The 41,162-nt window shown below is 62.3% G+C and carries 39 protein-coding genes and 2 tRNA genes; 19 read left to right on the top strand and 22 right to left on the bottom strand.

From position 1 onward, the window contains the following. Positions 1 to 49: 49 nt before the first annotated feature. Both AB5Y81_RS20800 and AB5Y81_RS20795 read right to left on the bottom strand, forming a co-directional pair. Positions 50 to 126 (bottom strand) — tRNA-Met (locus AB5Y81_RS20800). 92 nt (positions 127 to 218) lie between these two features. After that, a tRNA-Met gene (locus tag AB5Y81_RS20795) sits at positions 219 to 295 on the bottom strand. Positions 296 to 491: 196 nt separating this feature from the next. Here AB5Y81_RS20795 and glgX point away from each other — a divergent pair. Beyond that, entirely contained in the window at positions 492 to 2,555 is a 2,064-nt protein-coding gene (gene glgX / locus AB5Y81_RS20790) for a glycogen debranching protein GlgX (RefSeq protein ID WP_368146808.1), read from the top strand. Between the two features lie 82 nt (positions 2,556 to 2,637). Here glgX and AB5Y81_RS20785 read toward each other — a convergent pair whose 3' ends face one another. From AB5Y81_RS20785 to AB5Y81_RS20770, 4 genes are all read right to left on the bottom strand, one after another. Next, positions 2,638 to 3,357 (bottom strand): hypothetical protein, encoded by a 720-nt coding sequence (locus AB5Y81_RS20785; protein WP_017780170.1) that lies wholly within the window; start codon positions 3,355 to 3,357, stop codon positions 2,638 to 2,640. A 117-nt stretch (positions 3,358 to 3,474) separates the two neighbouring features. Continuing rightward, positions 3,475 to 5,112, bottom strand: a complete 1,638-nt coding sequence (locus AB5Y81_RS20780; protein WP_025201768.1) for an ATP-dependent endonuclease — start codon at positions 5,110 to 5,112, stop codon at positions 3,475 to 3,477. 77 nt (positions 5,113 to 5,189) lie between these two features. Then, positions 5,190 to 5,312: a hypothetical protein gene (locus AB5Y81_RS20775; protein ID WP_257620924.1), complete on the bottom strand. Its 123-nt coding sequence runs from the start codon at positions 5,310 to 5,312 to the stop codon at positions 5,190 to 5,192. A gap of 61 nt (positions 5,313 to 5,373) precedes the next feature. Continuing rightward, on the bottom strand, positions 5,374 to 6,261 hold the full coding sequence (locus AB5Y81_RS20770; protein ID WP_279484398.1) for a helix-turn-helix domain-containing protein: 888 nt from the start codon (positions 6,259 to 6,261) through the stop codon (positions 5,374 to 5,376). A gap of 166 nt (positions 6,262 to 6,427) precedes the next feature. Here AB5Y81_RS20770 and AB5Y81_RS20765 point away from each other — a divergent pair, with 166 nt between their 5' ends. Together AB5Y81_RS20765 and AB5Y81_RS20760 are read left to right on the top strand one after the other, a co-directional pair. Continuing rightward, positions 6,428 to 7,345, top strand: a complete 918-nt coding sequence (locus tag AB5Y81_RS20765) for a DMT family transporter (protein WP_024943377.1) — start codon at positions 6,428 to 6,430, stop codon at positions 7,343 to 7,345. A gap of 52 nt (positions 7,346 to 7,397) precedes the next feature. Further along, positions 7,398 to 8,276 carry a LysR family transcriptional regulator gene (locus AB5Y81_RS20760; RefSeq protein WP_017780173.1) on the top strand — a complete coding sequence of 293 codons (879 nt, stop codon included), beginning with the start codon at positions 7,398 to 7,400 and terminating at the stop codon, positions 8,274 to 8,276. Positions 8,277 to 8,292: 16 nt separating this feature from the next. On the opposite strand, the gene AB5Y81_RS20755 is transcribed toward AB5Y81_RS20760, so the two are convergent. Both AB5Y81_RS20755 and AB5Y81_RS20750 read right to left on the bottom strand, forming a co-directional pair. Next, positions 8,293 to 9,072 carry a TSUP family transporter gene (locus AB5Y81_RS20755; RefSeq protein WP_010634092.1) on the bottom strand — a complete coding sequence of 260 codons (780 nt, stop codon included), beginning with the start codon at positions 9,070 to 9,072 and terminating at the stop codon, positions 8,293 to 8,295. Between the two features lie 207 nt (positions 9,073 to 9,279). Beyond that, complete coding sequence (locus AB5Y81_RS20750; RefSeq protein ID WP_065017686.1) at positions 9,280 to 10,041, bottom strand: tRNA-uridine aminocarboxypropyltransferase; 762 nt, start codon at positions 10,039 to 10,041, stop codon at positions 9,280 to 9,282. A 166-nt stretch (positions 10,042 to 10,207) separates the two neighbouring features. On the opposite strand from AB5Y81_RS20750, the gene AB5Y81_RS20745 reads away from it, so the two are divergent. Beyond that, on the top strand, positions 10,208 to 10,621 hold the full coding sequence (locus AB5Y81_RS20745) for a VOC family protein (RefSeq protein ID WP_054544977.1): 414 nt from the start codon (positions 10,208 to 10,210) through the stop codon (positions 10,619 to 10,621). Between the two features lie 62 nt (positions 10,622 to 10,683). Here the strand turns inward: AB5Y81_RS20745 and AB5Y81_RS20740 are convergent, their stop codons facing one another. Together AB5Y81_RS20740 and AB5Y81_RS20735 are read right to left on the bottom strand one after the other, a co-directional pair. Then, positions 10,684 to 11,673 carry a D-alanine--D-alanine ligase gene (locus AB5Y81_RS20740; RefSeq protein WP_279484400.1) on the bottom strand — a complete coding sequence of 330 codons (990 nt, stop codon included), beginning with the start codon at positions 11,671 to 11,673 and terminating at the stop codon, positions 10,684 to 10,686. A gap of 200 nt (positions 11,674 to 11,873) precedes the next feature. Next, positions 11,874 to 12,482 (bottom strand): 2OG-Fe(II) oxygenase, encoded by a 609-nt coding sequence (locus AB5Y81_RS20735; RefSeq protein WP_054544979.1) that lies wholly within the window; start codon positions 12,480 to 12,482, stop codon positions 11,874 to 11,876. Positions 12,483 to 12,746: 264 nt separating this feature from the next. Here AB5Y81_RS20735 and AB5Y81_RS20730 point away from each other — a divergent pair, with 264 nt between their 5' ends. Together AB5Y81_RS20730 and AB5Y81_RS20725 are read left to right on the top strand one after the other, a co-directional pair. Further along, positions 12,747 to 13,223: a glutathione peroxidase gene (locus tag AB5Y81_RS20730; protein WP_010634097.1), complete on the top strand. Its 477-nt coding sequence runs from the start codon at positions 12,747 to 12,749 to the stop codon at positions 13,221 to 13,223. A gap of 160 nt (positions 13,224 to 13,383) precedes the next feature. Continuing rightward, a complete protein-coding gene (locus AB5Y81_RS20725) occupies positions 13,384 to 14,763 on the top strand; it encodes a DEAD/DEAH box helicase (RefSeq protein ID WP_010634098.1) in 1,380 nt (459 codons plus the stop codon). Positions 14,764 to 14,815: 52 nt separating this feature from the next. Here AB5Y81_RS20725 and AB5Y81_RS20720 read toward each other — a convergent pair whose 3' ends face one another. The 3 genes from AB5Y81_RS20720 to AB5Y81_RS20710 form a co-directional block, all read right to left on the bottom strand. After that, positions 14,816 to 15,280: an acetyltransferase gene (locus AB5Y81_RS20720; protein WP_010634099.1), complete on the bottom strand. Its 465-nt coding sequence runs from the start codon at positions 15,278 to 15,280 to the stop codon at positions 14,816 to 14,818. A 7-nt stretch (positions 15,281 to 15,287) separates the two neighbouring features. Then, positions 15,288 to 15,779, bottom strand: a complete 492-nt coding sequence (locus AB5Y81_RS20715; protein WP_010634100.1) for a GNAT family N-acetyltransferase — start codon at positions 15,777 to 15,779, stop codon at positions 15,288 to 15,290. Between the two features lie 94 nt (positions 15,780 to 15,873). Next, entirely contained in the window at positions 15,874 to 16,719 is an 846-nt protein-coding gene (locus AB5Y81_RS20710) for a DUF5718 family protein (protein WP_042889058.1), read from the bottom strand. 357 nt (positions 16,720 to 17,076) lie between these two features. Between AB5Y81_RS20710 and AB5Y81_RS20705 the strand changes: the two genes are divergently transcribed. The 6 genes from AB5Y81_RS20705 to AB5Y81_RS20680 all read left to right on the top strand — a co-directional run bounded on the left by AB5Y81_RS20705 (position 17,077) and on the right by AB5Y81_RS20680 (position 21,107). After that, the gene (locus tag AB5Y81_RS20705; RefSeq protein WP_010634102.1) at positions 17,077 to 17,628 is read left to right on the top strand and encodes a class IV adenylate cyclase; all 552 of its coding nucleotides are present in this window, start codon (positions 17,077 to 17,079) and stop codon (positions 17,626 to 17,628) included. Between the two features lie 71 nt (positions 17,629 to 17,699). Further along, a complete protein-coding gene (locus AB5Y81_RS20700) occupies positions 17,700 to 18,212 on the top strand; it encodes a DUF4823 domain-containing protein (protein WP_081050876.1) in 513 nt (170 codons plus the stop codon). Positions 18,213 to 18,232: 20 nt separating this feature from the next. Further along, a complete protein-coding gene (locus AB5Y81_RS20695) occupies positions 18,233 to 18,625 on the top strand; it encodes an NUDIX domain-containing protein (protein WP_010634103.1) in 393 nt (130 codons plus the stop codon). 169 nt (positions 18,626 to 18,794) lie between these two features. Next, positions 18,795 to 19,301 (top strand): GNAT family N-acetyltransferase, encoded by a 507-nt coding sequence (locus tag AB5Y81_RS20690; RefSeq protein ID WP_139397554.1) that lies wholly within the window; start codon positions 18,795 to 18,797, stop codon positions 19,299 to 19,301. 238 nt (positions 19,302 to 19,539) lie between these two features. Beyond that, entirely contained in the window at positions 19,540 to 20,658 is a 1,119-nt protein-coding gene (locus AB5Y81_RS20685; protein WP_368146806.1) for a glycerol dehydrogenase, read from the top strand. A 116-nt stretch (positions 20,659 to 20,774) separates the two neighbouring features. After that, positions 20,775 to 21,107, top strand: a complete 333-nt coding sequence (locus AB5Y81_RS20680; RefSeq protein ID WP_139397550.1) for an antibiotic biosynthesis monooxygenase — start codon at positions 20,775 to 20,777, stop codon at positions 21,105 to 21,107. A gap of 173 nt (positions 21,108 to 21,280) precedes the next feature. Here AB5Y81_RS20680 and pdxY read toward each other — a convergent pair whose 3' ends face one another. The 3 genes from pdxY to AB5Y81_RS20665 all read right to left on the bottom strand — a co-directional run bounded on the left by pdxY (position 21,281) and on the right by AB5Y81_RS20665 (position 24,016). Then, a complete protein-coding gene (pdxY, locus tag AB5Y81_RS20675) occupies positions 21,281 to 22,144 on the bottom strand; it encodes a pyridoxal kinase PdxY (protein ID WP_279484401.1) in 864 nt (287 codons plus the stop codon). Between the two features lie 474 nt (positions 22,145 to 22,618). Further along, positions 22,619 to 23,374 carry a DUF429 domain-containing protein gene (locus AB5Y81_RS20670; RefSeq protein WP_368146804.1) on the bottom strand — a complete coding sequence of 252 codons (756 nt, stop codon included), beginning with the start codon at positions 23,372 to 23,374 and terminating at the stop codon, positions 22,619 to 22,621. A gap of 78 nt (positions 23,375 to 23,452) precedes the next feature. After that, positions 23,453 to 24,016 carry a hypothetical protein gene (locus AB5Y81_RS20665; protein ID WP_017765419.1) on the bottom strand — a complete coding sequence of 188 codons (564 nt, stop codon included), beginning with the start codon at positions 24,014 to 24,016 and terminating at the stop codon, positions 23,453 to 23,455. Between the two features lie 315 nt (positions 24,017 to 24,331). Here AB5Y81_RS20665 and AB5Y81_RS20660 point away from each other — a divergent pair, with 315 nt between their 5' ends. From AB5Y81_RS20660 to ybcJ, 4 genes are all read left to right on the top strand, one after another. Further along, positions 24,332 to 24,682 carry a phasin family protein gene (locus AB5Y81_RS20660; RefSeq protein WP_005300428.1) on the top strand — a complete coding sequence of 117 codons (351 nt, stop codon included), beginning with the start codon at positions 24,332 to 24,334 and terminating at the stop codon, positions 24,680 to 24,682. A gap of 93 nt (positions 24,683 to 24,775) precedes the next feature. Beyond that, positions 24,776 to 26,560, top strand: coding sequence for a class I poly(R)-hydroxyalkanoic acid synthase (locus AB5Y81_RS20655; RefSeq protein ID WP_279484403.1), 1,785 nt, complete (start codon positions 24,776 to 24,778; stop codon positions 26,558 to 26,560). Continuing rightward, positions 26,557 to 26,961 (top strand): MaoC family dehydratase, encoded by a 405-nt coding sequence (locus tag AB5Y81_RS20650; protein WP_010634109.1) that lies wholly within the window; start codon positions 26,557 to 26,559, stop codon positions 26,959 to 26,961. Before AB5Y81_RS20655 ends, AB5Y81_RS20650 begins: the two co-directional genes overlap by 4 nt. 188 nt (positions 26,962 to 27,149) lie before the next feature. Further along, a complete protein-coding gene (gene ybcJ / locus AB5Y81_RS20645) occupies positions 27,150 to 27,383 on the top strand; it encodes a ribosome-associated protein YbcJ (RefSeq protein WP_005300419.1) in 234 nt (77 codons plus the stop codon). A gap of 45 nt (positions 27,384 to 27,428) precedes the next feature. On the opposite strand, the gene AB5Y81_RS20640 is transcribed toward ybcJ, so the two are convergent. From AB5Y81_RS20640 to AB5Y81_RS20625, 4 genes are all read right to left on the bottom strand, one after another. Continuing rightward, entirely contained in the window at positions 27,429 to 27,902 is a 474-nt protein-coding gene (locus AB5Y81_RS20640; RefSeq protein ID WP_005300417.1) for a DUF4442 domain-containing protein, read from the bottom strand. Between the two features lie 148 nt (positions 27,903 to 28,050). Further along, positions 28,051 to 29,802 (bottom strand): ABC transporter transmembrane domain-containing protein, encoded by a 1,752-nt coding sequence (locus AB5Y81_RS20635; RefSeq protein WP_279484404.1) that lies wholly within the window; start codon positions 29,800 to 29,802, stop codon positions 28,051 to 28,053. A gap of 109 nt (positions 29,803 to 29,911) precedes the next feature. After that, a complete protein-coding gene (locus tag AB5Y81_RS20630) occupies positions 29,912 to 31,648 on the bottom strand; it encodes an ABC transporter transmembrane domain-containing protein (protein WP_279484405.1) in 1,737 nt (578 codons plus the stop codon). 139 nt (positions 31,649 to 31,787) lie between these two features. Continuing rightward, complete coding sequence (locus AB5Y81_RS20625; protein WP_010634113.1) at positions 31,788 to 34,589, bottom strand: response regulator; 2,802 nt, start codon at positions 34,587 to 34,589, stop codon at positions 31,788 to 31,790. 155 nt (positions 34,590 to 34,744) lie between these two features. On the opposite strand from AB5Y81_RS20625, the gene trxC reads away from it, so the two are divergent. Both trxC and AB5Y81_RS20615 read left to right on the top strand, forming a co-directional pair. Next, complete coding sequence (gene trxC, locus AB5Y81_RS20620) at positions 34,745 to 35,185, top strand: thioredoxin TrxC (RefSeq protein ID WP_117405922.1); 441 nt, start codon at positions 34,745 to 34,747, stop codon at positions 35,183 to 35,185. A gap of 154 nt (positions 35,186 to 35,339) precedes the next feature. Beyond that, positions 35,340 to 36,728: a DASS family sodium-coupled anion symporter gene (locus AB5Y81_RS20615; protein WP_005300397.1), complete on the top strand. Its 1,389-nt coding sequence runs from the start codon at positions 35,340 to 35,342 to the stop codon at positions 36,726 to 36,728. 316 nt (positions 36,729 to 37,044) lie between these two features. Here AB5Y81_RS20615 and AB5Y81_RS20610 read toward each other — a convergent pair whose 3' ends face one another. Together AB5Y81_RS20610 and AB5Y81_RS20605 are read right to left on the bottom strand one after the other, a co-directional pair. Continuing rightward, positions 37,045 to 39,519, bottom strand: a complete 2,475-nt coding sequence (locus AB5Y81_RS20610) for a glycogen/starch/alpha-glucan phosphorylase (RefSeq protein ID WP_005300394.1) — start codon at positions 39,517 to 39,519, stop codon at positions 37,045 to 37,047. Between the two features lie 384 nt (positions 39,520 to 39,903). Then, on the bottom strand, positions 39,904 to 40,101 hold the full coding sequence (locus AB5Y81_RS20605; protein ID WP_005300391.1) for a DUF4250 domain-containing protein: 198 nt from the start codon (positions 40,099 to 40,101) through the stop codon (positions 39,904 to 39,906). A gap of 233 nt (positions 40,102 to 40,334) precedes the next feature. Between AB5Y81_RS20605 and AB5Y81_RS20600 the strand changes: the two genes are divergently transcribed. Continuing rightward, a complete protein-coding gene (locus tag AB5Y81_RS20600) occupies positions 40,335 to 40,820 on the top strand; it encodes a cell division inhibitor (RefSeq protein ID WP_017782657.1) in 486 nt (161 codons plus the stop codon). Positions 40,821 to 41,162 lie beyond the last annotated feature (342 nt).

Raw genomic sequence — 41,162 nt, 5'->3', positions numbered from 1 at the left:
TGTCTTCGTCTCCACCGCAGGGCGCTGCCTTGCCATGGACACAAATAGTTGGTTGCGGGGGCCGGATTTGAACCGACGACCTTCGGGTTATGAGCCCGACGAGCTACCGAGCTGCTCCACCCCGCGTCCGTATTTTTTCGTTCAGGCTGAGCAGTAACCTGTTCGAATTCTCTTGTTTATCAGCACATTGTGAAACAAGGCTGATGCAAGAACTCAGATGGTTGCGGGGGCCAGATTTGAACTGACGACCTTCGGGTTATGAGCCCGACGAGCTACCGGGCTGCTCCACCCCGCGTCTGAGGTCGCCAATAATAGGCGCCGGCGCTCAGATTGCAAGTAAATATCCTAAAAAAACTTCATTCGTAGATTAAACCGGCATAAATCGCAGGAATTTGCAACAGAGCGCGGTTTTTTCAGGCAAGCAGCTTGTGGGCCAAGCTGGCGCACTACACTCAGATGGTTTGTAACTCCTCGTTTTGGGTAGGTTTATCATGCGCATCTCCGCCGGTCATTGCCGTCAATTGGGGGCCACACCCGAGCACGACGGCGTCAACTTCGCCATCTGGGCCCGTCTTGCCAGTCGAGTCGAACTGCTGCTGTTTGCCAGCGCCAACGATGCCACGCCGGAAGTGATCCCCCTCTCTCCCCGCCTCAACCGCACCGCCTACTACTGGCACATCCATATAGAGGGGATCGGGCTGGGGCAGCGCTACGCCTATCGCATCCAGGGCCCCTGGCGCCCCTACTACGGCACCCGCTTCGATGCCGACAAGGTGCTGCTGGATCCTTATGGTCGCAGCATCGAGCTGGGCGCCAACTATGATCGCTGGGCGGCGGCCCGCCCCGGCAGCAACCTGGCCTGCTGCGCCAAGAACCGGGTAGTGGATACCCGAAACTACGACTGGGAGGGGGACAAGCTGCCTGCCCACTCCCTCTCCCGCTCAGTGATCTACGAGCTGCACCTGGGGGGCTTTACCAAGTCGCCGGACTCGGGGGTCGACCCCGCCCTGCGTGGCACCTACCTCGGCCTTATCGAGAAGATCCCCTACCTGCAATCCCTCGGCGTCACCGCAGTCGAGCTGCTGCCGGTGTTCCAGTTCGATCCCCAGGATGCCCCCAGAGGGCTCTCCAACTACTGGGGCTACAGCCCCATGTCGTTCTTCGCCCCCCACGCCCAGTACGCCAGCGGCGATGATCCCCTCACCGAGTTTCGCGACATGGTCAAGGCGCTGCACCGCGCCAACATCGAGGTGATCCTGGACGTGGTCTACAACCACACCGCCGAGGGGGGCGATGATGGCCCCACCTTCTCCTTTCGCGGCATCGACAACGAGGCCTACTACATCCTCGACGCCAATCAGAAGGACACCAACTACTCGGGCTGCGGCAACACCTTCAACGGCGCCCACCCAGTGGTGCTGCGCATGATCATGGACAGCCTCCACTTCTGGCGTCAGGAGATGCACGTGGACGGCTTTCGTTTCGACCTGGCGGCCATCCTGTCGCGGGACGAGTCGGGCCAGCCCCAGGCCAATGCACCGACCCTGCGCACCATCGATACCGATCCCCGCATCGCCGACATCAAGCTCATCGCCGAGGCCTGGGATGCGGGGGGCCTCTATCAGGTGGGCAGCCTGGCCGGCGCCCGCTGGCGCGAGTGGAACGGCCAGTTCAGAGACGACGTGCGCCGCTTCCTGCGCGGGGATGACAACGCCGTGATGGCGTTCGTGGAGAGGCTGTGCGGCAGCCCGGACATCTACCACTACCACCACGCCGATCCGGAGAAGAGCATCAACTTCGTCACCTGCCACGACGGCTTCACCCTGTGGGACTGGACCAGCTACAACGGCAAGCACAACGAGGCCAATGGCGAGCAGAACCGGGATGGCTGCGATCACAACTTCAGCTGGAACCACGGCCAGGAGGGGCCGAGCGAGGATCCCCAGATCAACGCCCTGCGCACTCGTCAGGCCAAGAACATGATGGTGGCCACCCTGCTCTCAGTGGGATCCCCCATGCTGCTGATGGGGGACGAGGTGCTGCGCACCCAGCACGGCAACAACAACGGCTACTGCCAGGACAACGCCACCTGCTGGATGCACTGGCAGCCCGATGCCAGGGGGCAAGAGACGTTCCGCTTCATGAAGGAGCTGATCCAGTATCGCAAGCACCTGTTCCAGCGCCCGGAGCAGGAGAGCATGCCGCTGTCGCTGACCGAGATCCTGCGCCACAGCGAGATCTGCTGGCACGGGGTCAACGCCGCCCAGCCGGACTTCGGCCCCCACTCCCACGCCATCGCCATGTCGGCCCTGTCGAGCGAAACCCGGCTGGCCCTCTACGTGCTGTTCAACGCCTACTGGGAGCCGCTCACTTTCAACCTGCCGAGTCCCCCCAAGGGGGTCGGTGGCTACTGGCGCCGGATCCTGGATACCGCCCTGCCCTCGCCCGAGGACATCAGCACCTTCGGCATGCCGCTCGAAGGGTTGACCCGGGAGTACCTGGCCCAGCCGCGCAGCAGCTGCCTCTTCATCTGCGGCGCCGACGACTTCTACTAGAGGCCGCACACCAGGGCCGCAAACAGCCAGCAAAAAGCCCACCCCGGTTGCCCGGGGTGGGCTTTTTCATGATGCCGGTCGGTCAGGCCAGCTGGTGCAGCACGCTGGTCGCCGCGATCTGGGCGATGATGAGGCCGCACAGGGCGGTGGAGACCACCACCGGCGCCGTCTCCTGCTGGCGATAGAGCGGGCTGAACCAGAGCAGCAGGGCGGCGATCAGCAGGGCCGCCTGGGTCAGTACGCCGGGGATCAGGGCGTCGAGGCCGGCGCCGCTCCCCTGCCAGCCCACCAGCACCGCCAGCCAGAGCAGACTCAGGATGGCGGCCACCAGCCCGGCCAGCGGCAACAGGGTGTTGAACGCCTGCAGACGGTGACGGGCCCGCAGCAGCATCAGATGGGCGAAGGCCGCCCCCAGCAGCACCATCTGCAGCAGGCCGCCAAGCCAGCCCTGGATCTGCAGCAAGCCGATGCCATAGACCAGCAGCGGCACCGCCGGCAGCCAGAACAGGGTGGCCGGGATGGCGCGCTTGCCCTCCAGCCGGGATTGAGCCAGTGACAACACCACTCCCAGGATCAGGGCGGCGCCGCCGCTCCAGATCAGCCAGTCGGCCGCCTTGGCCTCCACCGCCAGCATCAGGGAGAGGCCGGTGATCACCCAGACCGAGAAGAGCTGGGTGGTGATCCGCGAGCGCTGGCCCGGGCAGAGATCACCGCGCCAGAGCACCAGGCCCAGGGCGATGAGGGCCCCCAGCGCCATCAGGCCGGTCAGGGGAAAGAGCCAAAAAGGGAGTTGGACGAACATGACGCCTCCAGCAGCAAGAATTCAGAACGCGCCGATGGCGCCGGATGAAGGGGCCGAGTATACCCAAAGCCGCCGCCATCCCCAATCCCTGCCGCGCATCAGCCTGCGACGAAGGGCTCAGCTCTGGCCACGGGCCAGCGCCACCACCCGGGCGAACATCTGGCGCAGCACCGGCGGGATGTGCTCGCCGCCGAGCCGCTCCGCCTCCTCCACCACCGCCAACGCCATGCCCGGCTTGCTGCGATGGTGAATCGCCTTGTTGATGATGCGCCCGGCGTTGAGGGTCGAACGCCCCCCGACGCCAGCTTCACGCCGGAACACCGCCTCGAAGCCGTTGTGATAGAGGTAGTGCTCTATGTCCGCCGCCGGCAACTGGGTCAGCCTGTCCCGCTCCCGCTCCCCCTTGAGCAGGGAGCGGGCCGAGGTGGCGTATTTGACCCCCGCCTCGTCGCCGTCGGTGAGCAGATGCCACTCGATGCCAAAATCGCGCGCCACCTTGATAAGGGGTGACTGACCACACTGGGCGAACTCGATGATCCGCACCCCCTCCGCTCGCAGGCTGTAGCCGCAGATCTGGGCGAGCTCGGAGAGCAGCCAGATCTCGGTCTCCCCCTCCACCAACAGCCAGCAGCGGGCAAACATCGACATGGGGCGGTTGATGCGCACGTGGAAGGCAATCTTGCGCAGATCGTCGCTGCTGTAGCGCTCGCCCCCCAATTGATGGCAGAGGATATCCTGCTGGCGGCGCACCAGCCGGCGGATCTGGTTGAGGGGCAGCGAGGAGAGCAGATCCCCCGAATTGGTGGTGAGCAGCTTCTGCCCAGGCAGCTGTTCCAGCAGGCCCCAGGCCAGTGCCAGCATGGTAGGGTGCAGGCGGCTCTCCGGGTCTTCCAGGATCATGATGGGGCGCGCCCCCTGCTCCAGCTCCCGGTTGCCCCGCGCCTGCAGCAGGGTGGCCGCCATGCCCGCCATCGCCAGTTGCAGCGCCCGGTTGTCGGCATTGCGCAGCAGCGCCTGCAAATTGCCGGGATTGCGCAGGGTCATGGGGCGATTGACGATCTCCCGCTGGCTGCGCGGCTTGTTCTTGATGGGGGCCAGCGCGTTGAAGTAGTGATCCATCAGCTGGCGTACCGCCTGCAGCGCCTCCTTGAGCTCGGGCTCGCCGATGCGTTGGGGCTCGTCGATCAGCTTGTCGGCCAGCTCGCTCAGCCGCAGCTCGGAGAGATCCCCCCACTGCAGGGTCTCCACCCCGCTTCGGGCGGTACGGGCATCTCGCAGCCGGAACACCGGGTTCATGGTGATGAGCAGGCAGACCAGCTCGTGGGCATTGTCGATGGTCAGGCTCTTGCCGATGCCATCGAGAAAGTCGTGGGTGGTGGTAACGGAGCCGTCGCTCTGCAGCTCGGCGCTGGCGCGGTAGTGAATGCGGTGAAACTTGTCCTTGTGCTTGATCCAGGCGGCGCCGAGACGGGCCAGTCGCTGGGAATGCAGGCACATCTGGGGCCTGTGCTCGCTGAAGGTGAGCACCAGTTGCAAGTGGCGGGCCGGCTCGAGCTCGGGATCTTCGGGCTGATGGAAGTCATCGCTGCTGAACTGGTAAGGCTCGGCATCCTGGCCCAGCAGACACCAGAGGGCGCGCAACAGGCTGGACTTGCCCCAGGCGTTCTCGCCGATGAGCACTGTGGTGTGGTCCAGCCCGAGCGAGAGGCGATTTATTCCGCGAAAACCTTTGACTTCAATGCGTTCCAGAAACATGCGGCCATATCCAGTCCATCCTGATGGCGCAATAGTGGCAAAGTTGTCGGGAAAATCCTATCGGGTCGTGGCGATTTTCAGCGGGAACTGTGAGGAACGAGCGGTTCGGGCGGGGTCGGTATGCCAAGGCGGCCCTGGGGGGCGTTCCAGTGGCTGAACCAGAGGTGGCGGGTGCGAGTCTGACGTTTGCGATGATTCAAGGGCATCTCCTGTGCGGGTTGAAGGAACGAGGCTCCCCCTCGTTGCCAACCAATCTGCCGCTTATCTGTGACAGGAGGATGACAGCTGGCTGCGCCACTGACCCGGGGTCAGACCAAACGCTTCGCGAAAGCGGTTGCCAAGGTGAGCCTGGGACGAGAAACCGCACTGGATGGCGATGCTGGCCAGGGAGTCGGCACCCGCCAGCAGCTGCTTGGCCCGCTTGAGCCGCAGCCCCAGCAGGTAGCGGTGGGGCGGGCAACCCAGGCTCTGGCCGAACATGCGGGCGAAGTGGTATTCGCTCAGACCCGCCTCCTGCGCCAACTCGGCCAAGGTGACAGGCTCCGCCAGATGGGCCAACAGGTACTCCTGCACCCGCCGGATCACCGCCGGTGCCAGCCCGCCGCGCACCTCGGGCAGCGGCGGCGCCTCCCGGGTGTGGTGGCGATAGGCGTGCAGCATCAACATCCAGGCACCGTGAGATAGCGCCATCCTGTCCACCTGGTGCTGCCAGTCCAGCTGCATCAGCTGGCCCTGCACCAGGCTAGCGGCCAGCGGATCGTCGATGAAGGTCTTGTCCTCCAGCAGCAGGTGGCGCCCCTCCTTGTCGCACACCTCTTCGGCGATGCGAATCAGGTGGGCCGGGGTGAAGTAGAGGTGGAAAAAGCGAAACTCCTCGCGCACCAGCCACTCGGACCTGTGGTGATCCGGCATGATGCACACCTTGCCGGTGCCGCCGTGGCCACCCGGGCCGTCCAGCCGCTCGGTCTGCTCGCCCCCCTGCAGATAGACGCTCAGGGTATGGTGGCCCGGCTTGTGGTAGCGGGTCTGATCGTAACAGTTGCGCCAGCTGGCGACGCCAAGGCCGGGTTCCAGCCAGCAGGCGTTCTCCAGTCGCGCGCCCGTGCTGACCAGTGCATCGAATACTCCCGCCGGCTTAGTCTGCAGCACCCGCTCTGTTCCTCTTGTTGCTTGCCTATGGCCCCTGTGCGCCATCTTAACGCGGCGCGGCGGCAAAGGCTGCGGCTGCCCGTAAAAAACCGCAAGATGGTGTAAGCCCGCCACCACCGCCCGCTGCATGCTGATCCCATGTCGTTCTCATCTCACCGGATACCCCATGAACCTGATGCTCTATCTTGCCACCGTCCTTATCTGGGGCAGCACCTGGATCGCCATCGCCTGGCAGCTCGGCCCCATCCCCATCGAGGTCTCGGTGCTCTATCGCTTTGCCCTGGCGGCGCTGGCGCTGTTTGCCCTGCTCACGGTGAGCGGCAAGTTCCCGCGCCTGCCCTGGGCGGGCCAGCGTTACGCCGCCCTGCTCGGCGCCCTGCTGTTTTCCACCAACTTTCTCTGCTTCTACCACGCCACCCTCTATATCCCGAGCGGCATGTCAGCGGTGATCTTCGCCAGCGCCAGCATCTTCAACGGCCTCAACCTCTGGCTGTTCGAGGGTAAAAGACCCGGCCTGCGCTGGTTGCAAGGATCCTTGCTGGGGCTCGTCGGCACCCTGTTGCTGTTCTGGCCCGTGCTGGCGGATGCGCAACTGGGTGCAAACGGCTGGAAAGGGCTGCTGTTTGCCTGCGGTGGCACCCTCTGCTTCTCGCTCGGCAACCTGGTCTCGGCCCGCGGCCAGCGCCAGGGCTATCACGTGCTGCAGATGGTACCCTGGGGCATGGTCTACGGCGTGGGGCTGCTGCTGGGCTGGGTCACCCTGCTCGGTCAGTCGCTGACGTTGCCCACCGATCCGCGCTACCTGGCGGCCATGGTCTATCTGGCCATCTTCGGCTCCGTCATCGCCTTCACAGCCTACCTCACCCTGGTGGGGCGCATCGGCCCCAGCAAGGCGGCCTACGCCACCGTGCTGTTTCCTCTGGTGGCGCTGACCCTGTCCACCTTCTACGAGGGGTTCGTCTGGCAGCCGGTGTCGGTGGTCGGCGTGGTGGTGAGCCTCATCGGCAACCTGGTGATCTTCGCCCCGCCCGTCAAGGCGTGGCGCTGGCCGCTGGCACGGGCTACAAACGGTACTTGCCCCTGATGCCACCAGCCCCTAAGGTAACCGCTTTCAACAGACGAGGACGGGAGAGAGCATGTTACTGGAAGGGCTGGAGACACTCTGCCTGCTGGCGAGCGAGGGCACCATGGCCAAGGTCGCAAGCCGCCTCTACATCAGCCAGTCGGCGGTCAGCAAGCGCATTGCCCAGCTGGAACAGCGCCTTGGCAAGAAGCTCATCGAGCCGGATGGGCGCCACACCCGCCTCACCCCCCAGGCCAGGGAGCTGCTCACCCGGGTAGCCCCGAGCCTGGCCGAGATGAAGGGGGTGCTGACGGACAGCCAGATCCTCACCGACCAGACCCCCCTGCCCGTCGCCTGCTCGGAGACCCTGCTGGCGGGCTACCTCGCCCGCTTTATGCACGACTATCTCGAGCGTGATCCCCACATCGCCCTCTCCACCCACCACACCCCGGTGATCCTGGCCCGGGTGCGCGGCGGCGACGCCCTGCTCGGCATCTGCGCCGGGCGTCTGCCCCCCGGCCACGGCCTGTGCACCGAACGGCTGCTGGAGGAGCCCTTCTATCTGGTGGGGAACGCGGCGTCCGAGCACCAAGAAGAGAGTGCCGAGCGGCTGCAACCCATCCTCACCATGGATCTGGACAACCCCTCCAACCGCTATCTGCGTGAGCCGCTGGCGGCCCTTGGCCTGACTCCGGCCATGGAGCTCGACTCCTACCTGGCGCTGATCGAGCTGGCCAAGGCGGGGATTGGCCCCGTGCTGCTGCCGGCCGGCCTGCTGGCCCTGGTGGGCGAGCAAGGGGCGCAGGCCCGTCCCCTACCGGGGCTGGGGCGCCCGCTCCACCTGGTCTACCGGCCAAACAGCCTCAAGCGCGATCGCATTGCCCGCCTGGTGCAGGCCCTGCAGGCCCATTTCCGGCAGTTGACTTCCAGGGCCCTCTCTATGATCCCTTAATCCCTTGTGCAAGGCGTCATCCCAGCCAGGCAAAGAGCTCGGGATACTGGCTCCACACCAGCTTGACGGACATCAAGAGGGAGACGGTCACCAGCAGCGGCTTGATGAGCTTGACCCCCTTCTTGAGCACCAGCTTGGAGCCCATGCGGGCCCCGATGAACTGCCCCAGCGCCATGCACAGGCCAACGCTCCACACCACCTTGCCCCCCAGGGTAAAGAACAGCAGGGAGGCGATGTTGGAGGTGAAGTTGAGCAGCTTGGTGTGAGCGGTGGCCCGCGCCATGCCAAAACCCGCCAGGGCCACGAAGCCGATGGCAAAAAATGACCCCGTACCCGGCCCGAAGAAGCCGTCATAGAAACCCACGCCACCGCCCACCAGCAGGGCGAATGCCATGGGAGTAAGGCGGCGCTGGCTCTCCGCATCGCTCACCCGGGGGGAGAAGTAGAAGTAGCAGGCAAACGCCATCAGCAGGAAGGGCAGCAACCGCTCCAGGATGGCGGCATCTATGGTCTGCACCGCCAGGGTGCCGATGGCCGCGCCGATGAAGGTACAGATGACCGCCGGCCAGATGATGGCCCACTCCAGCAGCCCCTTGCGGGCATAGAACCAGGTGGCGGAGAAGGAGCCGAAACTGCTCTGCAGCTTGTTGGTACCAAGCACCAGGGCCGGCGGCATGCCGGTGGCGAGCAGAGCGGGCACCGTCAGCAGGCCCCCGCCGCCGGCAATGGCATCGATGAAGCCGGCCACCAGGGCCACGCCAAACAGGGCAAGCAGGGTAAAGAGTTCCAGTTCCATCCATCGCCTCGCGAAATTGACCGGGGCCCGCAAGGGCCCGCACAGCGCAGGCTCGCCATGAGCCTGATAAACACCGCAGGTCGCTATCCTAATGGGGCTTGGCTCATGACGCCAACGAAACGGTGGCAGGCAATTGATTCCTGATTTTCATCAATCAAGTGCACCATGACGTGGCTGGCACGCGTGCGGTCCCCTCGCCCGCCTTGATCAGGCCGCGTCAGACTCGCAGGTCGCCCCATCGGCCTTGAGGTCGGCCAGCGCCTGTTGCAGGTGAGCCTCATCCTCACCGGGGGCCCGGCTGACCCGGCCCGCCATGTAGCGGCTGCTGAAGAGATTGAACCACAGCTGCAGCGCCTGCCCTGCCGCCAGCTCGCCGGCCACCTCCAGCACGCAGGCCGCCACCTCGGCGGTGCAAAGGTGCTCGTCGCAGTGGGCCACTCGCATGCCATAGGTGGAGAGCGCATCCGGCTTGATGGATAGCACCGGAAAACCGTCCAGATAGGGGCTCTTGTTGAACATCTTGCGCGCCTCGGGCCAGGTGCCGTCCAGCAGGATGAAGAGCGGCTTCTTGCCGGGAACCGGGGTCACCACAGAAGTGAGCCGGGCCGGCTCCTTCTCGCAGGCGGGAAACACCACATAGGGTTGCCAGGCGGGATCCGCCAGCAGGGCCAGCAGCTCGGGATGGGGCTGGGTGCGCGACCAGAGAAATGCCCAGGTGGTCTGCGGCAGCACATCGGCGATGAGGCGGCCGGTATTGGAGGGCTTCATCGGTTCGCTGTCGTACATCAGCAGGCAGAAGCCGGCCTCGGCCTTGAGCTCGGGGCGCCACTCGCAGGCACACCAGTCGTGGCGCAGCTGGCAGGCTTCGCAGCGCGGCACGCTGCCGCCACGGGCGAGGAAGGGTCGGGTCGAGACGCTCTTGCGCCAGATGCGCAGGCGATTGACGGCGTGATCGGGGATTGGCTTCATGGAACGCGGCTCTGACGGTGCCTGTGGCGGGACAAAAGGGGGCAGATTGTAACGGTGCGCCCTCTGCGCAGCAAGGCCCCCCATCTGGGGCAAGCCGGGATGCCACGCCTCTTTAATACTTGGTCGTCAATCCATGCACCCACGCATGGGACACAGGAGGACGACGATGGCAGAACAAGACATTGCCCGCGAGCACGCCCTGGCCGAAGGCACTACCTTCACCTGGCACGAGCTCTATCTCCCCGATGCCGAGGCCGGGATCCGTTTCTACACCGAGGTGCTCGGCTGGGAGAGCCAGACCATGGCGATGGAAGGCGGCGACTACCCCATGCTGGTTGCCAATGGCAGGCCGATCGCCGGCGTGCAATCTACCCGGGGCAATCCCGATATGGCCGGCGTACCACCCCACTGGGCAACCTATATCGCGGTGGATGACGTAGATGCCAGGGTGCTCAGGGTCAACCAGCACGGCGGCACCGTGGTGGTGCCCGCCATGAACATCCCGGGGGTCGGGCGCATGGCCCTGATTGCGGATCCGCAAGGGGCGCACATCTGGCTGTTCACCCCTGACCCCATGTGACATCGCCCACCACAACAACGACAGAGGGGCCCGCGGGCCCCTCTGTTACGTTCGGCAAGCCATCAGACCGCCTTGCGCAGGATCTGCTCCAGATAGTGCGCGAAGCTGTGGCCGTGATGCTCCAGCAGTTTCGGGAACATGGAGATGGAGGTCATGCCCGGGAAGGTGTTGATCTCGTTCAGCAGGATCTCCCCCTCTTCGGTCAGGAAGAAGTCGATGCGCGAGAGGTGGGTCAGTTTGAGCTGACGGAACGCCTTGAGGGCGTACTCGTGAATGGCATCGGCCTGGGCCTGGCTCAGCTCTTCGGCACGCAGCGCGGTCTCGGTGTGGCTGGCGCTGCTGTACTTCTCTTCATAGGTGTAGAACTTGTCCTGCGGCACGCAGATCTCGCCCGGGTAGGTAGCCACCAGCTCGTCACCGTACTGGTAGACCGCCACTTCCAGCTCGCGCGGCTTGACCGCTTTTTCGATCAATACCTGCTCGGAGTAACCGAAGGCATCGGCAATGCCCTTTACTAGATCCGCTTCGTTGCTGGCGGAGTAGCAGCCGACGGAAGAGCCCTGGGAGGCTGCCTTGATGAAGACCTTGCCCCACTTGGCCAACGCCGCTTTCGCCTCGCTCAGCGCCGCCTCGCCCTGCTCGGTCAGGAACAGATAAGGGGTGTTGGGGATGCCGAGGGCGGTGAGCCACAGCTTGGTGGTGATCTTGTTGAAGCACACCTTGCTCGCCTCGGCGTCGCAGCCCAGGTAAGGCAGGCCGGCCAGCTCGAGGAAGGATTGCAGATCGCCGGTCTCACCCGGGTAGCCGTGGATGCAGGGCACCACGTAATCCACCGGACGGGCCACGCTGTCGAAAGAGAGCAGCTTGTCCAGCCCCAGCTTGCACTCGCGGCCGTCGGCGCTGAGCCAACGGTCGGCAAACATCTCGACCCGGGTCACTTCCACGCCGGGCAGGAGAGAGAGCTGTTTTTCGAGGAAATTGGCACTGCGCAGCGAGACTTCGTGTTCGGAGCCACCGCCGCCACACAGCAGCAAGACATGGATGTTCTTCATTAGATGTGATCCCTTGGGAAAAGCGGCTTCGCCATCACCATTTAAAACCCAACCGCATTAAAACCGGACGAAGCCAGATACGAAGATAAGTGCGGGCCAGTGTAGCAAGGGAGATCGAGCCTTGTCAGCCGATGGGCGCCCCATCCGCCGACAAGAGCCATAAAAATTCCCGCCTGTGTCAGAAATTGGATAAAAAGAGCTCAGCGCGGCGGATCGAGCCGGCCATTGCCGCTGCCGTTGACCCGAAACCAGCCGGCGATGCTGTAGCGCTCCTGGTTGGCAGGCAGCACCTCGTGGGGGAACTCTTCGGATAGAAACAGCACCAGTCGCCCGCCCCGGGGGGAGACGTCCATCAGAAACTGCTCGTCGTCACCGTACATGCGCAGCAACCCGCCCGCCTCTGGCTGCCAGTCGTTGTTCAAGTAAAACACCGAGGTGAGGCGGCGGTTGGAGCGCCCGGCGAAGGCGTCGCGATGGGTGGCATAGAAGTCACCGCAGCGATAACGGGCAAAGTGGGCCTCGTAGTCGAACAACCCGAGCATCAGCATCCGGTTGGCGGCCAGGCGCAGCGCCTCCATGCGGGCCAGATAGTCGGCCACCGGCGCGCCGAGGGAGGCGTCGAGCCAGTGGATCTGATCCCGGCGAATGTCGCGGTTGTCCTGATGCAGGGTATCGCGGCCGATCCCCGCCGGTCGCCACTCGTCCGGCAGACAGGCCCTGAGGGCATCCACCTCGGCGGCGGTTAAAAAATCATCCACTATCACCCATCCCCGGGTGTATATGGCGTCCATGACGGCTTGATAGTCCAAGATTGACTCGCAACAAGTGGAAAGAGGGCGCTTTTTAGCGACTTCCCGGCCAAGACACAAACCGGTTTGCTTCTCTTGAGAAGTCCCACCATCAATACGCCATCCGGGCCGCCAAGACCCCCATTATCTCGACCCGATCGCCACTCTGTGATCCGGCGCACTCAATCTGCTCCCAGCAAGGGAGCACTCCGGCTTGCTCCCCGCCGCCGCCCCCGTTAACGTGGTGCAATGTGCCCTGAATGGGCCCACTCAAAGGAGTCTTTCATGTCTTTGCCCGAACTCACTCTGCAACGCCTCGACGGCAGCGAACTGCCGCTCGCCTCCCTCGCGGGCCAGGTCATTCTGGTGGTCAACGTGGCCAGCCGCTGCGGCTTTACCCCTCAATACACGGGACTGGAGGCACTCTATCGGGAGCTGGGGCCCGAGGGGCTGGTCATCCTGGGCTTCCCCTGCGATCAGTTCGGCCATCAGGAGCCGGGCGATGCCGAGGAGATCGCCCGTTTCTGCTCCCTCGACTATCCGGTCAGCTTCCCCATCATGGCCAAGTGCGAGGTCAACGGCGAACAGGCCCACCCCTTCTATCAGTGGCTCAAGAAGGAGAAGCCGGGTCTGCTGGGGCTGGAGAACGTCAAGTGGAACTTCACCAAGTTCCTGATCGACCGGGACGGCCAGGTGGTGGACCGCTTTGCCCCCACCACCAAACCGGAAAACCTGGTCGCCCCCATCCGCGATCTGCTCTGATTGCCTGAACCTGCCTAATTGAGCGGCCGGTGCGACAGCTACTGCGCAGCGGCCGCGCTTTTGCTATATTACGCCCCCGTTATCACTTTCATCCCGTGGCCGGCCCCGTGCGCCGGTCACCCGCTGAGCCCAAGGCTCACCAGAGGAGTCTCTCTCGAACATGTCATTCAACGAACTGGGTCTGTCCCCGCACATCCTGCGGGCCGTCAAGGAGCTGGGTTACGAACAGCCAACCCCCATCCAGCAGCAAGCCATTCCCGCCATTCTGGCCGGGCAGGACGTGCTCGGCGGCGCCCAGACAGGCACAGGCAAGACGGCCGGCTTCACCCTGCCCATGCTGCAGCGGCTGCTGGCCAACCATGGCCGTGGCCGTCGTCAGGTGCGCGCCCTGGTGCTCACCCCGACCCGCGAGCTGGCCGCCCAGGTGGGCGAGAGCATCATCAAATATGCCCACCACCTGCCGTTTCGCACCCTGATCGCCTACGGCGGTGTCAGCATCAAACCCAATCTGGACGCCATCAAGCTCGGCATCGACATCCTGGTGGCCACCCCGGGCCGCTTGCTGGACCTGCTGACCCAGGGCGCCCTGACCCTGACCGAGCTGGAAGTGCTGGTGCTGGATGAGGCGGATCGCATGCTCGACATGGGCTTCATCCACGACATCCGCCGCATCATGAAGGCCCTGCCCACCGAGCGGCAGACCCTGCTCTTCTCCGCCACCTTCTCGGACGACATCAAGGCGCTGGCGGATGACCTGCTGAGCGACCCGACCCTGATCGAGGTCGACCCCAGCAACACCGCCGCCGAACAGGTGACCCAGCGCATCATCCAGGTCGACCGGGAACGGCGTCGCGAGCTGCTCTCCCACATGATCGGTCGCGGCAACTGGCAGCGGGTGCTGGTGTTCGTACGCACCAAGCAGATTGCCGACAGGCTCGCCCAGCAGATGCAAAAGGATGGCCTGGATACCGTCGCCATTCACGGCGACAAGAGCCAGGGTGCCCGCAACCGGGCGCTGGCGGATTTTCGCGAGGGCAAGGTGCGAGTGCTGGTGGCGACCGACATCGCCGCCCGAGGTCTGGACATCGATCAGCTGCCCCACGTGATCAACTTCGAGCTGCCCCAGATGGCGGAGGATTACATCCACCGCATCGGCCGCACCGGCCGCGCCGGTCGTGGCGGCGAGGCCATCTCGCTGGTGAGCCAGGACGAGCTGGGTCAGCTCAAGGCCATCGAGGCGCTGATCGGCCAATCCCTCTCCGTCGAGATCCTGGACGGCTATGAACCCAGCGGCAAACCGAGCCGGCAGACCCTGCCCGGCAGCAAGCCGGTACAAAACCCGCCGCGCGCCCGTGGCGCCGCCAATGCCAAGGGTGGCAAGGGCAAGCCCGCCGCCGGCAAAGGCAAGGGGGATGGTGCCAAGAAACCCGCCCCGGCGCGCAAGCGGGAAGTGGTGGGCGAGGATATCGGCTTTGCCCCCATGCGCCGCCTGCCGAAGGCCCAGCGCGGCGACTATCAGGACAACTCCAATGAGGAGTAACAGGCCGTCCTGATCCCGTCATAAACAAAAAACCGCCCGAGGGCGGTTTTTTTCATGATGGCGTCACTGGCCTGTCAGTGCCCTCTGTCGCAATGGACATGTGCAACAGCGGATAGGGCCTGCCCTGCCCGTCCAGCGCCGAGCGGCCCACTACCGCGAAGCCCAGGTGGCGATAAAAACCGAGCGCCTGCTCATTTTGCTCATTGACGTCCACCCGGGTCGCCCCCAGCCGGGCGATGGCATCGGCCACCAGCAGGCGACCCACCCCGCCCCCGCGCAGGGCGGGGTCGATGAAGAGCATCTCGATATTGCCCTCGTGCACCCCGCAAAAGCCGGCGATCCCCTGCTCGCTGCGGGCGCAGGTGAGGGCCACGGCGTCAAAGTAATGTTCCAGGATGAGCTCGCGCAGAGGGGCTATCTCCTCCTCCGGCAAAAAATGGTGAGTGGCGCGCACCGACGCCTCCCACAGCGCGATCAGGACCTGATAATCCCCGCGCTCTGCCTGCTCCAGTCTCATATCGTGCTCACTCAATCGCTTGATTGTTCGGGGCCTGTCCGGTCGTTGTCATGGCGTCGACCTGCTTGAGGACAAACCCCTTCTCGATGCCGGCCTTGAAGCCCAGCCTTTCATAGAGACGGTGGGCCGCCTCGCGCCCCTCCCCCGACAGCAGCATCACCTTGTAGCAATCCTGCTGCCAGGCCAGTTCAAGCGCATGGGTCAGCAACTGCCGGCTGATGCCCCGGCGCCGAAACGCAGAGGCCGTCACCACGTGCTCTATGATGCCAAACGGCCGGCCACCATTGGTCAGGGTCGCGACCACGCCGAGCTGGCAGGTGGCCGCCAGCTGGCCATCCACCTCCGCCACCAGCAGGTAAAGGTGCGGCTGCGCCAGTAGGGCCGTCAGCGCCGTGCGGGCAGCGTCCGGCGCAAGCGCGGGGTCATGGGGGCGCAACTCCCGATAGAGTGCCAGCAGGCCGGCCATATCCTGCAGGGTACAGCGCCTTATGAGCGTCATCCTTCCTTCTCCTTGAACCATGGCGACACACCGCCACCCTGGACGAGGGTCGCAAACCTCGGGGGCACCATCCCTGCAAATCGGCAAACGCGCCTCAGCGGGTCTTGACCGCCTGCAGCAGCACCGACAGATCCGGCCCAAACTGACGGGTGCGAATGGCCTCACGGATATCACTTTCGCTATAATGGCTGGCCGGATAGAGCAGCACGCAAGCGGTGTCGCCGGGCTTGAGAAAGTGGGTTTCGCCAAACGGGGTATAGCGGGTGGCCCCGATGCTGATGAGGGCATGAGCCGGACGCCCGGCCTGGGCCAGCAGCCCCTGGATGTGCTCTGCCGGCCCCTCGTCCTGCTGATGGTTGAACTTGTCGATGGCCCACGTCAGCAGCTGGCCGTGGAAGTAGCTGTAATCCACCGCCGCGCTGTCGACCCCGTAGGGGTGCAGCTCGCCATCCCGCTCCAGATAGCAGGCGATGCGGTAGTCATCAAGCTCGCAGCCGGCGGCGAAGTGGGAAAGGGGCAACAACGCGGGGGCCAGCCCCTTGCTCTCTTCACCCCAGTTCTTCTTCTCGCTGATCTTTTTGGCGTTGGGACGGCGGATGGAGCAGTCGTTGTAGGCACCAAAGGCGCGCGGGTGGATGGCCACCACCTGCTCTCCTGCGTACTCCAGCTCGCACCAGAGCGCCACTTCCGGCTCTATCTGCACTTTCTCATCGCCGCTCACCGCCGCTTCCGGCAAGAAGATGGCGTCACCGCTCAAGGGGAAGACGCCGAGCTGGCCGGGGTGGCCCGGCACGTAGAAGGGGAACAGCGCCTTGGGAGCGCTGGTGTCACGCACCACCACCGCCACGAAATCCGAGGCCTCGCCGGCCTGCTCCAGATGACCGGCGAAATTGCCCGCCACCCCGAGTCCGATAAACTTGCTCTCTGCTGTCACTTGCATCTTGCTCACCTGCATCTTGCCAAAGCGAAGGCAGCGGCCCGGCACGGGGCGGCTACCGCAAACGTGGCGAGGATTAAAACACAGGGGTCTGCCCTCGCCCAGCCTGCACGCCCCATCCTGTGCGCCAGCGCGAACTTTTGCCGGCCGCTCAGCGAGCTTGTGAGCAACCGCCATGCCCAAACTCACTCGACCGTGTGCGGTGCGCACCCTTGATCACGGTGGCATGCTGCGCATTGATCAACCATGGCCCCCGGAAACAGATCGTTTCCACATCCTGCCGCCTTGCCCCTTGGGCCCGCCCGCCAACTTTGTTAGGCTGCCCGCCATGCCAATCCGCACACTCAAGGATGCCTGCCGATGTCAGCACAGCACTTTCAGGGCCGCTTCGAGGTCGAGTTCAAATACAGGCTCGGCGATGTCGCGGCCTTCACCACGGCCCTCGCCGCCCTCAATCCCGAGGTGATGCTGGAGCGCAATCAGGAGCAGGACACCTACTTCGACACGCCGGACCGCAGCCTGAGCGCGGCCGGCAAGAGCCTGCTGATCCGCGCCATGCAACCCTCCGGCATCCGGCTCTGGATCGTGAAGGGGCCCGAGCCCGATCGCTGCGAGGCGGTCAACATCACCGACGCCGACAAGGCCATCAGCATGCTGCACACCCTGGGTTACCAGCCGATACTGACTCTTCGCAAAGTGCGCAGCATCTATTTCGTCGGCCCCTTCCACGTCACCCTGGATCACCTGGCGGGGCTCGGCGATTTTGCCGAGCTGGCCATCATGACCGATGACGAGGAGCGACTGGTGGAATATAGGCATGCCTTGGAAGCGTTGGCGTCAACACTGGGTTTGAAACAGCGTGAGCAGCGCTCTTACAAAGCGTTATGTGAGCTTAATCAATCAGTCTGTTGATTAGATTTGATATAAAAATCATGCCATTACTCAAATCATCAAACTTATTCAATTAAACAAGGGAATGTATTTTGAAAAACTATGTTACTGCCCTCTTGTCATTACTTGCTGTTGGTTGCAGCTCTACATATCAGCAATCAAATGTGCAAACAATGACCAGCAAGCTCGATCCCAGCCAGGGGGTGCTTATTTCGCAGCCCCAAGATGGCTCATACGAAACAACGCAATATCAAAATTCGGGGAAAATGACTGCTCAGGCAATCTATGCGGCATTTTCCAAGAAAGCTCACAGAGTTGAAATTACCACCCGTTGCCATGGCGAACCTTGCCTGAACGATATTCAACCAACCCAATTCAGATATTACGTAAAACCCGTCATTTTACATTGGGAAGAGAGGGCAACCGAATGGTCAGGCAAACCAGATGTAATTGAAATTCAATTAGTTATATACGACACCCTGAGCAAAAAGAGTATCGCCAACTCGTCGTTTAAAGGAAAAAGCAAATGGGCCACATTTGGTGGTGATCACCCACAGGATCTGTTGCCTGAACCGACCGAGAAATACGTGAACAGTCTCTACTGATTGACTACTGGAATAGAACCATGATCGACAAACTCGCCTGGCTGACCTTCAAGGATCAGCAACTGCTCTGTGCCCGCTCCCACGGCAAGCACATCTACTACATTCCCGGCGGCAAGCGCGAAGCGGGAGAGAGCGACGAAGCGGCACTGATGCGCGAAATCGAGGAGGAGCTGGCCGTGGCCCTCAAGCCCGACACCCTGGCGTTTGCCTGCGAGTTCAGCGCCCAGGCCGACGGCAAGCCAGACGGGGTCAACGTCAAGCTGCGCTGCTACACCGGCGAGGCTGACGGCACGCCCGTCGCCTCGGCGGAGATCGCCGAGCTGCGCTGGCTCGACAGCCGCCATATGGCCGAGATCTCCCCGGTTTCCCGGCTGCTGTTTGCCTGGCTGGTCGAACAGAAGCTCATCCGCTGAGGGAAACCCGCCTGGAGGGCGTGATCGGGCGCACCCGGCGAGCGACAACGACTTGAAATTGGTGGCAGAAACGGCGAGTCTAGCCAGTCATCCTGCCGCCGGTCCCGTTGGCGGCAGGCGCCGCGGCAGACCGGGCCGACGGCGTGAACTTCGTTGACAAGGACTCCTGATGGACATAGTTGAGGTTGATACCACCCAGGGCATCAAGCCTGCCCTCATCACTTTGCTGCAAGACAGCGTGGCCAGTGGCGCCTCGGTGGGCTTTCTGCCGCCGCTGACCGAAGAGCAGGGGCTCGTCTATTGGCAGGGCATAGAGACGGAGCTGGCCGCGGGCAGCCGCCGGCTCTGGGTCGCTTTTGAGCAACACCAGCTGGTCGGTGCCCTCCAGCTCTCGCTGTGCACCAAAGCCAATGGCCGTCACCGCGCCGAGGTGGAAAAACTGATGGTGCACAGTCTCCACCGTGGCCAGGGGGTCGGCCGTGCCCTGATGGCCAGCATGGAGCAAGGGGCCAGAGAGGCCGGCCGTAGCCTGCTGGTGCTCGACACCCGGGTGGGTGATGCCGCCTCCCGCCTCTATCGCCAGCTGGGCTATCAGGAGGCGGGCCAGATCCCCGCCTTTGCCCGCAGTGCCGATGGCACCCTGGCGGCCACCCTCTTCTTCTACAAGCAGCTCTGAGGCTCGCACCACACCTCCACTGAACTGCCGCGCCCTCCCTATGGAGGGCGTGCAGTTTTTCCCTGCATTTTGCCCTTCCAAAACAATCAAATCGGTCAGATGGATTAATTCCGATCCAACTTCAGCCCCATTTGAGCGCCATTTTTCCTTCACCTCACGCCAGGCGAGGCGTATGGTGTGGCAGGAAGACCCGTTTGCATACCAATCGGGTGCCACTTACTGCCTTGAGGAATATTGCATGTCTATCCTGCCTCGTACCGTCACCTCCCCCAAAAAGTTCATCATCGGCCACGATCTGCTGCCCCAACTCCATGATCACGTGAAAGATTTCGGCGACAACGCCCTGCTTGTCAGCGACGAGTTCATTCTGGAGCGGGTGCGGGAAGAGGCGCTGGCCGGCCTGCTGCAGGCGGGCCTGAAAGGAGCGGTCGAGAAGTTCAACTACGAGTGCACCGACATCGAGATCCGCCGCCTGTGCGATCTTGCCGAACAGCAGGGGGCCAACGTCATCGTCGGCATCGGCGGCGGCAAGACCCTGGACGTCGCCAAGGCGGTGGCCTTCTACCTGCGCCGCCCGGTGGTGCTGTTTCCCACCATCGCCTCCACCGATGCCCCCTGCACCGCCCTCGCGGTGATCTACAACCCGGCGGGCGAGTTCGAGCGCTATCTGTTCCTGCCACAAAACCCGGACGTGGTGATCGCCGACACCGCCATCATAGCGGCGGCCCCCGCCCGCTTCTTTGCCGCCGGCGTGGGCGATGCACTCGCCACCTATTTCGAGGCCCGCGCCTGTTACCGGGCCGACGGCATCAATCTGGTGGGCAAGCGCCCCTCCCGCACCGGCCTCGGGCTGGCCCGGCTCTGCTACGAGCTGCTGGGGGAGAACATCGAGCTGGCGATGGACGCGGTGCGCCACCATGTCACCACCCCGGCGCTGGAGCAGACCATCGAGGCCACCATCTATCTGAGTGGCGTAGGCGCCGAGGCGGGCGGCCTGGCGGCGGCCCATGCGGTCAACAACGGCATGTCGGTGGTGCCAGATCTGCACCGGGCCCAGCATGGTGAGAAAGTGGTGTTCGGCCTGCTCACCCAGCTGGTGCTCGAGCGCGCGCCCCAGGCCGAGCTCGACGAGGTGATGCCCATCATCCAGCTGGCCGGCCTGCCCATGACCCTGCAGGAGATGGGACTGAGCCAGTTCGTGGAGAGCGAGTGGCGTCAGGTGGCCAAGCTTGCCTGCGATCCCCTCGACACCATGGGCAACATGCCGATGAGCGTCAGCGAGCAGGATGTCTACCACGCCATGATCGCGGCCAATGCCATGGCCGAGCGCTACCGGGCCCGCCACCCACGCACCTGATCGGCACTCAAGTAATATCGTGATCAAACCGGCAAGGTCGGCCCCTGTGGCCGGCCTTGTCATTCCCCGTCCGACCTGCTGCAATGGCCCTTTTCCCCTTGGGACAAGGAGTCACCATGATATTGGAAGTCGCCCATCTGCAGGTCATCCCCGGTCAGGCTGCCGCCTTCGAGCTGGCATTTTCCCAGGCCCAGCGCATCATCAGCACCATGCCCGGTTACAGCGGACACCAGCTCCAGCGCTCGCTGACCGATCCTCACCGCTATCTGCTGCTGGTCAACTGGCAGCGCCTCGAAGATCACACCCAGGGCTTTCGTGGCTCACCCCAATACCAGCAGTGGAAGGCCCTGCTCCATCACTTCTACGATCCCTTTCCCACGGTCGAGCACTACCGGCAGGTCACGTTCGATGAGACAGAGTTGCGGGAACAGGCACACAGCCAGAGCTAAGGCGGATACCTGGTGCCAGGACCAAGATGACGGCTCAGGCGACATTACCTAGTCAAGTGTGCAACCAGATAAGCGGCGCAGAGGGGCTGTTAACTGAGAGATGAGGAAGGATGATCAGGGGGCCAAGCTGAGCGCGGATCATCCGCGCCCAGACTTAGCCAATGGTGGGAAGATCAGGCCAGCCGCTCGGCCCGCGCCTTGATCAGGGGAGCGGCAAAGGCCTCCTGGGCCGCGATCAGCTGCAACTCATAGGCATCAGCCTGCCAGGTGTGCAGCAATACCGTATCCACCGCCGCGTTGGTGCGCTCGAACGCGCTGACCGCATCGTAACCCGCCTGCAGATTGGCCAGCATCAGCGCGCTGATGAGATCCCCCACGCCTACCGGCTGGCGGGCAAACTCGTAGAGCGGACGGTCGATCAGATAATCCCCCTCGGGGGTAGCCAGCAGCATCTCAAAACGGCCCGGCTCGCGGGCGGCTCGTCCAAGATGTTTGACCAGCACCATCTTCACCCCGCGTGCAAGCAGACGATGGGCGGCGGCTCGGGTCTGGGCCAGATCGGTCAGATGAACGTCGCACAGTGTCTCCAGCTCCAGCAGATTGGGGGCCATGACATCGGCCACCGGCAGCGCCTTCTCGGTCAAAAAGCGGGTCACCCCAGGCGCGACGATGCACCCTTTCTCCGGGTGGCCCATCACGGGATCGCAAAAATAGATGGCGGCAGGGTTGGCGGCCTTGACCGCGGCCACCACCGTCAGGATCTCGTCCCCCTGCTCCGCCGAGCCGAGATAACCGCTCAGCACCGCATCGCAGTGTCCCAGCACCCCGATGTCCGAGAGCCCCATTCTCAGGGCGCTGATATGCCCTGCAGGCATGGCCATCCCCTGCCAACCGGCCGCATATTGGGTATGGTTGGAGAACTGCACCGTGTTGATGGGCCATACCTCCATACCTAGACGGCGCATGGGGAATACGGCAGCACTGTTGCCGGCACAGCCGAACACCACGTGGGACTGGATAGAGAGAATGCGTTTCATCGACATCACCGCAGAGAAGAGTCAGGGGAAAGGCGCAATATATCGGATGAAGATATTGAACTTCCACCCTTGATCAGCACCAACTCTTATTTGGTCTACTAAAGCCTCGAGAAGACACTCGTTGTCACCCACATCCCTCCCCCTCTTTACTGCCATGCTAAAGCCCGAGACAGCGGATGCTACCGGTGTGGTTTCAAATGGTGATGAAATACTCTTGCTTGATGGCATATAAGCTTAATAAATCCGCTCTTTTTGTTGAACCGTGCGATGGCATGCGAACAGGCAGATGGCCGGGTGTAGCCCCGGCCTCAGCAAGGCAGCAAGGCAGCAAGGCAGCAAGGCAGCAAGGCAGCAAGGCAGCAAGGCAGCAAGGCAGCAAGGCAGCGTAGTGAAAGGAAGAAACTACGTCAGCGCAAGTGAGGAGCTCACGGCCGACCAAAGGCAGGATCGGGCTGGTCGGCCCGATCCGGTTTATCAGGGGCGAGCGAAGTGGTAGACCCAGCCCTCGTCCAAAGCCATCTCGGCGGGCCGCGGCACCAGAGCCGGCAACAGGGAGACACTCCCCTTGGCGGCATATTGCAGCGCCATCAGGGCGCAGATGGCGGCATCGTAGCGATCGGTCCCCGCCGTCACATCGGCCGGCAGATGCGGCAGCAACTCGGCACGCACCGCCGATGCCTTGCCCCCCACCTTGGCAAGCGCGGGATAGACCTCCAGCACGGCGCGATCGGCCTGTGGTTGCTGCTTGGGCACCAGCTGCAAATCGGCCAATCGGGGCAGCATGGCGAGCGCCAGGGTCGCGTTGTTGCCGAGCCTGTCGAAGGTGGCCGAGAGGGGTTTCTTGCCATATTGCTCATGGAGCCAGCGTTCGCAGTCCCGGTAGGCATAAGGGTTGTCTATTTCGCGCTGAGGCACGGCGCACTCGGTCGCCCTCCCCGCCAGCAGTTCGCCCAAGGCGCGAGGAAACGCCAGCGGCGCGTCTATCCCCAGCGCCAGCTGCGGGCAGGCCAGCACCTGCAGCAGGTGGATCTCGTCGTGCAGCGCCGGGCGCAGCAAGGCATCCAGATCCGGCGCAACCCGTGAGCTCAGTCGAAACAGGGGCGATACGCCAAACCAGTGCAGCCGCTGTTCACGCGCCTGCCACCCCACCACGGCCACGGCCTGGGCACTGCCCTGCCAGCCTCTTACGTCCCAGCCGATGCCGATGGCATCCATGTGTTCCATTGTCATGCCAGTGTCACCTCTGCACGCTATCAATGCTGCACAGGGTAATGGCTGGCGCCCCTAAAGCAAGGCTGGCGGCGCCGCTTAGAAGGATTTCTTGAAATTGATCAGCGGCAAGATGGGGAAAACCCCGTTCTCGGCGTAGTTGGCGAGGCCGATCTGCAGGCCGTCCAGGTGTTTGGTGGCGTTGATGAAGCCCAGCTGGAAGGTGGTGCGCTCGGCATAGTTGACGAAGCCGACGTTGGCCAGGGCATTGCCCTTGGCGATGTTGACGGCCCCCCAGTTGAGGCCCTGCACATTGTTGGTCAGGTTGACGAAGCCAAGGTTGACCCCCTTGTCCTGACCCTCGTGCCAGTTGAGTGCGTTGATCGCCACCCCGCCAAACTGGTGGCGTACCCGGCCGGCACCGAAAAAGACGCCAAGCTGCAGACCGGTGAATTGATCCACGTCGGAGAGGGCGAAAACGGGCAGATCGATCCCCTTTACCTGACCGGTGCGACCATAGAGAACAGAGGCTCTGGCCCCCTCGACCTGGTGAGACGCGGGCAGATTGACGCCGGGTAGGGAGAGCTGGACAGGGGTACTGGCGTGGGCGACGCCGCCAAGGGCAACAGACCCCAGGGCAAGCAGCAGGCGGGCAGGTTTCATCGGTGCATTCCTCGAGGCTCAGGGAGTGCATCAGCCTACCAGCCCTGCGGCCCGGTAACGAGGTCGAAGCGAACTGGCTGCGTCACCCCTCGTCTGAATCCGGCCAGGCAGACTGGACAGACCAGAGCCAATATTTCGCCAAAAATTAACATTTATATTATTTACATCAAGCCTCATTTGATAACACAATGCTTAAACGTACGTTTGAACAGAGCAAGCGATACGCAACGACTTGAGGATGTAGTCGCACAGTTGTAACCCAACCCGGGCCATAGGCCCTTTTGCAATACCTTCTGCCAACCACGGAGACGCGCGATGAATATGGACGTAATCAAGACCTTTACCGAGCAGATGCAAGGCTTTGCCGCCCCCCTCACCCGTTACAACCAGCTGCTGGCCAGCAACATCGAACAGCTGACCCGGCTGCAGCTGGCCTCCGCCAACGCCTATGCCGAGCTGGGGCTGAACCAGCTGCAGGCCGCCGGCAAGGTGCAGGATGCCCAGAGCCTGGCAGCCCTCGGCACCGTCCAGCTGGAGACCGCCAGCCAGCTCTCCCGCCAGATGCTGGACGACATCCAGAAGCTCAACGCCCTCGGCCAGCAGTTCAAGGACGATCTGGACGCCCTGACTGCCGACGGCATCAAAAAGAGCACGGGCAAGGCCTGATATCCCCCTGGCTGCCCGTTGCGGGCAGCCACATCTCCCCATGCTCCGTCACGACAGGCTCGCCCTGCGCCGGGGATGGGTGAAGGAGAGAACATGAGCCAATCATCTTACGGCCCGTTGTTCGAGGCCCTGGCCCACTACAACGACAAGCTGCTGGACATGGCCAAGGCGCAGACCGAGCGTACCGCCCAGGCCCTGCTGCAAACCAATCTAGACGATCTCGGCCAGGTGCTGGAACAGGGCAGCCAGCAGCCCTGGCAACTGATCAATGCCCAGATGAACTGGTGGCAGGATCAGCTCAAGCTGATGCAACACACCCTGCTCAAGAGCGCAGGCCAGCAGAGCGAGCCGGTCATCGCCCCGGAGCGCAGCGATCGCCGCTTCAAGGCCGACGCCTGGAGCGAGCAGCCCATTTATGACTACCTCAAGCAATCCTATCTGCTGACCGCCAGACACCTACTGGACTCGGTGGATGCCCTCGAAGGGGTGCCCCAGAAGAGCCGGGAGCGGCTGCGTTTCTTTACCCGCCAGTACATCAACGCCATGGCACCCAGCAACTTTCTGGCTACCAATCCGGAGCTGCTCAAGCTCACCCTGGAGTCAGACGGCCAGAATCTGGTGCGCGGGCTGACCCTGCTGGCCGAAGATCTCGAGCGCAGCGCCGATCACCTCAACATCCGCCTGACCGACGAATCCGCCTTCGAGCTGGGTCGTGATCTCGCACTGACCCCGGGCCGGGTGGTGCAACGCACCGAGCTGTATGAGCTCATCCAGTACAGCCCGACCACGGAGACGGTGGCCAGAACGCCGGTGCTGATCGTGCCCCCCTTCATCAACAAGTACTACATCATGGACATGCGGCCCCAGAACTCCCTGGTGGCCTGGCTGGTTGCCCAGGGCCAGACGGTGTTCATGATCTCCTGGCGCAACCCGGGGCCGGCCCAGGCCGACATCGATCTCGACGACTACGTGGTGGACGGCGTCATCGCCGCGCTGGATGGCGTGGAAGCGGCCACCGGCGAGCGGGAAGTGCACGGCATCGGTTACTGTATCGGCGGTACCGCCCTCTCCCTGGCCATGGGCTGGCTGGCCGCCCGGCGCCAGAAGCAGCGGGTTCGCTCCGCCACCCTGTTCACCACTTTGCTCGACTTCTCCCAGCCGGGAGAGCTTGGCATCTTCATCCACGAGCCCATCATTGCGGCGCTGGAGGCCCAGAACGAGGCCAAAGGCATCATGGATGGACGCCAGCTGGCGGTCTCCTTCAGCCTGCTGCGGGAGAACAGCCTCTACTGGAATTACTACATCGACAGCTATCTCAAGGGGCAGAGCCCGGTGGCGTTCGATCTGCTGCACTGGAACAGCGACAGCACCAACGTGGCGGGCAAGACCCACAACAGCCTGCTGCGCCGGCTCTATCTGGAAAACCAGCTGGTGAAGGGGGAGCTCAAGATCCGCCACACCCGCATCGATCTCGCCAAGGTGAAGACCCCGGTGCTGCTGGTGTCGGCCATGGACGATCACATCGCCCTCTGGCAGGGCACCTGGCAGGGCATGAAGCTGTTCGGTGGCGAGCAGCGCTTCATCCTGGCCGAATCGGGTCACATCGCCGGCATCATCAATCCGCCGGATGCCAACAAGTACGGCTTCTGGCAGAACGACGCCGAAGCCGCCAGCCCCGAGGCGTGGCTCGCCGGTGCGACCCACACCCCGGGTTCCTGGTGGCCGCAAATGGCAGCCTTCATCCAGAGCCGGGAAGAGGATCCCACCCCCATCCCCGCCCGCATCCCGAGCGAAGGGCTGGAGGCGGCCCCCGGTGGCTACGTCAAGGTACGGCTCAACCCGATCTTTGCGCCGACTCCCGAGGAGGAGCCCGCATGAGCACGCTCCCCTTCGAAGTGGGCCAGCAGGCCAGCCTGACCAAGCGATTCGGGGCGGCAGAGGTCGCGGCCTTTGCCGGGCTGTCGGAGGATTTCAATCCGCTGCACCTGGATCCCGCCTTCGCCGCCACCACGCCGTTCGAGCGCCCCATCGTGCACGGCATGCTGCTGGCCAGCCTCTTCTCGGGGCTGCTGGGCCAGCAGCTACCGGGCAAGGGCACCGTCTATCTCGGTCAAAGCCTCGCCTTCAAGCAGCCGGTGTTTGTGGGGGATGAGGTGACAGCAGAGGTGGAGATCATCGCCCTGCGCAGCGACAAGCCCATCATCACCCTGGCCACCCGCATCCTGACGGCAACCGGCGCCATCGCCGTCAGCGGGGAAGCCGTGGTGAAGTTTGGCTAAAAGCGGTTTGCCCCATGATCTCAGTCAGCCCGGCCAGTGCCGGGCTGACTGCTATGACGCGTTCCCCCAAAATGCTCTTGCAAGCCACTATTGCCCGCAGACAGCGCCCTTGCCCTTTCCTTGACGGCCCGAACTGCCTAGAATAATCGCCCTGCTGTTTCAGCCATTTATCCACGAGAGGATTTTCCATGGAGACGTTTCTGCTCGAAGGGCACCCCTTTATTGCCCTGTGTGACCTTATCAAACATCAGGGGTGGGCTGATTGTGGCGGCGCAGCCAAGGCGCTGATCGCCGACGGTCTGGTGGAGGTAAACGGTCAGGTGGAGACCCGCAAGCGCTGCAAGATAGTGGCCGGCCAGGTAGTCAACTTCAACGGCATGAAGGTCGTGGTGAAAGAGGGCGTCAGCCCCGAGATCCTCTGACCTCGCTTGAATCTTGAATAAGGGCGCCGACGCGCCCTTTGGCATTCAGCTGGCCTTGATGGAGAGGGTCAGCACAAAGCGCGCCATCGCCTCATCCCCGTTCAGTGACGGACAGGTGGCCACCACCTGGATGGGGCGGTTGATGCGTTGACCACTCGCCAACGACTCGTCGATCATGGCGTCGATCTCCTCCCCGGCCGCGCAGTCAAACTGCACATCCCCCTCGGGCCGCTTCAGAAACTCCCCCTGCACATCCTTGAAGGCGAAGTGCACCTTCTTGCGCCGCTGCCGTCCTTTCTCCATCACCAGCAGACCGCCCACCAGATCGGCGCCGGTGGCCAGCGCACCGAAATACATGCTGCCCAGGTGGTTGCGCGTGCGCCACCCCAGTGGAATGCGAATGCGCAGCGCCTTGGCGCTCATCTCTTCGATGACGGGGGCACAAAAACCGATGACGGGAATGTAGCGCCAGGCAAAGAGCCGCAGCGCCAGGTTGGCCTTCAAACGTTGCAAATCCATATGCGAACTGATCCGATGAGTTAATGTAAACAACATGTTGCCAGCATGGCTGGCGTTCGACAAGGACGCGGATCACGCTGCCGCCATTTCTCCAGCCCAAAAAAAGAGGGAACCGCAGCGGTTCCCTCTTTATTCCTGTGGCGGTCGATCAGGCCCGCTTTTCTTCCAGCCAGGCTCCCTGGCTCTGCATCTCGAAGAGCTGGGCATAGTGGCCGCCCAGCGCCATCAGCTCGCCATGGGTACCCCGCTCGTTCACCTGACCACGGGAGAGCAGCAGGATCTCGTCTGCGTCGACGATGGTCGAGAGGCGGTGGGCGATGGCGATGGTAGTGCGACCACGGCGTGCCGCCGCCAGCGCCGAAGAAAGTGCCAGTTCGGTCTGGGAGTCCACGCTGGCGGTCGCCTCGTCCAGAATGAGGATGCGCGGATCTCCCACCAGGGCGCGGGCAAAGGAGAGCAGCTGACGCTGGCCGGCGGAGAGGTTCTTGCCCCCCTCCTCCATCAGAGTGTTCAGCCCCTCCGGCAGGCTCAGCACAAACTCGGCCAGCTGCACCTCGGTCAGCGCCTGCCAGAGCTGCGCATCAAGGATGCCGTCGCGGCCGAGCCGCAGGTTTTCGGCCAGGGTGCCGACGAAGATGAAGGGATCCTGCTGGACCAGGCCGATGCTGCGGCGCACCGCCGAGAGCGACAGACTCGCCATCGGGTGATCATCGAAGCGGATGGTGCCCTGATCCAGCGGGTAGAAGCCCATCAGCAGGCTGATGATGGTGGACTTGCCGCTGCCGGTGTGGCCCACCAGCGCCAGCATCTGGCCGGGACGGGCAGCAAAGCTTACGTCGCGCAGCACCTGCTGCTCGCCATCGTAGGAGAAGCTCACCCGCTCGAAGCTCACCTGCCCCTTGAGCGGGCGTATCTCGCCCGCGGTGCTCTCGCGCGCTTCATCAAGCAGGGCAAAGACCCGCTCCCCCGCCACCATGGCTTGCTGCAACTGGTTGAGCTGGTTGGTCATCTCGATGAGCGGCTCGATCATCCGCCCCAGATAGCTGATGAAGGCGTAGAGCACCCCCACCTGGATGGCGCCCTCCGCACTCAGTCCCTCGCGGGCAAACAGCGCCAACAGGCCGATCAGCACCATCATGTAGAAGAGGTCGATGAGCGGGCGCAGCAAAATGCCGTTGATCTTGAGGCTCTTGAGGCGCGCAGCCCAGTGCTGCTGATTCACCTCGGCAAAGGCGTTGGCGAAATGGCGCTCCTGCACCATGGCCTGAATGACCGGCATCCCCTGCAGCGACTCGTTGAGGCGGCTGTTGATGTCGGAGAGCAGGCTGCGGGTCGCCCGCACCACAGGCACACTCAGTTTCTGATAGAGCCACATCACGCCGCCCACCGCCGGCAGCAGGCAGGCACACACCAGCATCAGCCGCAGATCCAGCAGCGCCATGGAGATGAGGATGCCGCACAGCAGCACCACCTTCTGCACCAAGAGTCCAATCACCTGCACATAGAGGTTCATGATCGCCTCGGTGTCGTTGGTGATGCGGGAGATGAGCGAACCCGAGCGGTGCTGGTCAAAGTAGCGGGCCGGCAGCCGGATGGCGGTGGCAAACACCTGCTCGCGCAGGCGCTGCACCACCGCCTGGGCGATGCGGTTGAAACGCAGGGACTGCAGGTAGAAACCGGCCGCAGACAATACCTGCAGGCCGAGATAACCGGCGGCGATGGCCGCGATGGCGGGCCACACCAGCTGGCGTGGCGCCAGATAGTCGTCGATGAACAGCTTGATGAGCAAGGGACCGGCCACTTCGGCGCCGGTGGCCAGCAGCAGGCAGATCCCCGCCTGAATGAGCCAGCGCGGATAACGGGCGCAGTACCCGAGCAGTCGTTTGATGGTCGGGTTCACAGGCGCTCCTCCACGTTTTGTTCCAGCCGCTGATGATGAGACACCAGGCCGACATACCGGCACTCAGGCTCGGCGCCACACCGAGTGAAGACGCGCTTGATGAGTGGACTCACAGGCTCTCCTCCACGTCTTGCTCGAGACGCTGGTAACGCACCATGTCGGCATACCAGCCGTTGTGGGCCATCAGGGCGCCGTGGCGACCCCGCTCACTGACATGACCCTGATCCAGCACCAGGATCTCGTCGGCCTGCTCCACCGCCGTCATCCGGTGGCTGACCAGGATCAGGGTACGCTTGTGGGCCTTGAGAGCGTGCAGGATCTGCTGCTCGGTGTGGGCATCCACCGCCGAGAGGGCATCGTCGAGCACCAGGATGGGCGCCTCCAGCAGCAGGGCACGGGCGATGGCGAGCCGCTGTTTCTGGCCGCCGGAGAGGGTCACCCCCTTCTCCCCCACTTCGGTCTCATAGCCTTTGGGGAAACGGCTGATGTCGTCGTGCACGCAGGCGATGCGCGCCACCCGCTCAATCTCCTCCCGGCTGGCATCGGGACGGCCGAGGGCGATGTTGGCGGCAATGGTGGTGGAGAAGAGAAACGGCTCCTGCGGAACATAGGCAAACTGGCTGCGCAGCTCACCCAGCGCCAGTTGCGAAATGGGTGTCTCCCCCATGCAGATCTCCCCCGCGGTGGGGTTGGCCAGCCGCATCAACAGCTTGAGCAGGGAACTCTTGCCCGCCCCGGTGCGCCCGACGATCCCCAGCATGCCGCTGGCTTGCAGGGTGAACTCCACATTGCGCAGCAGGGTGCGCTGCTCGAGCTGGTAGCTGAGCGTCACGGCGCGCAGCGGAAAGGCCGAGGCCAGCGCCACCGGGTGAACCGGCTCTTCGATGTCGCTGCGCTCGGCCAGCAGGCTCTCGATCCGCGAATAGGCGGCGCTGCCGCGCTCGATGATGTTGAACAGCCAGGCGATGGCAAACATGGGCCAGATCAGCTGACCGAGGTACATGGTGAAGCTGGTGAGCTCCCCCAGGGTCAGCTCGTCACGCAGCACCAGGGCGCTGCCGCCGGCCACCGCGAGGAAGTAGGAGCAGCCGATGCACAGGTAAATCACGGGGTCGAACTTGGCATCGATACGGGCCACCGCCATGTTGCAGGCACCCGCCTCCCGGGTCAGTTCGGCAAAACCACGATCTTCGAGCGACTCCACCGCGTAGGACTTGAGCACTCGCACGCCGGAGAGCGCCTCCTGGGTCTTGTTGTTGAGCCGGGAAAAGGCCCCTTGCGCCGCCTTGAACTCCTTGTAGATCTGGGTGCCGAAGCGGTTCATGAAGAACGCCATCACCGGCAGCGGCAACAGGGAGAGCAAGGTCAGCTGCCAGGAGTACTGGCTGCACATGATGGAGAGCACCAGGATCCCGACGATCATGGAGTCCACCAGGGTCAACACCCCTTCCCCGGCGGTCATCTCCACCGCCTGGATGTCGTTGGTGGCGTGGGCCATCAGATCGCCGGTGCGGTGGCGCTGGTAAAAGTCCGGGCTCATGCGGGTGAAGTGGCCAAAGAGCCGGTTGCGCAGCACATAGGCCAACCGGTAAGAGGCACCAAACAGCATGACCCGCCACACGTAGCGCAGTAGATAGATGAGCAGACCCAGGCCGAACAAGCCGGCCAGATAACCGGTCAGGGTGGCACTGTCCAGCGACCCTTTGGCGATGCCATCCACCACCCAGCCCACCACCTTGGGCGGGATCACGGTCAACAGGGCCACCATCATCAACAGTGAGATGGCGACCAGGTAACGCTGCCACTGCTCCTTGAAGAACCAGCCCAGCCTTGCAAATACGCTCACGTAGATATCCTTTGTCGCGGCAGGCCGAGGCTGCCGCCCGTCATGGAAAGCCCAATGCAATCGCCCCCGGCTGGGGGCGATACGAGGAGGTCATGATAGCCTGAAGCAGAAGGCTTGAGAATTATTGCTATTTCACTTGTTACAACAAACGATCATCGCGCTGTTCAAAGGCACCATACGATGCTTCATGCTGCTCTCCGGTCAGCAGGAAGTGAGACACCTCCTCCCGGGTCAGACTGAAGACCTGCTGCAACTGCTCAAGATCCTGTTCGGTGAGCTCTTCCTGCTGGCGCAGTCGCCACTCCAGCTCGCCGGCGAGGATCTGCAGGCGGGAGGCGGAGATGTTGGCGGAAACCCCCTTGAGGGTATGCAACAACCGGCAGGCGATGTCGGGCTGCTGGCGACGCAGGGCGGAGCGGATCTCCCACAGGTCGTCCTTGTGCTCCGACATGAACAGCTTGAACAGGATCTGCAGCGCCTCCTTGTCCTGCTCCAGCCGTCTGAGGGCATCCTCCAGATCCAGTACCCCCATCAGGTCGGGCGGCTTCACCTCCAGCGGCACCAGCCGCTCGCCGCTGGCGCTCTTCACCCACTGCAACAGGTTGTTGTAGAGATCGAGCTTGCTGACCGGCTTGGTGACATAGCCGTTCATCCCCACGCCGAGGCAGCGTTCCCTGTCTCCCGGCATGGCGCTGGCCGTCAGGGCGATGATGGGCACATCGTGCTTGTCCACCATCTTGCGGATTTGACGGGTGGCATCCAGCCCGTCCAGCACCGGCATCTGCAAGTCCATCAGGATAACGTCGAACGGCTGCTCGGCCACCCGCTCGACCGCCTCCCGGCCGTTGCCCACCACGGTCACCAGGGCATCGACCCGGCGCAGATATTCGATGATGAGCTGCTGGTTGACCCTGTTGTCCTCCGCCAGCAGCACCCGGATACCTTGCAACAGCTCGCGAAAATGCTGCTGATCGCCCTGCACCTCGGCCTGGCGGAACTGCTGATCGTGTGAACTGCCGTTGAGCAGCTCGTCCACCTTGGCCAGCAGGGCATTTTCGGTCATCGGCTTGGGCAGGAAGTGGGTCAGCCCCATGCTCTCCATCCGCCCGTGCAACCCCTCCTTGGCCCAGGCACTGGTCATCAGGATGGGCAGCCGGCGCCACTGGCTGTGCTGGTACATCTCGAGCGCCAGATCCAGTCCATCTTCCTGCCCCATGCGCCAGTCGAGAATGGCCAGCCGGACGTTCTGCCCCTCTTCCCGCAGCACCTGACGCGCCCGCGAGAGGCTGTTGACCGCCATCACCCTGGCCCCTGCCCGGCCCAGGATATCCTTGGCCAGGTCAAGCACCAGCTCGTTGTCATCCATCACCAGCACCAGCGGCTGATTCTCAAAGAAGACCCGCCGTCCGGAGACGCCATACACCGCCTTGGTCATGGGGATCTCGAACTGGAACACCGAGCCCGCCCCCGGTTTGCTCTGCACCGTGATCCGTCCTCCCATCAGCTCCACCAGCCGCTGAGAGATGTTGAGGCCAAGCCCGGAGCCGCCATATTTGCGAGTGTTGCCCGCCTCCAGCTGGGTGAAGGGCTGGAACAGCTGGGCCTGTTTCTCCTCGGCAATACCGATGCCGGTGTCGCGCACGCTGAAACGCACCTGCATGGGATGGGGGTTGACCAGGGTGATGGACACCTCCACCTCGCCCCGCTCGGTGAACTTGATGGCGTTGTTGACCAGATTGACCAGCACCTGACCGAGGCGCAGCGGGTCGCCACGCAGAAAGTCGGGCACCGCCGGCGACTTGTTGATGATGACCTCGACATGCTTGCGCTCGGCCAGATCGGCGAACATGCCGGCCAGCGAGTCGATCTGCTCGCTGAGATCGAAGTCGATCTCCTCCAGCGTCAACTTGCCGGACTCCACCTTGGTCAGGTCCAGGATGTCGTTGATGAGCAGCAGCAAGGTATCCGATGAGGATTTGATCTTGCTGAGATAATCTCGCTGCTGTTGATCCAGCTCGGTCTGCAGTGCCAGCGAGCTGAAGCCGATGATGGCGTTCATGGGGGTGCGGATCTCGTGGCTCATGTTGGCCAGAAAGTCGCTCTTGGCCTGGGCCAGCAAACCGGTCTGACGCGACAGCTCGCTCAGCTTCTGGTTGCGCCGCCACAGGGTCACCGCCACCAGTCCGAAGCAGAGCATGGCCCCCCCCAGCACCATCAGATAGAAGCGACTCTTGAGGGAGGAGGCCTGCTCCATCTTGCTCTGTTTCCAGCGCGACAGCCCCTCCAGCTCGTGCATGTCGATGACCTGGTTGCGCAGCACGTGATATGCCACGACCTGATGACTGACATCCTCGCTCAGCTGGGCCAACCCGACTACCTCGGGATAAGCGGGATAGGCTGTCTTGAGACGGCGCTGCAGGGCCTGCAACTGCTGTTGCTCCCCCTTGTCCCAGCTGCGTTTGAGGTAATTGCTGAGCTGGGCCAGCTCGGTCAGATCGATGGCCAGCGGAGCGTCCGCCGGCAGGGTTGCCAGCAGGCCGTTCAGCTGCTTTTGAAAGGGCTGCTCTATGTACTCGATCGCCATCTCCATGGAGTAGAGCTTGGCGAGATCAAGCAGATAGCTGTCGATATCGTGCAACAGCGATTGAGAGTGGGGATTGTCGGCCGAGTCGGGGTCGTTGCGCACCTGGCGCACGAAACTGTCGAGGTTGCTCGACAGCTGATTGAGACGCTGCTGTACATTGCCGTCGTTGGCCTTTTCGCGCCCCAGCAGATAGACGGTATCGGTATTGACCCGGTTGAGGATCAACTCCGCCGCCACGCTGAGCTCCGAGGCTTTCTGCTGCTGGCTGAGCAGTTGCCAGCAATAGCCGGAAAACGCCAGCAGCGATACGATGATCAGGCTAAGTACAACACGATTGACCCGTGTCACATTATTCATCCCGTCTCGATTCTCATGTCATGGCCATGCATCCACCGACATCACGTCGCTACGGGATCACTGGCTGTGAAAGATAATTGACTGCTATGTTACCGTTACTCTGCCCTGACAGTGCAATAAAGATGTTGCAGGGCTTATGCATACAGGAATCAATTATGTCATTTATCACTACCTATTGTAGCCATTGCTTCACTAGGAACCGCCTGCCCGAGGAGAAGGTGGATTCAAACGCGAAGTGTGGTCGCTGCAAGAGCGGACTGTTCGCCACCACCCCGGTCACCGGCCAGGAGCAGCAGTTCGATACCCTGATCCAGTCCGACATCCCGGTCGTGGTCGACTTCTGGGCCAGCTGGTGTGGACCATGCCTTCAATTTTCACCTGTTTTTCAACAAGTTGCCAGTGAACTTGAGCCAAAAATCCGCTTCGTCAAGGTCGATACCGAGCAACAGGCCGCCATCGCGGCCCGCTACGCCATTCGCAGCATCCCCACCCTGATGGTATTCAAGCAGGGCAAGATGCTGGCTCAGCGCAGCGGCTCCCTGCCCCCCAGTCTGTTCAAGGAGTGGCTTGCCTCCTTCCTGAACAGCCACGAATGATACAAACTTGTTTAATTTATGTTTTATTTGTGTTTTAACTTATCTTGACTCTGTGAGTCTCGGCATGCTTTGACCAGATCCCCCTGTTTCAAACGGGGGGATGAATGTAATCTCGGCAACACAACAACAACCATAAATTAACCGAGAGAACGATATGCACACATCTGCAGTACCCTCTACTACCCCATCACGCTGGCTGGACGTCAAATCCGGGATCGTCATCCTGGATGTCCTGCTGCTCTGTGCCATGCTCGCCTGGCTGCCGTTTGACCCCAACGTCAACAAGGGGCTGGGGATCCTGGTCTTCATCGCCATTCTCTGGCTGACAGAAGCAGTCAACATCACCATCACGGCCCTCTCCATCCCGGTACTTGCGACCCTGCTCGGGGTGTTTGACATGAGCAAGTCCCTGACGGATTTCGCCAACCCGGTGCTGTTTCTCTTCTTCGGCGGCTTCGCACTGGCTGCAGCCCTCTCCAAACAAGGGCTGGATACCCAGATCGCCGCCAAGGTGATGCAGCTTGCCAAGGGTCACCTCGGCTGGGCCGCCATCGTGCTCTTCACCATCACGGCCGCCCTCTCCATGTGGATCAGCAACACCGCCACCGCCGCCATGATGATGCCGCTGGCCCTCGGCATGCTCAAAGGCATCGACGCCCACAAGGAGCGCCGCACCCTGGTCTTCGTTCTGCTGGGGGTCGCCTACAGCGCCAGCATCGGCGGTATCGGCACCCTGGTGGGCAGCCCGCCCAACGCCATCGCGGCCGCCCAGATGGGGCTGGGTTTCACCGACTGGATGAAGTTTGGCATCCCGGTGGTGCTTATCTTCATGCCGGTGGGCATCGGCCTGCTGTATCTGGTGACGCGCCCCGACCTCTCCCATCAGGTCAGCACCGAGAAGGTGACCATCCAGTGGACCGGTCAACGCAAGATCACCCTGCTCATCTTCCTGACCACGGTACTGCTGTGGATCGGCTCCCAACCCATCGCCAAGGCAATGGGGGGCATTCCCCAGTTCGATACCCTGATCGCCATGGGCGCCATCGTGGCCATTGCCATCAGCCGGGTGGCCAGCTGGGATGACATCAACCAGAACACCGACTGGGGCGTGCTGATGCTGTTCGGCGGTGGCCTCACCTTAAGTGCCATCCTGAAGCAGACTGGCGCCAACGCCTTCCTGGCGGAACACCTCTCCAACGGTCTGGCCACCATGCCTATCTTCATCATCCTGCTCTGCCTGGCCGCGTTCGTGGTGTTCCTTACCGAACTGGTCTCCAACACCGCCACCGCCGCCCTGTTGGTGCCGCTGTTTGCCGGGGTCGCCGAGGCGCTGGGGGTCTCCCCCATCGTCGTTTCCGTGCTGATCGCCGTCGGCGCCTCCTGCGCCTTCATGCTGCCGGTGGCCACCCCGCCCAACGCCATCGTGTTCGCCAGCGGTTACATCAAACAACGTGAAATGATGCGAGCCGGCCTGGTGCTGAACCTGGTCTTCACCGTCATTCTGACCATGCTCGCCTACTTCATGGGCGACATACTGCACTGACAAGCCAGATACCAAGGCCCCTGACGGGGCCTTTTTTATTGCCTCTCTCGCCTGCCGACACTCGAGTGCGCACCTTTTCCCCGTCCTCAAGCCCCCTCATTCGACGTCACACGTCCTCGAACACCAGAACCGCACGCAGGGGGTGGCAATGGGCAGTCGGGCAGTCGGGCAGTCGGGCAGTCGGGCAGTCGGGCAGTCGGGCAGTCGGGCAGTCGGGCAGTCGGGCAGTCTACTTTTCTCCCGAGTTCACACAACCAACGTCGCCCATGCCCAATAAAAAACCCCCGCATGGCGGGGGTTTGGGTTTGCTCTCTGGTCAGCCGATGCTGCAGGGCTTCAGGTTCCAGATCCGATCCACATAGTCCTGGATGGAGCGGTCGGAGTTGAACTTGCCCATGGTGGCCGAGTTGATGATGGCCTTCTTGGCCCACAGTGCCGGATCCCGATACCAGGTATCGATCAGCTTGTGTGCTTCCGAGTAGGAGGCAAAATCGGCCAGCGTCAGGTAGGGATCCCCCCCTTCCAGCAAGGAGCGCTTGATGGAGGAGAGCTCACCCGGACGACCCGGCGTGAAGTAGTCGGTATCAAACCAGTCCAGCACGGCTTTGAGCTCGGAGTTGGCGTAGTAGAAGTCATACGGGTTGTAACCACGCCCCTTCAGTGCCTTCACCTCGTCCACGTTCAGACCGAAGATGGCGCAGTTCTCGGCCCCCGCCTCTTCGGCGATCTCGATGTTGGCGCCGTCCAGGGTACCTATGGTGATGGCACCGTTCAGGGCCATCTTCATGTTGCCGGTACCAGAGGCTTCATAACCGGCAGTGGAGATCTGCTCGGAGACATCGGCCGCCGGGATCAGCTTCTCGGCCAGGCTCACCCGGTAGTTCGGCATGAACACCACTTTCAGCTTGCCCTGAATGCGGGTGTCATTGTTGACCCGCTCCGCCAGCTTGTTGATGGCGTAGATGATGTCCTTGGCCAGCTTGTAACCGGGCGCCGCCTTGGAGCCGAAGATGAATACCCGCGGATGCATGTCGTAGTCGGGGTTGGCCAGCAGACGACGATAGAGCGCCATGATGTGGATGAGGTTCAGTTGCTGGCGCTTGTACTCGTGCAGACGCTTGATCTGGACGTCGAAGATCGCCTCGGCACTGACCTCGATACCGGTTTCCGCCTTGATGACCTTGACCAGCTTCTCCTTGTTGTGGCGCTTGATGGTCATGAACTGCTTCTGGAAGGCCTTGTCGTCGGCAAACTTGGTGACGCTGCGCAGCTTGTCCAGTTGCAGCGGCCACTCCTTGCCCACCACTTCGTTGTAGAGTTCGGCCAGTTCCGGGTTGCAGGCCAGCAGCCAGCGACGCGGAGTCACGCCGTTGGTGACGTTGCACATCTTCTCGGGCCACAGCTCGGCATACTCGGGGAAGAGATCTTCCTTCACCAGCTTGGAGTGGATCTCGGCCACGCCGTTCACCTTGGAGGAGCCGATAACACACAGGTTGCCCATGCGCACCTTGCGCACCGCTCCCTCTTCGATGATGGAGAGCTTGGCCTTGATGGCGTCGTTGCCCGGCCACTTGGGCTCCACCAGCTCGCCCAGGAAACGGGCGTTGATTTCGTAAATGATCTCGAGATGGCGCGGCAGCACCTTCTCGAACAGGCTGACCGACCACTTCTCCAGCGCTTCCGGCAGCAGGGTGTGGTTGGTGTAGGAGAACACCTGGTAGCTGATGGCCCAGGCCGCTTCCCAGGTCAGCCCCTCTTCGTCCACCAGCACCCGCATCAGTTCGGGGATGGCGACGGTGGGGTGGGTATCGTTGAGCTGAATGGCGATCTGGGCGGCAAAGTTGCTGAAATCGGCGCCATGCACCCGCTTGTAGCGACGCATGATGTCCTTGATGGAGCAGGCACAGAAGAAGTACTGCTGGATCAGGCGCAGCTCTTTGCCCGCGTCGGTCTCGTCGTTCGGATAGAGCACCTTGGAGATGGTCTCGGCCTGGGCTTTTTCCGCCTGGGAGTCGATATAACCACCAGCGTTGAACACGTCCCAGTCAAAAAACTCGGAGGCGCGAGACTCCCACAGGCGCAGGATGTTGACGGTATGACCGCCAAAACCGACTACCGGAATATCCCAGGGCACCCCTTTGATCTTGCGACCGGCGTGCCACACCTTCTTGAGGCCGCCGTTGTCACCAAAGACGGTCTCCACGTAACCGTAGAGCGGGATCTCCTGCACCGATTCCGGGCGGCAGATCTCCCAAGGGTTGCCATATTCGCGCCAGGAGTCCGGACGCTCAATCTGACGGCCATCCTGAATTTCCTGACGGAACAGACCGTGCTCGTAGTGGATGCCATAGCCGACCGCCGGGTAGTTCAGGGTCGCCAGCGAATCGATGAAGCAGGCGGCCAGACGGCCCAGGCCGCCGTTGCCGAGTGCCATGTCGGGCTCTTGTTCACACAGATCGGTCAGTTCCAGACCGAGTTCGCCCAACGCCTCTTCGCAAATCTTGTACAGGGAGAGGTTGTGCAGGTTGTTGGAGGTCAGGCGCCCCATCAGGAATTCAGCAGAGAGATAGTGAATTGCACGAGTATCTTTCTTGAAGTGAGTCTGCTGAGTGCGGGTCAGGCGCTCGTACACCTGTTCGTTGACGGCGGCTGCGGTCGCTTTCCACCACGCTTCTGGCGAGGCTTTCTGTTCGCTTGTACCCAAGGTAGAACGCAGGTGACGCACGATACTCGCCTTGAGCTGATCTTTATCCAGTTGGAGATCCTGGTCTGTCTTCTTCTTGGTAGCCATAAACCATTTCCTTCGTTACAGAATAATAAATTGTTATCCCATCAGGGACCGGTGCTGTTGTTATCTGAGAATATGTTCCGGCGTGGGCATACTAGCTAAAGCCGCAGCTTGAAAAGTTAACGCAAGTCACACTTTAACGTATAAAAATGACAGTTCAAGTTTGAAAACCCTTTCCTGAAACCTGCAAACACAAACCCATCATTTCCTTTAAAATCAAAACCTTAAGTCTATATCGCAAATATAAATTCATGAATAGGTTTTCAACGATTGCCAAGCGCTGAAAATCCATGAAAATAACTGAAAATTCAGCGCACATTGAAAACGATTTCAATGTGCGCCATTCATGAAAAAATAGAACAGTGCCATTCGGGGAGTGTTCGCCGATCAACCGTGAGCCTTGAACTGGTTGCTCATGGGATCGTAGTGGTAGCCAATCTGCAACAGGCGGGTGGCAAGCTGGTCTTCCGTCATGTCGTAATAGGCCAGCAATTCCTCCAGCCCGTCGCACTCCAGGCGCAGCTTCTCATTGATGATCCCGAGCAGGATATTGGCATCCAGTCGTTGCAAGGTGCTGACGTCCATCCTCATCTCTCCTCTGTACAGGACATACTGTATAACCATGGGCGCCCCTGCCCGCTTTGTCCATAGCCTGAAAAACACCCACCTCAAGATTGAAGTTTATATATTTTAAAATCAATTAGTTAACTTCTTTCATTACCGTTCAGATCACATTTTTGGCCACAAACGGCTTGTCACTACTGCGAACAACAACTACTGTATGCGCATACAGCATGGTTATTCATACAGGAAAACATATGAGCCAGCCCATGAGCCACACCCTTGTCTCCGTCGCCAGCATGAGCACCCCCTGGCCCACTCGCCATCAGGGCAAGCAGGACGAATATCGCCACTCTGCGAGCCTCACCCGGGAGCCGCCGCTGCTCGATGAGCTGGTGCGCTTGAGCCAGGGTGACACGGGCTGGATCCTGCTCATTGCGCCACCCGGTCTGCCCGTGGCCAAGCAGTTGCAGGCACAGGGGATCAATCCGGCTCGGGTACTGGTGGTACACAGCCCCAAGATCAAGAACTGGCAATCCACGCTGGAGCAGAGTCTGGGCAACGGCCGCTGCGCCGCCGTGCTGACCTGGCTGCCGGAACAGGTCACGCTGGATCGGGCCAAGCTGAGCACGCTGGGGCAACGCTGTGGCGTATTGACCCGTTTCTTCGAGCCAGTCGCCTCCTCTCCCGCTCATGCTGGCTCGCTGGTCTATGGTGGTCAGGATGTCTATCTCAATCACTGACCCCCAACCGTGTGAGGAGATGGGTTGTTCAGGTAGATTGATGATGACTTTTTAATTGGGTGATGAATCGTTTGCCAATCACCGATTAATAAAAGCCCTTGCTACCAGACAACAGTGGCAAGGGTGAAGAGGCGCCAGCCGACTGACGGACGTGGGATCCAGCGTTGACAGCCTTGTGCACCACGCACAGAGAGCGTCAGTTGGTAGTTGGTAGTTGGTAGTTGGTAGTTGGTAGTTGGTAGTTGGTAGTTGGCAGTTGGCAGTTGGCAGTTGGCAGTTGGCAGTTGGCAGTTGGCAGTTGGCAGTTGGCAGTTGGCAGTTGGCAGTTGGCAGTTGGCAGTT

The organism is Aeromonas sp. s2, from assembly GCF_040907935.1.
Lineage (GTDB): Bacteria > Pseudomonadota > Gammaproteobacteria > Enterobacterales > Aeromonadaceae > Aeromonas > Aeromonas dhakensis.
The sequence above is the reverse complement of the archived record's forward strand: the minus strand, read 5'-3'. Positions and strand labels throughout refer to the sequence as shown.

Bases quoted from the DNA above. Each gene is read 5' to 3' on its own strand.
- AB5Y81_RS20750 (WP_065017686.1), bottom strand. From the start codon at position 10,041: ATGAAGCCAATCCCCGATCACGCCGTCAATCGCCTGCGCATCTGGCGC.
- AB5Y81_RS20655 (WP_279484403.1), top strand. From the start codon at position 24,776: ATGAGCCAATCATCTTACGGCCCGTTGTTCGAGGCCCTGGCCCACTAC.
- AB5Y81_RS20625 (WP_010634113.1), bottom strand. From the start codon at position 34,589: ATGAATAATGTGACACGGGTCAATCGTGTTGTACTTAGCCTGATCATC.
- AB5Y81_RS20605 (WP_005300391.1), bottom strand. From the start codon at position 40,101: ATGGACGTCAGCACCTTGCAACGACTGGATGCCAATATCCTGCTCGGG.
- AB5Y81_RS20610 (WP_005300394.1), bottom strand. From the start codon at position 39,519: ATGGCTACCAAGAAGAAGACAGACCAGGATCTCCAACTGGATAAAGAT.
- AB5Y81_RS20780 (WP_025201768.1), bottom strand. From the start codon at position 5,112: ATGTTTCTGGAACGCATTGAAGTCAAAGGTTTTCGCGGAATAAATCGC.
- AB5Y81_RS20785 (WP_017780170.1), bottom strand. From the start codon at position 3,357: ATGTTCGTCCAACTCCCTTTTTGGCTCTTTCCCCTGACCGGCCTGATG.
- AB5Y81_RS20715 (WP_010634100.1), bottom strand. From the start codon at position 15,779: ATGACGCTCATAAGGCGCTGTACCCTGCAGGATATGGCCGGCCTGCTG.
- AB5Y81_RS20650 (WP_010634109.1), top strand. From the start codon at position 26,557: ATGAGCACGCTCCCCTTCGAAGTGGGCCAGCAGGCCAGCCTGACCAAG.
- AB5Y81_RS20695 (WP_010634103.1), top strand. From the start codon at position 18,233: ATGATCGACAAACTCGCCTGGCTGACCTTCAAGGATCAGCAACTGCTC.
- AB5Y81_RS20600 (WP_017782657.1), top strand. From the start codon at position 40,335: ATGAGCCAGCCCATGAGCCACACCCTTGTCTCCGTCGCCAGCATGAGC.
- AB5Y81_RS20615 (WP_005300397.1), top strand. From the start codon at position 35,340: ATGCACACATCTGCAGTACCCTCTACTACCCCATCACGCTGGCTGGAC.
- AB5Y81_RS20665 (WP_017765419.1), bottom strand. From the start codon at position 24,016: ATGAAACCTGCCCGCCTGCTGCTTGCCCTGGGGTCTGTTGCCCTTGGC.
- AB5Y81_RS20685 (WP_368146806.1), top strand. From the start codon at position 19,540: ATGTCTATCCTGCCTCGTACCGTCACCTCCCCCAAAAAGTTCATCATC.
- AB5Y81_RS20720 (WP_010634099.1), bottom strand. From the start codon at position 15,280: ATGAGACTGGAGCAGGCAGAGCGCGGGGATTATCAGGTCCTGATCGCG.
- AB5Y81_RS20660 (WP_005300428.1), top strand. From the start codon at position 24,332: ATGAATATGGACGTAATCAAGACCTTTACCGAGCAGATGCAAGGCTTT.
- AB5Y81_RS20690 (WP_139397554.1), top strand. From the start codon at position 18,795: ATGGACATAGTTGAGGTTGATACCACCCAGGGCATCAAGCCTGCCCTC.
- AB5Y81_RS20765 (WP_024943377.1), top strand. From the start codon at position 6,428: ATGAACCTGATGCTCTATCTTGCCACCGTCCTTATCTGGGGCAGCACC.
- ybcJ (WP_005300419.1), top strand. From the start codon at position 27,150: ATGGAGACGTTTCTGCTCGAAGGGCACCCCTTTATTGCCCTGTGTGAC.
- AB5Y81_RS20760 (WP_017780173.1), top strand. From the start codon at position 7,398: ATGTTACTGGAAGGGCTGGAGACACTCTGCCTGCTGGCGAGCGAGGGC.
- AB5Y81_RS20725 (WP_010634098.1), top strand. From the start codon at position 13,384: ATGTCATTCAACGAACTGGGTCTGTCCCCGCACATCCTGCGGGCCGTC.
- AB5Y81_RS20745 (WP_054544977.1), top strand. From the start codon at position 10,208: ATGGCAGAACAAGACATTGCCCGCGAGCACGCCCTGGCCGAAGGCACT.
- AB5Y81_RS20705 (WP_010634102.1), top strand. From the start codon at position 17,077: ATGTCAGCACAGCACTTTCAGGGCCGCTTCGAGGTCGAGTTCAAATAC.
- AB5Y81_RS20730 (WP_010634097.1), top strand. From the start codon at position 12,747: ATGTCTTTGCCCGAACTCACTCTGCAACGCCTCGACGGCAGCGAACTG.
- AB5Y81_RS20680 (WP_139397550.1), top strand. From the start codon at position 20,775: ATGATATTGGAAGTCGCCCATCTGCAGGTCATCCCCGGTCAGGCTGCC.
- trxC (WP_117405922.1), top strand. From the start codon at position 34,745: ATGTCATTTATCACTACCTATTGTAGCCATTGCTTCACTAGGAACCGC.
- AB5Y81_RS20710 (WP_042889058.1), bottom strand. From the start codon at position 16,719: ATGCAAGTGACAGCAGAGAGCAAGTTTATCGGACTCGGGGTGGCGGGC.
- glgX (WP_368146808.1), top strand. From the start codon at position 492: ATGCGCATCTCCGCCGGTCATTGCCGTCAATTGGGGGCCACACCCGAG.
- AB5Y81_RS20740 (WP_279484400.1), bottom strand. From the start codon at position 11,673: ATGAAGAACATCCATGTCTTGCTGCTGTGTGGCGGCGGTGGCTCCGAA.
- AB5Y81_RS20640 (WP_005300417.1), bottom strand. From the start codon at position 27,902: ATGGATTTGCAACGTTTGAAGGCCAACCTGGCGCTGCGGCTCTTTGCC.
- pdxY (WP_279484401.1), bottom strand. From the start codon at position 22,144: ATGAAACGCATTCTCTCTATCCAGTCCCACGTGGTGTTCGGCTGTGCC.
- AB5Y81_RS20755 (WP_010634092.1), bottom strand. From the start codon at position 9,072: ATGGAACTGGAACTCTTTACCCTGCTTGCCCTGTTTGGCGTGGCCCTG.
- AB5Y81_RS20670 (WP_368146804.1), bottom strand. From the start codon at position 23,374: ATGACAATGGAACACATGGATGCCATCGGCATCGGCTGGGACGTAAGA.